39 protein-coding genes, 1 tRNA gene and 1 other RNA gene (1 of these 41 cut by a window edge) are annotated in these 46,152 nt (G+C 38.5%); 35 read left to right on the forward strand and 6 right to left on the reverse strand.

Going from position 1 to position 46,152, the window contains the following annotated elements; genetic code table 11:
- The 7 genes from ABFC98_02890 to ABFC98_02920 form a co-directional block, all read left to right on the forward strand.
- Positions 1-1,304, forward strand: partial view of an ABC transporter ATP-binding protein gene (locus ABFC98_02890; protein MEN6444974.1) — the 3' portion only. It extends 388 nt beyond the left edge of the window; only the last 1,304 of its 1,692 coding nucleotides appear in the window; its start codon lies off the left edge, out of view; it ends in the stop codon at positions 1,302-1,304.
- Entirely contained in the window at positions 1,297-3,054 is a 1,758-nt protein-coding gene (locus ABFC98_02895; GenBank protein MEN6444975.1) for an ABC transporter ATP-binding protein, read from the forward strand. The genes ABFC98_02890 and ABFC98_02895 overlap by 8 nt, the downstream gene beginning before the upstream one ends.
- A gap of 68 nt (positions 3,055-3,122) precedes the next feature.
- Positions 3,123-4,220: a peptidoglycan DD-metalloendopeptidase family protein gene (locus ABFC98_02900; protein MEN6444976.1), complete on the forward strand. Its 1,098-nt coding sequence runs from the start codon at positions 3,123-3,125 to the stop codon at positions 4,218-4,220.
- Positions 4,221-4,229: 9 nt separating this feature from the next.
- Complete coding sequence (locus tag ABFC98_02905; protein ID MEN6444977.1) at positions 4,230-5,336, forward strand: Sua5/YciO/YrdC/YwlC family protein; 1,107 nt, start codon at positions 4,230-4,232, stop codon at positions 5,334-5,336.
- A 5-nt stretch (positions 5,337-5,341) separates the two neighbouring features.
- Complete coding sequence (purL, locus tag ABFC98_02910; GenBank protein ID MEN6444978.1) at positions 5,342-7,552, forward strand: phosphoribosylformylglycinamidine synthase subunit PurL; 2,211 nt, start codon at positions 5,342-5,344, stop codon at positions 7,550-7,552.
- A gap of 24 nt (positions 7,553-7,576) precedes the next feature.
- A complete protein-coding gene (locus ABFC98_02915; protein MEN6444979.1) occupies positions 7,577-8,107 on the forward strand; it encodes a hypothetical protein in 531 nt (176 codons plus the stop codon).
- A 15-nt stretch (positions 8,108-8,122) separates the two neighbouring features.
- The gene (locus ABFC98_02920; GenBank protein ID MEN6444980.1) at positions 8,123-10,276 is read left to right on the forward strand and encodes a patatin-like phospholipase family protein; all 2,154 of its coding nucleotides are present in this window, start codon (positions 8,123-8,125) and stop codon (positions 10,274-10,276) included.
- A gap of 550 nt (positions 10,277-10,826) precedes the next feature.
- Here the strand turns inward: ABFC98_02920 and glmM are convergent.
- Together glmM and ABFC98_02930 are read right to left on the reverse strand one after the other, a co-directional pair.
- Positions 10,827-12,200 carry a phosphoglucosamine mutase gene (glmM, locus tag ABFC98_02925; protein ID MEN6444981.1) on the reverse strand — a complete coding sequence of 458 codons (1,374 nt, stop codon included), beginning with the start codon at positions 12,198-12,200 and terminating at the stop codon, positions 10,827-10,829.
- Between the two features lie 4 nt (positions 12,201-12,204).
- Positions 12,205-13,989, reverse strand: coding sequence for a peptidylprolyl isomerase (locus tag ABFC98_02930; protein ID MEN6444982.1), 1,785 nt, complete (start codon positions 13,987-13,989; stop codon positions 12,205-12,207).
- Positions 13,990-14,309: 320 nt separating this feature from the next.
- Here ABFC98_02930 and secD point away from each other — a divergent pair, with 320 nt between their 5' ends.
- Complete coding sequence (gene secD / locus ABFC98_02935) at positions 14,310-15,896, forward strand: protein translocase subunit SecD (GenBank protein ID MEN6444983.1); 1,587 nt, start codon at positions 14,310-14,312, stop codon at positions 15,894-15,896.
- 10 nt (positions 15,897-15,906) lie between these two features.
- Positions 15,907-16,890: a protein translocase subunit SecF gene (gene secF, locus ABFC98_02940; GenBank protein ID MEN6444984.1), complete on the forward strand. Its 984-nt coding sequence runs from the start codon at positions 15,907-15,909 to the stop codon at positions 16,888-16,890.
- Positions 16,891-17,447: 557 nt separating this feature from the next.
- Here the strand turns inward: secF and ABFC98_02945 are convergent.
- Entirely contained in the window at positions 17,448-18,431 is a 984-nt protein-coding gene (locus ABFC98_02945) for a 2-hydroxyacyl-CoA dehydratase (protein ID MEN6444985.1), read from the reverse strand.
- Positions 18,421-20,331 carry an ATP-binding cassette domain-containing protein gene (locus tag ABFC98_02950; GenBank protein MEN6444986.1) on the reverse strand — a complete coding sequence of 637 codons (1,911 nt, stop codon included), beginning with the start codon at positions 20,329-20,331 and terminating at the stop codon, positions 18,421-18,423. The genes ABFC98_02945 and ABFC98_02950 overlap by 11 nt, the downstream gene beginning before the upstream one ends.
- 140 nt (positions 20,332-20,471) lie before the next feature.
- Here ABFC98_02950 and ABFC98_02955 point away from each other — a divergent pair.
- From ABFC98_02955 to ABFC98_02970, 4 genes are all read left to right on the forward strand, one after another.
- Positions 20,472-20,549 (forward strand) — tRNA-Pro (locus tag ABFC98_02955).
- Between the two features lie 185 nt (positions 20,550-20,734).
- The gene (locus ABFC98_02960; GenBank protein ID MEN6444987.1) at positions 20,735-21,472 is read left to right on the forward strand and encodes an isoprenylcysteine carboxylmethyltransferase family protein; all 738 of its coding nucleotides are present in this window, start codon (positions 20,735-20,737) and stop codon (positions 21,470-21,472) included.
- A gap of 38 nt (positions 21,473-21,510) precedes the next feature.
- Complete coding sequence (locus ABFC98_02965; protein MEN6444988.1) at positions 21,511-22,368, forward strand: ABC transporter ATP-binding protein; 858 nt, start codon at positions 21,511-21,513, stop codon at positions 22,366-22,368.
- On the forward strand, positions 22,355-23,212 hold the full coding sequence (locus ABFC98_02970) for a hypothetical protein (GenBank protein MEN6444989.1): 858 nt from the start codon (positions 22,355-22,357) through the stop codon (positions 23,210-23,212). The genes ABFC98_02965 and ABFC98_02970 overlap by 14 nt, the downstream gene beginning before the upstream one ends.
- Before the next feature lie 512 nt (positions 23,213-23,724).
- On the opposite strand, the gene ABFC98_02975 is transcribed toward ABFC98_02970, so the two are convergent.
- Both ABFC98_02975 and ABFC98_02980 read right to left on the reverse strand, forming a co-directional pair.
- Complete coding sequence (locus ABFC98_02975) at positions 23,725-24,783, reverse strand: AI-2E family transporter (GenBank protein ID MEN6444990.1); 1,059 nt, start codon at positions 24,781-24,783, stop codon at positions 23,725-23,727.
- An 11-nt stretch (positions 24,784-24,794) separates the two neighbouring features.
- Entirely contained in the window at positions 24,795-25,475 is a 681-nt protein-coding gene (locus ABFC98_02980) for a hypothetical protein (GenBank protein MEN6444991.1), read from the reverse strand.
- A gap of 376 nt (positions 25,476-25,851) precedes the next feature.
- On the opposite strand from ABFC98_02980, the gene ssrA reads away from it, so the two are divergent.
- The 22 genes from ssrA to ABFC98_03090 all read left to right on the forward strand — a co-directional run.
- Positions 25,852-26,205, forward strand: a transfer-messenger RNA (tmRNA) gene (gene ssrA, locus ABFC98_02985).
- Between the two features lie 160 nt (positions 26,206-26,365).
- Positions 26,366-26,719, forward strand: a complete 354-nt coding sequence (locus ABFC98_02990; GenBank protein MEN6444992.1) for a four helix bundle protein — start codon at positions 26,366-26,368, stop codon at positions 26,717-26,719.
- A gap of 361 nt (positions 26,720-27,080) precedes the next feature.
- A complete protein-coding gene (gene rpsO / locus ABFC98_02995; GenBank protein MEN6444993.1) occupies positions 27,081-27,350 on the forward strand; it encodes a 30S ribosomal protein S15 in 270 nt (89 codons plus the stop codon).
- 273 nt (positions 27,351-27,623) lie between these two features.
- On the forward strand, positions 27,624-29,843 hold the full coding sequence (pnp, locus tag ABFC98_03000; protein ID MEN6444994.1) for a polyribonucleotide nucleotidyltransferase: 2,220 nt from the start codon (positions 27,624-27,626) through the stop codon (positions 29,841-29,843).
- Between the two features lie 15 nt (positions 29,844-29,858).
- Complete coding sequence (gene ahcY, locus ABFC98_03005) at positions 29,859-31,259, forward strand: adenosylhomocysteinase (protein MEN6444995.1); 1,401 nt, start codon at positions 29,859-29,861, stop codon at positions 31,257-31,259.
- 3 nt (positions 31,260-31,262) lie between these two features.
- The gene (locus ABFC98_03010) at positions 31,263-31,838 is read left to right on the forward strand and encodes a transcription termination/antitermination NusG family protein (GenBank protein ID MEN6444996.1); all 576 of its coding nucleotides are present in this window, start codon (positions 31,263-31,265) and stop codon (positions 31,836-31,838) included.
- The gene (locus ABFC98_03015; GenBank protein MEN6444997.1) at positions 31,835-32,767 is read left to right on the forward strand and encodes an NAD-dependent epimerase/dehydratase family protein; all 933 of its coding nucleotides are present in this window, start codon (positions 31,835-31,837) and stop codon (positions 32,765-32,767) included. Before ABFC98_03010 ends, ABFC98_03015 begins: the two co-directional genes overlap by 4 nt.
- The gene (locus ABFC98_03020; GenBank protein MEN6444998.1) at positions 32,764-34,086 is read left to right on the forward strand and encodes a UDP-glucose/GDP-mannose dehydrogenase family protein; all 1,323 of its coding nucleotides are present in this window, start codon (positions 32,764-32,766) and stop codon (positions 34,084-34,086) included. Before ABFC98_03015 ends, ABFC98_03020 begins: the two co-directional genes overlap by 4 nt.
- Positions 34,087-34,199: 113 nt before the next feature.
- Positions 34,200-34,493 (forward strand): 30S ribosomal protein S16, encoded by a 294-nt coding sequence (rpsP, locus tag ABFC98_03025; protein MEN6444999.1) that lies wholly within the window; start codon positions 34,200-34,202, stop codon positions 34,491-34,493.
- A 27-nt stretch (positions 34,494-34,520) separates the two neighbouring features.
- The gene (locus ABFC98_03030; protein MEN6445000.1) at positions 34,521-34,751 is read left to right on the forward strand and encodes a KH domain-containing protein; all 231 of its coding nucleotides are present in this window, start codon (positions 34,521-34,523) and stop codon (positions 34,749-34,751) included.
- Entirely contained in the window at positions 34,752-35,282 is a 531-nt protein-coding gene (locus tag ABFC98_03035) for a hypothetical protein (protein MEN6445001.1), read from the forward strand.
- Entirely contained in the window at positions 35,279-35,950 is a 672-nt protein-coding gene (trmD, locus tag ABFC98_03040) for a tRNA (guanosine(37)-N1)-methyltransferase TrmD (GenBank protein MEN6445002.1), read from the forward strand. The genes ABFC98_03035 and trmD overlap by 4 nt, the downstream gene beginning before the upstream one ends.
- A gap of 214 nt (positions 35,951-36,164) precedes the next feature.
- Positions 36,165-36,518, forward strand: coding sequence for a 50S ribosomal protein L19 (gene rplS / locus ABFC98_03045; GenBank protein ID MEN6445003.1), 354 nt, complete (start codon positions 36,165-36,167; stop codon positions 36,516-36,518).
- 86 nt (positions 36,519-36,604) lie between these two features.
- Positions 36,605-37,072: a methylated-DNA--[protein]-cysteine S-methyltransferase gene (locus tag ABFC98_03050; protein MEN6445004.1), complete on the forward strand. Its 468-nt coding sequence runs from the start codon at positions 36,605-36,607 to the stop codon at positions 37,070-37,072.
- Positions 37,069-37,446 (forward strand): holo-ACP synthase, encoded by a 378-nt coding sequence (locus tag ABFC98_03055; GenBank protein ID MEN6445005.1) that lies wholly within the window; start codon positions 37,069-37,071, stop codon positions 37,444-37,446. Before ABFC98_03050 ends, ABFC98_03055 begins: the two co-directional genes overlap by 4 nt.
- 225 nt (positions 37,447-37,671) lie before the next feature.
- The gene (locus ABFC98_03060) at positions 37,672-39,681 is read left to right on the forward strand and encodes a T9SS type A sorting domain-containing protein (protein ID MEN6445006.1); all 2,010 of its coding nucleotides are present in this window, start codon (positions 37,672-37,674) and stop codon (positions 39,679-39,681) included.
- Positions 39,682-40,095: 414 nt separating this feature from the next.
- Positions 40,096-40,740 (forward strand): nucleoside monophosphate kinase, encoded by a 645-nt coding sequence (locus ABFC98_03065; GenBank protein MEN6445007.1) that lies wholly within the window; start codon positions 40,096-40,098, stop codon positions 40,738-40,740.
- Between the two features lies 1 nt (position 40,741).
- Positions 40,742-42,436 carry a TrkH family potassium uptake protein gene (locus ABFC98_03070; GenBank protein MEN6445008.1) on the forward strand — a complete coding sequence of 565 codons (1,695 nt, stop codon included), beginning with the start codon at positions 40,742-40,744 and terminating at the stop codon, positions 42,434-42,436.
- A gap of 31 nt (positions 42,437-42,467) precedes the next feature.
- The gene (locus ABFC98_03075; protein MEN6445009.1) at positions 42,468-43,172 is read left to right on the forward strand and encodes a TrkA family potassium uptake protein; all 705 of its coding nucleotides are present in this window, start codon (positions 42,468-42,470) and stop codon (positions 43,170-43,172) included.
- Positions 43,173-43,177: 5 nt separating this feature from the next.
- Positions 43,178-43,915 (forward strand): hypothetical protein, encoded by a 738-nt coding sequence (locus ABFC98_03080; protein MEN6445010.1) that lies wholly within the window; start codon positions 43,178-43,180, stop codon positions 43,913-43,915.
- Positions 43,905-44,954 (forward strand): RluA family pseudouridine synthase, encoded by a 1,050-nt coding sequence (locus ABFC98_03085; GenBank protein ID MEN6445011.1) that lies wholly within the window; start codon positions 43,905-43,907, stop codon positions 44,952-44,954. Before ABFC98_03080 ends, ABFC98_03085 begins: the two co-directional genes overlap by 11 nt.
- Positions 44,941-46,152, forward strand: a 1,212-nt coding sequence (locus tag ABFC98_03090; protein MEN6445012.1) for a bifunctional 3,4-dihydroxy-2-butanone-4-phosphate synthase/GTP cyclohydrolase II, incomplete at its 3' end; no start/stop codon positions are given. The genes ABFC98_03085 and ABFC98_03090, both read left to right, overlap by 14 nt.

Below are 46,152 nucleotides of genomic sequence, written 5' to 3' on the forward strand. Positions count from 1 at the left end.
TCATTGGCGGTTTTGTAGTGCTTTTCTTTCTGCAATGGCAAATTACCATTTATATTTTACCAGCCATAATACTTTGTGCAGTTGGTTATTGGTTTCTGTTTAAATACTTGAATAAATTTTTCCGTTTAATCCGAGAACGCTATGCTGTAATTAGTGCTAAAATAACTGATTATGTTCAGGGAATCCAAATGCTGCAAGCATTAAATCAGGAAAAAAAGGCATTAAAAGATGTGGAAAAGGCATCTCTGGAAAAGAAAAAGATTGAAGTTCACACCCAGCTGATTGAATACAGTTCTCAAAGCGTTTTCAGTTTTATTGTAAATGTAATTTTCATCATTATCGTTATTTTGGTGTCTGCACCAAAAATTATCGCCGGAACTTTAACTGTAGGAATTCTAATTGTTTTTATTCAATACATCTATCAACTTGTCTGGCCTCTTATGCAAATCTCAGAAAATGTAATGCAAATTCAGCGTTCTTTTGCTTCTTTAAAAAGGATTTTGGAACTTACGGAGCTGCCAACCGAAGATGATAATTATAGTGGAACTTTAATGCCTGTTTTTGAACAGGAAATACGGTTCGAAAATGTGTGGTTTGCCTATAAAGAGGATGAATGGATATTGAAAGATGTTTCGTTCACTATTCCCAAAGGTAAAAAAATTGCCCTGGTAGGTCCTTCCGGAAGTGGAAAAACCACTACCGTGAGTTTATTGTGCGGATTTTATCCGGTAGGAAAAGGTAGAATTTTAATTGATGGCGTTCCTTTAAGTGATATGGATTTTCGGGAATGGAGAAGAAAAATCGGGCTTATTTTGCAGGATGTATATTTATTCCCGGGTAGTATTTTGGAAAATGTGCGGGTTTACAATGACCAAATTGAAGAAGAAAAAGTGCAAAAGGCAATTTCCATTGTGCAAATGGACGAATTCATCCAAAAATTACCGGAAGGAATAAATACAGAACTGGCAGAACGCGGACAAAACATTTCCCAGGGTGAAAAACAGCTGATTAGCTTTGCCCGTGCTTTGGCTTTTGAAGCGGAAATAATTATTATGGATGAAGCCACCGCTTCCATTGATCCTCAAACTGAAGCCAAAATTCAACATTCAATGCAAAATTTGCTTGCTGGAAAAACAGCTCTCGTTGTTGCTCACAGATTAACTTCTGTCTTGGACGCAGATGAAATTTTATACTTTAGCGATGGCAAAATTGCCGCCAGAGGTAAACACGCAGAATTACTGAAGACCTCCCCCGAATACCAAAAATTGGTGGAACTGCAAATGCTCAAGGTGCAGGATGAATAAACACATTAAATGGATTTTGGAACAATATAAAGCGCAAAAATGGTTTGTGCTAATTATGATAGTCCTTACCCTTTTAACCTCCATTGTTTCCATTGCCTTTCCTTATGTGTTTAAAGAAATGCTGGATCTGCTGAAAGATATATTGCACTTTCCCGAAAAATATCCTGAGCCGATGCAAGAGATATATAAAATAATCAAGCTCTTATTTGCCATTGGTTTGGCTCAATTGATCACAGGCCTATATCCTGGAATCCGGGGATGGGTGAATATGCGCTTTGAACATTCTCTGCGCATTATGTATTTTAAGCATATACTGAACAAGGACTATAACTTCTTTCAGAAATTTAGAACTGGAGATATCGTAACTCGCTTAACGGATGACCTTTCCGATTATCCAAGAGTAAGCTGGTTTTTGTGTTCAGGCATTTTCCGCGCGTTTAATTCTTTCAGTATGATTGTGTTTGCGCTGATTGTGATGTTTTCTATTAATACTAAGCTTACTTTACTTTCCATAGCTCCTTTGCCTTTAATGATGCTGGTTTTTTATTTTACCGCAGATAAGGTATATACAAATTACAATCGCAATCAACAAGCCATTTCTGCCATCAATAATCAGCTGGAAATGAGTTTTTCCGGAATTCGGATCGTGAAGAGCTTTGTCAGTGAAGAAAAATATAACCGCTTTTTTGATATTGCCCTTGCCAAAAGATTTAAAACGGAAATGAGTATGGTTAAGCTCAATGCCATTCTTTCTCTTATTTGGCAATACATTGACTATTTTGCCCAGATTGGCGTTATTCTTTTTGGCGGTTACCTTGCCGTGAAGGGAGAAATCACGGTGGGAACTTTTTTCTTGTTCTATACTTATCTTTCAATGATGATATATCCGCTGATTGATTTGCCTCAACTTTTCCTTTCCGGTAAACAGGCATTCGTAAATATAGACCGCTTGGAAGAAATGAAAAGTTATCCTACTTTTAACGAGGAATTGAAAGGACAACATCAAGTTAACGAATTCAGTTTGTTATCCTTTGAGAATGTTTCTTTTCGTTATCCTGATAAGCAAAATCCGGTGCTGCAAAATGTTAGTTTTGAACTTGGCAAAGGCGAAAGAATGTTAATTTTAGGCGCTACCGGAAGTGGTAAAACCACTATTGCCAATCTGTTATTAGGCCTCTTAAAATGTGACAGCGGCACCATAAAAATAAACGGGAAATCACTGAACGAAATTAATATCAAGTCCCTGCGTAATATAGTTGCTTATGTTCCTCAAGAGCCCTTGCTTTTTGGTGGATCCATTAAAGATAATATTCTTTTTGCCGTGGAAAAAGCAACGGAAGGTGATTATCAAATTGCCGTAAAGACCTCTCAGCTGGAAGATGAAATTGCTTCTTTTCCTGAAAGAGACAATACATTTGTTGGCAATAAAGGTCTTAGCGTTTCCGGAGGGCAAAAACAGCGGCTAACTATTGCCCGGGCTTTGGTAAAAAAACCACAGCTGCTTATTTTGGATGATATAACCGCTTCCCTCGATGCTGAAAACGAAGAAAAATTGTGGCAAGCGATTGAAGAAAACTATCCTAATATAGCTGCCATCGTTATTTCTCATCGACTTTCCACTTTGCGTTATGTGGATACCGTTCTTTTTATAGATTCTGAGGGCTTTGCTCACAAAGGCACTCACGATTATCTGGTGTTCAATAATAAAGAATATCACGATTTCTTGCGTGAACATTTGAAAAAGGCGTAAGAAAAATAGCATTGACATCTCGGCACAATCTAAAAATGTTGATAAAGAGATTCTGAAGGGAGTAAAAAATGCGACGCGGTTTTTTGCTGATTTTGCTATGCACTTTATTTGCACTAAGTTATGCTGATGAGCTGGATGACAAAATGCGTCAATTGCGAGATATGCAAAGTCAACTGGAAAAAACTCAGCAGAAAGTGCAACAAACCCAAAGCAAAAAAAAACAAACCGAAAGTGAAATAAAACGCACTTCTTCCTTGAAACAAATAACTGAAGCGAATTTGAATAAATTACGAATAAATGAAAGGATTGTGCAGGACTCACTTAAATCGGTTTTGCAAAGAATTGAATCCACGGATATGCGCATCGGCGATTTGCAGAGAGAACAAAATGCGGAATTGGACTTGCTTATAAGAGTGGACAGATCCTACAAAAGTTTACAAATAAACCACCGCGATCAGCGTCTGCTAAAGGATTTTGTGCAAAACACAAAGCAAAAAATCGATATCCTGTCCGGCTATAAAATTACCCTTGCCCAAATTCAAGATTTGCATCGCAGAGAAGCTACCAAACTCTCTCACGGAGTAAAAGAAGAAAGCTATAAGAAAACAAGCTATGAAAAAAAGATTAAAAATCTTTCCACTCAAAGCCAAAAACTTACCAAAGAACAAACGGCACTGCAAGCCCAAATTGAAAAATTGAAGAAAGACAGCGCTCAACTGGAAGGACTAATTGCCCAATTGATGAAACAACAGGGTAAAGAACCCTCCAGCTATCAATTTACCGGTAAAAAAATCTCCTGGCCCCTCAGAGGCAAAATAATCAGAAATTATGGAGAAGAAACCAGAAGTTACGGGACCAGCGTTGTTAGCAATGGAATTGAAATTGCCGCCAAAGAAGGGACAAAAGTTGTTGCCGCAGATGATGGAGAAGTTATTTTTGCCGATCGTTACGGTGGGCAGGGAAAATTGATCATAATAGATCATAAAAATGGCTTTTTCACGCTCTATGCTTATAATAGTGAATTATTGGTAAGCCGAGGGGCAAAAGTGAAAAAGGGACAAACAATTGCCAAAAGTGGAATGACCGGTTCTGCAAGTGAACCATCCTTGCATTTTGAACTGCGCAAAGATGGGAAAGCCATAAATCCTATGCCATATTTGGAGTAAGGAGGTATTATGCAAATTTTGAAAAACCCCGGTTTACGCAAACTGGAAAAATTTTTGGAAACAAATCCTTTGCAAAATTCAACCATTTTACATTGGACTGGTTCAATGTGGGGAATTGGCTGTCGGCTATCTTCAATGGAAGCGATAAATAAAATTGAAGCATTAAAACAACGCTCTGGAAAACAGGGTTTTATCGCTTTGCTTCCGGATATCAGCTTTTTGGAGCAAGACCAAATTCCTGTTGCGCTGAAACCACTGATGCATCAATACTGGCCTGGAAATTTAACCTTGGTGTTTAACTATGCTGTTTCAGAATTTGAAAGGATAGCATTTAAAGGTAAAGTTGCTTTCAGGGTTCCTTCCGATCCTGCTTTGCGTGCTTTCATTTCTTTATTGGATGAACCGTTAATTAGCAGCAGCGTAAATGTTTCGGGCTTGATGCCGGAAGAAAATTACGATAGAATTATGCGTAACTATAAGTCCTGGTTCGATTTTGCCTTGTTGCCTTCCGGCAGGGAGATAAAAAGTTCTTCAGAGCCATCTACCATTGTGGAATTTATCAGTTCTGCCGAAAGTGGAACCAATGAGGAAATTAAGTGTCTGCGGGAGGGCTCAATTCCTTTTTATGAAATAAAGCAAGCATTTAAATTGCCGTTAGTTATGTTTGTTTGCACGGCTAATATTTGTCGCTCGCCTATGGCTGAATATCTGTTTCGGAAAATGAGCAGGGAAAATAATTTGGCTGTAGCGACCGATTCCTGTGGATTGCTTTCAGGTGGGCAGATGATTTCGTTAAATGCTTTACAGCTACTTTTGGAAAAAGGTGTTATTGATGCTCAAGAGCATATTTCCCAACAAGTTACGCCTCAATTGATATCTTCCAGCTGGTTAATTTTGACGATGGAAGAAAAGCAAAGAGACATCCTGCGCAATACTTATCCTAATTGCCAGCAGAGAATTATGACCTTAAATGAGATAGTGGGTGAGAAAGGTGATATTGATGATCCTTTTGGCAGTAATTTGGATTGCTATAAAAAGACCTGCGAAATTATTGAAGATCGCCTGCAACGCTTAATCGGCTTACTAAAAAATAATAAATTGGATATAAAAAGTTAAATGCTATGAAAATCGATGAAATCACAAATGCAATGGTGGCTGAGCATAATCTCAGTCCGGAAGAGTATGAAAGGATAAAATCCATACTTAATAGGGAACCAACTTTGGTTGAGCTGGGTATTTTCAGTGTAATGTGGAGTGAACATGCCAGCTATAAAAATTCTGCTTTATTGCTGAAAACTCTTCCCAAAGAGGGTTCTTTCATTTTAGCCAAAGCAGGAGAAGAAAATGCTGGTTTGGTTGATATTGGACAGGGCTTGGCAATTTCTTTTAAAATAGAAAGTCATAATCATCCTTCCGCTTTGGAACCTTATCATGGTGCCGCAACTGGCGTAGGGGGTATTTTAAGAGATATTTTCACAATGGGAGCAAGGCCTATTGCAGCTTTGGATTCCTTGCGTTTTGGCAATCCCGCAAATCCTAAAGTGCAACATTTACTGAAAGAAGTAGTTAGCGGCATAGCTGATTATGGAAATTGTTTTGGAGTTCCCACCGTTGGGGGCGAAGTATATTTTGAAGATAGTTATGAGGGCAATCCTTTAGTGAATGCAATGGCCGTGGGAGTTGTTCAACACAATAAAATAGCGCGTTCAGCGGCTTCCGGAATTGGAAATGCAGTTTTAATCGTAGGGGCTAAAACAGGACGCGATGGCATTCATGGAGCTACTTTTGCCTCAGTTAATTTAAGCGAAAAATCAGAAGAAAAAAGAACCGCTGTCCAAGTAGGAGATCCCTTTCTGGAAAAATTATTGCTGGAAGCAACTTTGGAAGCAATTGACGCAGGACTTATTGTTGCTATTCAAGATATGGGAGCCGCGGGCTTAACTTGTTCCAGTTCAGAAATGGCTGGGAAAGGTAATGTCGGCATTGAAATTGATGTTTCACTTGTTCCACAGAGGGAAACGAATATGACTCCCTACGAAATTATGCTTTCGGAATCGCAAGAAAGAATGTTGGTGATTGCTAAACCAGAAAATCTAAAACGCCTTCAATCCATTTTTACTAAATGGGATTTGGATGCCGTAAAAATTGGCAAAGTTACTGCGGACAAGATGCTTAGGGTTTTTTACGGGCAGGATATGGTTGCTGAAATTCCCGCCGAAACACTTATTTTAGGGGGTTTGGCTCCTGTATATCAAAGGGAATATGTCCGCCCCAAATATCTTGATGATTTGCAAAATTTTAATGCAGTAGATTTACCCGAACCGGATAATTACTCAGCAGTGCTTCATAAGCTTATTTCTTCTCCCAATCTTTGCAGTCGGCAGCAAATATATCATCAGTATGATTATATGGTTCAAATTGGAACAGTTGTAGAACCAGGTTCGGACGCGGCAGTTGTCAGAATTCCAGATACCGATTTGGCAATTGGGCTTTCCACCGATTGTAACGGCAGTTATTGTTTTTTAGATCCTTACGAAGGAGCAATTTATGCAGTTGCAGAAGCGGCAAGAAATGTTGCCTGCAGTGGAGCTAAGCCCATTGCCATCACCAATTGTCTCAATTTTGGCAATCCTTATAATCCTGAGGTCTATTATTGTTTTCGGGAAGCCATTCGCGGAATGAGTGATGCCTGTAAAGCTTTAGGAACTCCAGTTACGGGAGGAAATGTCTCTTTTTACAATGAAAATCCGGAAGGCGCAATTTATCCAACGCCAGTCATTGGTATGTTAGGGTTGATGACAGATTTTAGCAAAGCAACAACACAATATTTTAAACATCCTAACGATAAAATTATCCTTTTGGGCTCTTGGAAGGCAGATTTTGGGGGTAGTGAATATTTGAAATTACAGCATCATAAGATAGCTGGAAAACCACCGACAGTTAATTTGGAAACAGAAAAACGCCTTCAGGATTTGATTTTGGAACTTATTGATCGGAAATTAGTTAACAGCGCCCATGATATATCCGAAGGGGGTTTGTTAATAGCTGTTTTAGAATGTTGTTTTGCACCCGACAGATTATTTGGGGTAAGAATTTCTTTTGACTTTTCCGATAATCCGGCTAATATTTATTTTGGGGAAGCGGGAAGTAGAATTTTAATCAGTGCCGATCCAGAGAATTGTAAAATTATTAGGGAAGCAGCAAATTTGTCTGATATTGAATATAATGAATTGGGTTATGTTTCCGATAACGCCGATTTTATTGTCAATAAACATATTTCAGAAAGCACAGCTGCTTTTTATGCTGCCTGGAAACAGGGTTTAAAAATATAAACTATAAGGAATAAGGAAATGAAAATGAACTTTGTGTTTAGCAATTTTTTTTGGGGGCTACTTTTCATTCTGTTAGGACTGTCCGTTTTTTTAAAGGCATTTAATATCCATCTGCCTTTAGTGAGAGTTTTTCTTGCCATTATAATCATAATGTTTGGCATCAAGCTGCTTTTAGGCATTAAAACCCACAAATATAATAAACCAAAACACTATGCCCAAGAGAATTCCATCAATTATAGCAGTTTTAGAAATGACTACAGCATCGTCTTTTCTTCCGGAATTATTGACCTTAGTGCGCTGAAAGATAATGCCAAAAATATCGAGATTGATGTTGTCTTTGGGTCAGGAACGGTAATTTTGCCCGATAGCGTTGCCATCAATATAAACCCTACTTCCGTTTTTGGGTCAACTATTTTGCCTCCGAAAATGCCTAATGTGCAGGGTGATCCGGTTGAGATAGAATCAACAGTAGTTTTTGGACGCTTGGAATATAAATATGCCAAAACTCCAGACCCGCAGAATAACCAAAATGCATCCCAAAAAGGAACTTTCTAAACTAAAATCACTATCGTGAAAAAATCCACTCTTCTGCTTTTATTGTTCGTTCTGGTAAACATTTTAACAGCCGAAAAACTTGGCTATGCCTTAAGCGGTGGTGGGGCAAGAGGTTTTGCCCACATTGGAGTGTTAAAGGTCTTAGAAGAGGAAGGAATTCATCCTGATTTTATAGCTGGAACGAGCATTGGAGCCGTTATCGGAGCTCTTTATGCGATGGGTTATTCCGCTCAAGAACTGGAAGATATATGTTCACAGATAAATTGGGATGAACTCACCGGAGATGTCCAAAAGCGTAAAGACCTTTATATCGGACAAAAAAGGTGGTCTCCTTATGGTAATGCTGTTTTTGAATTGAATGAAAAATGGGTTCCGCAAATTCCCTCTTCTTTCTTTGTGGGCAATAATCTCAATCTGGAATTGTTTAAATATACCGCAGCCGCTTCTCAGCTAAAAAATTTTAATGATTTGCCCATTCCTTTCGCCTGTAACGCAACCGACCTGGTAACCGGCGAAGGAATTGCTTTTACCAGTGGGTCTTTAATGCAGGCAATTCGTGCTTCGATTTCCATTCCGAGTTTGATTGAACCCTTTGAACTGAATGGTCATTTTTATATCGACGGAGGCATCTCCCAAAATATGCCGATTGATTTACTCCATCAAATGGGAGCCGACCAGGTTTTAGGCATAAAAGTAAATTCCACTTTACGCAAAGAAGATGATCTTAACAGCTTCGTGGATATTTTAGATCAGTCCATTAATATCGGCATAACGCGCAATTTAAACGAACATTTAGATGATTGTAACCTTCTGATTGAGCCCGATTTAACGGAATTCGTCTCCACCGATTATCAACACATACCGGAAATTATCGCGGCAGGAGAGGCCTCCGCTCGGCAAATGATTGATCAGATCAGAGCTTTTAAAGCCACTTTATCTCCTGCTGAAACAAGGGTAAATAGTTTTAACAAAGACCTCAATGAATTTTATGTTGCCGAAATATATCTGTATGGAAATAAAACAATTAGCTCTGCCAAAGGGAGAGAATATTTGGGTTTGGCAACCGGTAAGATTCACCATAGCCAAGAAATTGTCGATGCCTGTATCAATGCCTGGAATTCCCAGGTCTTTAAAACAATTTATCCTGTTTTGGAAAAACGAAACGACGATAAATACAATTTGCTTATATTCGTGCAAGAAAACGAGAGCAAACATCTTGCCTTAAACTTAGTTTACAATAGCGAAGAAAAACTGATGGCAGGTTTAGTGCTATCTCTAAATAACTATCTATTACGAAATTCTAACCTCTTGGGAGAAGTGAAATTGGGAGGTAGGAATGAACTTAATATTGATTATGTGAAGAATTTCGGAGAAGAATGGGGCGCTTATTACCGTCTTTTTCCATATCTAACTGAAAAAACCATATATAATTACAGCGATCATCATAAAACCGATAGCATAAAATCTACGGAGTGGGGAATAAATTCCGGAGTGGGTGTTTTTGCCAAAGACCTTGCCATTGCGGAATTCTTCCTTTACAGCAATCAAACTAATCTCCACAGTGATATTTCTCAAACTCCTTTGTTACCCAAGACATCCGTGGTGAGCGGATTTGGCATAAAGGGTTATCACGAAAGTTTGGATGATTATACTTTTCCTACTGTAGGTGCCAGGATTTTCGGCAAATTCAATTTTTCCCGTTATAGAGAAGTGAGTGATTTTCTTTTTAGCTGTTTTCAGGGAAAGGCGGATTTTTATGTTCCGCTAAAAAAGATTGCAACTCTTCATTCATCAATGCAGTATGGCAGTTATTTAAGTTCCGCCGAACAAGCTACCATCGATCCTTTTATCATCGGAGGAACTGATAATTTTATGGGCTATTCGCGCTATGAAGTTAGCGCGCCTTACTACCAAATTTTATCTTTAGGGCTATCTTCTCTGCTGGCAAAACGCTATTTTTGGGAGGGGGGCATACAGGGTTTGCACTATTCCGACAAAGATATCTGGGAAAATAATTCGGATTGGGAATATTGCGGCTATTTGGGTATCGGCTACAAAAACAGTATGTTACCGGTAAAACTGTATATTTCTTTGAATAAAGCCAAGGATGTGCATAGTTTCTTAAGCGTTGGCTACGATTATGATATCTTCTTCTTTTCCCGCCGATGAAAAACACTCCTTACAGTTTTGATTGATAATGCAGTTCATTGTTAAGCCGAATGCACGGTGAGAACTGAAAATGGAAGGCAGATTTTACCAGGCAATTCATTAGTTTTATTTTCTTTGCTTGTTATCAATTTTTGACGGCAAAGGTATAATCAGAAAGGTAGTGATGGCATTGAAGAGCATTTTTTATTTGCTTTGCTTCCGCTAACTACACACCCCTATACAGCTGGTATCCATCTCGAAACCATCCCGTATCGGAATACGGGGAGCATACCGGAAATATTTGTGCTGCATAGCGTTAGCGAGTAGGGCAGAGAAAAGGATGCTTTTACGGCTGAACATCCCTTCCTAAAACATTTAGCCCAAACAATATTTCAGCAGAGTTTGATTTTTGGCTCTCAAATAGACGCTTGCCATAAGGTATTTTGGGCTCATTAGAAAAATTGTGGCGTGGCTTGTAGTGGTTTAATTCAGTGGTTATCTTCCGAAGGATTCTGTCTTTTTGCCGCCTATCTGTATGTAAAGGTGATCATTATATTGCTTTATGCCAGTTTTAATTTTTAAACGCTTGGATTATGATATTCTTAGCTTCCTCGCATAATGCCCAGGATTTTTCCGTAGATTCACTTTCGGTATAGATGCGGATAATGGGCTCGGTTCCCGAAGGGCGAATATGGATAAAATGTTTGTTTCCAATAAGTTTAATGCCGTCTTGAGTATCCAGTTCGTAATTTGGATAATGGGTAAGGATTTTAGCTAATAAAGTGTTCACCTGGAAGTCGTCTAAAATTAGCTTATCTTTTGCGAAATAATACTTTGGCAAACTATCAACAAGAGCCGATAAGGGCATATTGGTTTCCGCCAATAAACCTAAAATCAAAGCCATTCCAGCAATGGCATCACGCGTATAATGCACCTCAGGACAAATAATTCCACCATTTCCTTCGCCCCCTACAGGAGAATTAATTGCCTGCATTTTTTTTCCGACATTTATTTCGCCAATTCGGGTGCGGAAAACATTAACGCCAAATCTTTCTGCGATATCATCGGAAATCATTGAGCTGCTAAGATTTACAACTATGTCACCTTTGCTTTTGGGAATAATGAATAGTTCGGCTAAAGCCACGCTTAATTCTTCTCCTATGCATTTTCCCTTTTCGGAAACGACGGAAAGACGGTCTACATCTGGGTCTGTGGCAAAACCGATATCGGCTTTGTAGAACGAAACTGCTTCTTCCAATTGGTGTAAATTTTCATTCAAGGGCTCTGCCGGATGAGCAAAAATACCGGTCGGTTCGCTGTTTATTTCGTAAACGGTGCAGCCCAGTGCTTTTAGTAACAAGGGAGAAATTAGTCCGCCGGCTCCGTTGACGGAATCAATCACTACTTTAAAATGGCGAGATTGAATCTGCTGAACTTGTAAATAAGGAATAGCCAGTATCTTGGCTATGTGTTCATTAATGGCGTTCTCATCCGAATTTACCTCTCCGATATTATCCCACGCTGACCATAAAATATCGTCGTCCACGGAAGATAAAAAATTAACTGCTTTTTCAGGGGATAAAAACATTCCATCGGCATCCACAAATTTCATTGCATTCCACTGGGGAGGATTATGCGATGCAGTTATGGCTATGCCTCCAATGGCATCCGTTTCTTGAACTTTTAAAAGAATGGTGGGAGTGGAAACAATTCCCAAATCGGTTACATCACAGCCCGAACTTATTAAAGCGGAAATTATGCTGTGCAACATAGCTTTTCCTGTGGTGCGGCTGTCTCTGCCTACAATTATCAGTGGTTTGGATGCGGGATAACTTTTCTTTTGCAGATTGGCAAAATGTGCGGCAAATTTTAGGGTGATGATAGGATTAAGGGTGTCTGCAAAGACACCCCTTACTCCACTAACACTTGTCATTAATTTAGACATTATATTACATACCGTATTTAGACCTGTTATCGATAATCTTGGAATTCTTTTTCATCTGATCATACCAACGATTCCAGGCAGCATCTTCCAGGGTTTTGCGAATTTGTTCTTGTTTGTCCTTGTCTTTGGCAAAAGCATTGAAATCTGGTTTGATGCGTTCGCTGCAACTGATGATGAAACTTCCTTCTTTGGTATGGATTAATTTGCTGGTAGTTCCCGCTTCCAAAGCGAGTGCGGCATTGGTAAATTCTTCACACATTCCTACATTGGGAACGCTTTGTCCTCTTTTGTGATTGGATAAATCTATAATTTGCCAACCCTCTTTGACGGCGGCAGTAAAATATTCTGCGGAAGGATATTTGGCAACGAATTCTTCTGCCTTGGTTTTGATTTTGGCTACTTTCTTTTCTTTTTCCAGCTGATATTTGATGCGGAGTTTTACTTTCTCGAATTCCTCATAATAAACCTTTTTGTTATCAGTTAGCTGAGCGATAATTTTTCGGTTTTGCTGATCTGTAATAATATCCGAAATTGCCTTTTCTTTGCCTTTGCGCATAAATTGTAAAAGAGCTCCGTCATTGCCGATGCCGGGAATATATTCTTGGTCATGAGGCACCCAATCGCTATCCTGAACTTCCATTTTCAGTTCTTTAGCGGCTGCGTCAATACCCTTTTTCTTTATCAAATTTTTGGCAGTTTCCACCTTAGCCAGTAGGGCATCTTTGGTCTCATCGGAGGGCTCTACTTTCAATAAGATGTGGCTTGCTTTAATTCTATAATTTTCAGGATCTTTGGAAGCAATGCTGTCACAACGGATAATATGCCATCCGAAACTGGTTTTAACCGGTCTGCTAATTTCTTTTACTTTCAAAGCAAATGCTGCTTGTTCAAATTCAGGAACCATCTGTCCTTTTCCAAATTCACCTAAGGAGCCGCCATTATCTTTGGAACCGGGATCATCTGAATATTCTTTTGCCAGAGCGGCAAAATCTTCGCCTTTGATGGCTCTGTTATAAACTTCCTCAGCAGTTAATTTGGCAGACGCATAGTCCTTATCGGAAGGTTTCTCTTCAAAAGCGAGATATTTGATTCTGGAAGCGGGACCTTTTTTAAATTCCGTTTCCTTATTTTTGTCATAATATGCTTTAATTTCTGCATCAGTAACAGTTACTGGCTCTGATTTGTTGGGATCAAACCAAATAAATTTGCCGGAAACGCTGTCCGTTTCCTTGGCATATTGCGCTTTTAAGCTATCTATCGTAATGCCTGCTTGGGCTTTTATTTTATTTTGTAGTTTCTGGCGCGGAAGATAACTGCGAACATAATCTTCCATTGCAGCAAAAAACTGAGGGTTATTTTTTAAGGCGGAAAGATATTTGGCTTTGTCAAATCTTCCGTTTGTCTGCAAAGATTCATTTTGCATCAGTTCTTGAGGAGGATTATTTTGCATTTCAGTTAAAATTTCATCCTCAGAGACCTTAATTCTATGCTTTTTTATCTGCTGTTGCCATAAAATGTCGCTTACCAATGTTTCCCAGGCCTGATTTTCAATACTTTTGCGCGTGTTTTCATCAATGGGTTGGTCTTTATACATTTGGGAATAGCGATCATACATTTCCTGTATTTTCTGCTGATACATATCAAATGTGATCTTAGTGCCATTTACTTTCCCAGCGTATGGTTTGGGAGTAAGTAATTCCCCAATGCCTACTGCTCCCATACCAAAAATAAATACTATGGCTACGATATAAATGACTACTTTCTGTTTCTTTCTCAACTGATCCAGCATTTCTATGCTCCTTATATAGGATAAATTTCTTTTGTTAAGCCATTTTTTTAATGCTCGAGTTTTTAACAAGGTTTTTTTTCACTACCTGCTTCTAACATCCCGTTCTTTATAAAAAAACATACTTATCCACTGCTATATTGTAAGTGACTTTTTTACTTTAGGAACCGAGCAAATCGACAAAATAGTATCCCTTAACCAGAATAATCATCACACTTGCAAGCAAGCAAACATTTCGCTTGACGAATAAGGGCTTTTTAAAGTTTTGGGTTAAAGAATACGAAATTCTAATAATAATATATGGTATAAGGGAGTATAAGCCAATGAAGAAATTTTCCTGGCGTGGCTTTTTCATAGTCATATTTCTATGCGTAACAGCATTTTTCCTCGCTCCTATGGCTATCCCCAATCTGCCAAACTGGTGGTCTAAACATCATTTAAAGTTGGGTTTAGATCTCAGGGGTGGAATGCAGATACTTTTGGAAGTAGATACTTCCGAACTTTCTGCTGCGGATGCCAGAAATGCTGTAGAGCAGAATATTAAAATAATTCGGGAACGAATTGACCAATTTGGAGTAGCCGAACCCTCTATCCAAAAATTGGGTGAAAACAGAATAATGGTTCAGCTTCCCGGGGTCTCTGACTATAAAGCCGCTGAAAATCTAATTAAGCAAACCGCAATGCTGGAATTTAAACTGGTTATTCCTACAGAAGAAGCAAAGCGGGTTATTGAAGTTGTTGATCAAAATATCAACAATAATCTTACTAAGTTTCCAGTTTTAGCAGAACTGGCGAAAAAAGATAAAAGTATAATGGCAGATACTACTTCAACTGATAGTTTGAAAGCTGGAACAGGTGTTTTTAGCACTTTGATTCTGCCGGGCGAAATGGATTATGAAGTTCAATACAGCGATGTGCGATTAGTTCAAGATTTATTGGCTGATACACTTTTTGCTCAAATGGTTCCCATGGGCTATCAATTAGCTTTGGATAAGGCAGATGCGGAAAATCCTCGGGCGGATAGGAATCTTTATGTTCTTTCTTCTGCCGTGGAATTAACCGGTGCCGATCTTGCCAAAGCAAAAGTTGAATATGGCTCGGCAACATCTACTGATCCTCGAACTGCCAATAAACCTTATATCTCCATTGAAATGAAAAGAGATGGAGCACGCAAATTTGAACGCGTTACTGCCGATAATGTTGGAAAGCGTTTGGCGATAGTTTTGGATGGAGTAGTTTATTCCGCTCCCAACATCCAAGAAAGAATTGCCGGTGGCAGAGCTCAAATTACCGGAAGGTTTACGGCTACTGAGGCAAACGAATTAGCTATTGTGCTGAACACAGGAAATCTGATTGCTCCTATCAAGCCGGTTTCCACATCCATAATAGGCGCCACTTTGGGAACTGACAGTATTCGCAGAGGGACTTTTGCTGGTTTAATCGGTTTGATAATTGTGGTCTTGTTTATGGCCATTTATTACAAATTATGCGGTTTTATTGCCGATATTGCCTTGGTTCTAAATGTGGGCTTCATTTTAGCTATGTTAACCGCTTTTGGCGCAACTTTAACTCTTCCAGGAATTGCTGGTATAATTCTTACCATAGGTATGGCAGTTGATGCCAATGTGCTTATCTACGAAAGAATCCGCGAAGAATTGGATTTGGGGAAAACCCCGCGCAGTGCAGTTGATGCTGGTTTCAAAAGAGCTCTGGTAACGGTTTGGGATTCCAATCTGACCACAATTATCGCTGGAATCGTGCTTTATTATTTGGGAACAGGTCCCATACGCGGATTTGCCGTTACTTTGGTTATCGGAATTATTGGTTCAATGTTCACGGCGATAGTTGTAGTTCGTTCTATTTTGGATAACATTGTTCTGAAAGGGACAAAAACGAAGTTGAGTGTGTAAGGAGCAAAAAATGAGAATTCTAAAACATCCTAATATCCAATTTGTGAAATACCGTTACTGGGCTTACACATTCTCAATTATATTGTTACTGATAGGCATAGGTGGAATCATTTTCAAAGGTCTGAACTGGAGTATTGACTTTACCAGTGGTATAACTGCCACCTTAAATTTAAAAGCTAAAGATCCAGCATTAGCTCCTTTGCCTATTCATAATTTACGAAACGCGCTTACTAAAAATGGCTTTCCGGAAGCGGAAATTATGTATATAGGCAATCCAGATAATTCCACTTTCCAAATTAAAATAAAGAGCGTTGGGAAAGGTAGTAATATTTCTTCGGAAACACGCACCAAGCTCTTGGACATCATTCAGCAGAATTTCCCCGAATATATTAAAGGCAGAGATCTTAATACTGAAGTGATCGAAGAAATATACGAAGTTGGTCCAAAAGTTGGTGGCGAACTTAGAACTCAAGCATTTTGGGCAGTAATGCTTGCCTTGATTGCTATGATCATTTATATTTGGTTCCGTTTTGAATTTACTTTTGGTTTGATGGGCATTCTGGCTTTATTTCATGATGTCTTTATGATTGTAGGCATATTTGCCATCACCGGCAAAGAAATCACGATGCAAATAATTGCTGCGTTATTAACAATTGTTGGTTACAGCATAAACGATACGATTGTTATTTTTGATCGCATCCGCGAAGATATGAAAAAGAACAGGAAAGAGCCGATTCAAGCGGTCTTCAACAATTCTATCAATGAAACTCTTTCCAGAACAGTCATAACCGGTGGAACTACTTTTCTTACTTCGGCTTGCCTGTATTTCTGGGGTGGCAGCGTGATTCATGATTTTGCCTTTGCCATCTGTTTAGGTATCTTCTTTGGAACCTATTCTTCCATTTTTGTGGCAAGCAACCTGGTTATAGACCTGAATTTGATTACCCATAAAGAAAAGAAAACGATGCAGCACTTAACCAAAAAGAAAAAATAAATCCTATACAATCTACCTCCTCTGGAACCGCTCAATTTTTGGGCGGTTCTTTTTTTGGGGGATTTTACACCGAGAACACTGAGAAGACCGAGGGCACCGAAAAAAGATGAATTTAATGACCACTGAGAACACTGAGAACACTGAGAGCACTGAAAAAAGAGTTTTATTAGCCACCGAAATTACCGAAGAAACCGAGAACACCGAAAAAGATAAAGGTATGTAGAAAAATAATAAAAGCCACCGAAAATACCGAAGAAACCGAGAGCACTGAAAAAGATAGGAAATTAAAAGAGAAAGAAAAGATAGAGAAAGAAAAGATAGAATATAAAATTGGATATTTGCACCCAAAACTACAACTGGGTTTCACTTTTTCACCTTTCCACTTTTCCACCTTTCCACTTTTCCTCTCGACTTCTCGACCTCTTGACCTCAAGACCTCTCGACCTCTCGACCTCTTGACCCCAAGACCTCTCGACTCCAAGACCTCTCGACCTATCGACCCCAAGCCCTCTCGACCTCTCGACCTCTTGACCTCAAGACCTCTCGACCTCCGGACCCTATTTCCGTCCGTGCACTTCAAAAAAGCTTTCTAATCTCAGCAGAGTTCTGGCATCGATATCTTCCGGTTGATCACCTTCCAAAGTTAAAAAGGGCAGGTCTATATGTTTTCTGAGCAGTAGGTTATCCAGTTGTAAGTGGCAAAAGCTTTGCGTGTAGCTAATCACTGCTTCGATACGGCGTTTTTTAAGTTCCCATTTAATATCTTTTAAGCGATCAAAAACACTGTAGGGATAAGTATAAGCCAAATATTGTTCAACTATGTCATCGCATAAATACGGCATGGCAAATTGACGCTGAACTTCATTGAATAAAACATCTCCTCCCAGTTCAAGAATTACCTCATAGACATTTTTATAGATGGGTGGAACGCCTAAATAAGCCAAGCGCAATTTGGCAGAAAAGGGGTCTCTTTTTTTTGCTTCTGATAAAAAGTCATCCAATTCACTTTCATAGCGATCCGGATTTCCGTTAAAATCGGAGGCATTAACCAGCCAGGTATGATTTTCCAGTCCGGTTACCAAATGTTCTTTCCAGGTTAATTCATCCAGAGTGATAAGTTTTTTTCTTATTTCATCGAGGCGTTTTTTGGTTTTCAAGGTCTCTCTGCGTGAAACGCCAAAATAATCTTCTAACCTGGTTATTTCATTATTAAGTTCCGCATAATTTTTGGTTGTAGGAAAGGAAAAACGATAAACCGGCAGATTTATTTCCGTAAATAAATCCAGTAAGGAAGTGGAATTTGAACAATCGCCTTCCACAATTCCGATTATCAAGTCCGGTTGAAGAGAAAGTGCAGCTGTATAATTACCTTTAATCCAACTGCAAAGTGTGCGCGGAAATCCTTTCATTTCAGCATTTTGAACATTAGTTGAAGGGTCTTGCGTGATAAATATATTATTTAAGTCCACGGGAATATGTCCTGCGGCATAAATAACTTCTACCGGCAAGGAAGAAGTGAAGGCAATTTTTTTAGGAATCATAGCTAAGCTCCAGATATTCATTTTCCAATTCAGAAATATGTTCTTTGCTTTTGTCAATGTTATTCAGCAGCAGGTTAATTTGTTTTTTTAGCTCTTTTGCTTTTGTTTCATCGCTATAAGTGGAAGATATTGCCAGTTCGTTATTTATCTTATCTATCAGGGAATGGCTTTCTTCTATGTGTATTTGTTCTTGTTCAATTTGTTTATGGATTTGTTCCAGATACCAGGGGTTTATTTTCTTTTTTCTTTCTTTGGGCTTTGCAATTTGTTTTTTGATTTCGGGAAGAGTAAAAGCAAGTTCCAATGCCTTTTCCAGTCCTGAATCAATTTCGCTTACAGTAGGGTAGAGTAAGTTATTTTCCAGTGCTTTATGAAAAACCCAATATTTTGTAGCCAGTTGTTGCATAAAATAGCGGTCGTGGCTTACAAATAGGATAGTTCCAGCATAGTTTTGCAAAGCAGAAAGCAAGCTATCATTCATTTCTATGTCAAGATGATTGGTTGGTTCATCCATTATCAGTAAATTTGGCTTTTGATGAATTAAAACGCAGAGCAGCAAACGGGATTTTTCACCTCCGCTTAAGATACTGGTAACTTTATTTACTTCGTCGCCGGTAAAGCCAAAACGCGCTAAAAAACTTAGCACATAACCTCTTGTTTCAAAAGGAACTATCTGCCATAATGTTTCCAAAACTGTTAAGTCCTCATTTAAGGATATCTGATGTTGGTCATAATAACCGATTTCCAAGGAAGCTCCAATTTTTAACGAGCCGGAAAATATTTCCAGTTTCTGCATCAAGACCTTCAGCAAAGTTGTTTTACCACAACCATTGGGACCGAGGATACATATTCTATCCTGATAATGAGCTCGCAAATTTACATTTTTGGCTAAAGGAGAGCTACCCACAATACCAAACTCCACATCTTTCAAAGTAAAAACATCATTTCCGCTGCGTTCACCGCTTTGGATGGCAAGGTGTATTTTCTTATCTGGCTCATTTTTCTGGATTATATCCATCTTAGAAAGCATTTTTAAGCGAGATTTTGCTTGTGCCGTTTTTTGTCCGGCGATGTTTTTACTGATGAAGTCCTGGGTTTGAGCAATAAATTTTTGCTGTCTTTCAAATTGTCTTTCCTTGCTCAAGCGTTCAATTTTATCTGCTTCCGCAAAGGCAGAATAATTACCTTTCGTAATAGTTAGTTGAGCATCTTTCAAATGAAAAATAGTGGTAACGGTATTATCCAGAAAAACACGATCGTGAGAAACCACTAAAAAAGGTGCATTACAGGCATTCAAATATTTTTCCAGCCAAGTTATCATAGCTATGTCCAGATGGTTTGTGGGCTCATCCAAAATCAGTAAATCGTAAGGCATCAAAAGTATTTTTGCCAGACAAATTCGGGTCTGTTCTCCACCGCTGAATAGGGATAGTGGCTTAGGGTAATCATTTTCACTAAATCCCAATGAAGTTATTACAAATTTCATTGTATTGGCAAAATCATCACCCCCGATGGCTTGAAAATCGTTCAGCGTTTTTTGGAGTTCCATTTCTAAGTCCTCAGAATGACTATTTTGCAGTATATCCGATAATTCTTCTATTTTCCGTTGCAAATTCAGGATATCGGGTCTGGAATTGGTTATGAAATTTCCCATCGTAAAATTGGTATTCAGAACAGGATTTTGTTGCAGATAAGCAATGCGGCATTTTTTGGCTCGCAATACTTTTCCTTCGGCAGGAGGCAATATGCCCAACATCAATTTCAGCAATGTTGTTTTACCGCATCCGTTAGAACCAACCAGTCCGATTTTACTGTTGTGTTCCAAAGTGCAATTTATATTACTTAAAATATGGTTTCCGGCAAATTCGATGCCGGCGTTAATAATCTGAATTAAACTCACTTCTAAATTCCTGTTCTTAATATTTGGAAAGCTTTTCCATAGACGAAGTTAGAACTATTTTAGAGAAGCACTTTTACTGTCAACTTCATTTTTTGCTTGTCAAAAAACTATGCTTGATTTTTTAGGTTAAAAAAACGGTTCGGGATGTAGCGCAGTCCGGCTAGCGTACTTGAATGGGGTTCAAGTGGTCGCAGGTTCAAATCCTGTCATCCCGACCATTTTTTTAAACTACCACGGGCTTTTCAGTTTTCTTGAACAGTATAGGCAGGGGAGCAAAATGAGAAAAGGGATTTGCAGGTTTTTTACATAAGTGAAGTATAAATAAGAAGTAGTATTAGATAAGGTTGATTCACATAGATTATTAGTTTTTATCCTATTATACATAACCTAAAGGAAAAATATTATGCCTATCCAAGAAGAATTGGAAAGATCCGGAATCTGGATATTCAAGTGGAGAAGTTATCTTCCCCTTTTAATGTTCATCATTGGCATTGGCGCCATTTATGATATGCGCCGATCGCAAATTATGCGTTATGACCTCTCTGTAGAAATTATCTGTTTCATCGTCAGTTGTTTCGGTTTGGCAGTTAGAATATTAACCATAGGCCATACACCTGCAGGAACCAGTGGCAGAAACACCAAAAGTCAAGTTGCCGATAAACTGAATACGACTGGTATGTATTCCATTTTAAGGCATCCTTTATATTTTGGCAATTTTTTCATCATTTTGGGCGTGGTCTTGTTCACGCGTCATATTTGGGTAATATTTTCTTATGTTTTATTGTTTATCCTTTATTATGAGCGAGTTATCTACGCTGAAGAGACATTCTTAAGAAAAAAGTATGGTGAGGAATTTGTAGCTTGGGCAAGCGTGACACCTGTTTTATTTCCCAAATTCTGCCACTATAAAAAACCGGAGCTTCCTTTTTCTTTAAGAAATGTTATCCGACGGGAATATCAGACCTATTTTGCCATGGTTTCTTCTTTATTTGCCATAGAAATAACGGGAGATCTAATTATTAAACGCAGATTTATCCTGGATAGAGGTTGGTTGGTCATTTTTATTGCCAGTGGCTTATTCTATCTATCTGTAATGTTCATCGTGAAAAAAACCAAATTACTGAAGGTAGTTGGTAGATAAAACAATCCTGTGCGGGTTACATCCAAAAGAGGTTTTAAATGGCAGAAGCAAGTTATCTGGTGCATAATGTTACGAAAAATTACGGCAAAACTCAAGCTCTGAACAATGTTTCTCTGGAACTTATGCCTGGGAAAATCATTGGACTTTTAGGTAAAAATGGAGCTGGCAAATCAACTTTAATGCGTTGTATGCTGGGTTTTTTGGCTCATAGCGGGGAAGTTTGGCTGGATGGAAATTTAATCAAACATAGAGATCCGCGGGTTTTTGAAAAAGTAGCTTTTATTCCCGATGTGAGTGGTTTGGATGATAGATTAACGGTTAAGCAAACCATTGCCTATGTTCAAGGTGTAAACCCCGGATGGAATGAAGCAATCGCTCAAAAATTACTGGAGATCAGCAATCTGCCTTTGAAGCGAAAAGTTGGGCAACTTTCCAAGGGGATGAAAACCAAACTTTATTTGCTGATAACTCTTTCGCTCGATGTTAATTATTTGCTTTTGGATGAACCCACTTTGGGCTTGGATATTGCTTTTAGAAAAGAATTTTTCAATACCATCCTGAACGAGTATTTTAATGAAGAGAAGACGATTTTTATCTCCACGCATCAGGTTGAAGAGGTGGAAAGCATTTTGCAGGAAATTATTTTTATTGATAATGGGAATATAATTTTGCACGAAGAAGTGCAAACTCTCAAAGAACAATATCGGGTGGTAAGTTTGCCCTCTGAACGCGCTGAAGAAATTTTACAATATAATCCCAAAGTTTATGCCAAAAATTTGGGTTTTATCAATGCCGTGCTTGCTTCGGACATAGAAATTGCCGGTGCCACCTACGGTCAACCCAGTTTAGCCGATATTTTTCTGGCTGTAGTGGGAGGTTCCAATGCATCAGTTTAAAACACTTCTCAAAAAAGAATGGTGGACAAATTGGAAACAATTGCTTTTACCTGTATGGATTTCCCTGGTATTTTTGGGAGTTTGTGTAATTGGTTTAATCATTGGGCTTATTAAAGGCAAAGCGATAACTTATTTTCATCTGGAAGGAAATTTTCCCTCCGGATTCAATAATCTGTTTCTCTTTGGCAGCGTGAAAACTTTGAATGCCGCTTTAGGTTTTCTAACAATTATGGTAGGCATAATGTTAGCCGATAATCTCATCAATGGTGGCTTTAAACAGAAATGCGAGATTTTTCATCAGTCCCAACCGGTTTCTTTGGTTAAAATGCTCAGCGTAAAGTATATCTTTATGATTTTGGGCTGTTATCTCGTTTTTGCCATTATCGGTTTTATCGGAACTCTGGTGCTATCTTTTACTCAGATGTATTGGACTTCGGCGGTGTTTTATTTTGGATTTTATGCCTGGCTCCAAAGCACAGTGGAATTATTTTTCACACTGATTTTCGTTTGTTCGCTGTTTTGGTTTTTTGCTTGTTTGTTTCAGCGCAAGTCCTTTTTTATGGGAATCTTGATTATTGTCGGCATTGAACTGGCTACTAAAATTTTGAATTACACTGCTAATTTTGATATTCCTTCGCTGACCAGTTATCTATATAAATTAGTGCAAATATCTCCCAATCCCGTATTTTATAATGCACCGGACCTAAATGCGCATACTCTTGCAGGCATTTTACAAGCGAATTGGCACAGTATCATAAATAACAATACCCTATTCAAATTACTCTATAGCACCATTCTCACTGTTACAGGATTTTTTATTTACAAGCGCAGAGAGTTAGTTTAATTATACCAATTCATTGTCTGATATATAGTTAGTAAATATATCAATCTTGCCTTCCTATTCTGCTGATGGGCAATAGTTAATTGCTTGCTACCTATTGCTTTGTCACACGATTCTCTTATACTGCCGTAACACTTCCCTTACACTGCTGTAATTTCGTTAGGGGATTGTTAGAGTAATGTTAGTTCTGTGTTATGGGAGCGAGGGGTCGAGAGGTCGAGGGGTTTTGAAGTCGAGAGGTCTGGAGGTCGAGGGGTCGAGAGGTCTGGAGGTCGAGAGGTCTGGAGGTCGAGAGGTCGAGAGGTCTGGAGGTCGAGAAGTCGAGAAGTCGAGAGGTCGAGAAGTCGAGAGGTAAAAAAGAGAAAAAGAGAAAAGGTGGAAAAGTGAAAGTGTCGAGGGGTCGAGAGGTCGAGAGGTCTGGAGGTCGAGAAGTCGAGAGGGGGAAAAAGTGAAAAGGTGGAAGGATGAAATCCACGCTTTTCACTTTTTCTTAGCGTTTAAATTTTTTGGCTATTTTACTCGCTGCTGATTAAAGCAGAAATTACATTATCCGGTGCCACCTGTTTTAAAATAATATTAATTGCTGAAGTTAAAGGCACACAAATCAACATTCCAACAATTCCCCATAACCAACCCCAAAAAATTAATGAAATTAATACCATTATCGGAGTTAAATCCAACTGCGTACTTTGCAATTTGGGCTCCACTAAATTCCCAATCAACATTTGCGTGGCAACAATCAGCAAAGCAAATATTACCCATCCTAAACCAAATCCGCTTTGCATCAAATAAATCAAAATTGGAATCGCAGAAGCGAAAACTGAACCCAAATCCGGAATAAAATCCAGCACAAAAAGCAAAATCCCGCAGACCAAAATAAAATCTACCCCAAAAAGATACATCCACAACATACAAAGAAGTGCGGCGGATAAATTGATCAGAGTTCTGATGGTGAGGTAATTTTGAATTTGCTTTTCTATGTTCTGTAAAATAACCAGGGTTTGTTCCTTGCTAAGTTTTGTAGTGGCTCTTCTTAAACGCTGGGGAAGTTTGTCAATTTCCAGCAACAAGAATATAAGGAAGAATATTATCAAGAATATATTTTGAATAATGCTAACCAGAGTATTCATTGTGGTGGTTAATAAACGCGGAAGCGAAACAAACCCACTGCTAAGAATTTGTGCTATGTTGGAAATGGATAAATTCTGGGAGTCAATGTTCCATCTATTTGCCAAATTTTGAATATATCCTGTCACTTGTGACATTAGGTAAGTGAATTTATCTTCATAACGCGGCAAACCATTTATCAAACTATTGGAAGCCAAGTAGATTAAAAGAATCACTACACCCAGAAAAGTAGCAATAATCACCAGCGTAATCAATAAAATTAGAACTATCGGTATTTTACGCTTTTTCAAATAGTTAACTAAGGGAGCAAAAAGAAACAGCAGAAAGATGGCAAAGACCAAGGGAATAAATATATTTTTCAGTGTTTTAAGGATAAAAGCCACTACCGGCAAAGCGATAATGACCAAGAGAATTCTGATCCAACGCAGCTCTTTTATGCTGTCCATATTAGTGATAATTATTCTGGTTTTTCTTCTTCTTCGGGTGGGGTTGAGAGCTCTTCTTCGGTTTTCAATTCTTCTGGCTCTGGCTCTGTAACTGTCTGTTCTCCAATATTTTCCCAATTTGGAATGGTGTCATCTACATTAAACCTAAAATCAGGATTTTCAGTTATGGGAACATTGCTATATTCCACTTTATTCCTGTTTCTTATTCCTGATATTATTACAAATACCCCTCCTACAATGAAGGCAACATTGGCAAGCCAAAAACCTGTTTGAGCTTTTATGGTTATAATACTGCTCAAATCAAGAGAAGGATCAAGCCCTGTTTTTGCCGATAATAAAACTTTTATTATGCTGGCATTTAAAAATTGCAGCGAGGCAATGCCCAAAACACTTACTATGACAGGAACTAAATACAGAGTTATAGGTAACACTAAAACCAATACTAAAGCGACGACAGCCAATACTAAAGCTAATATGGCATAAGGTTGGGGTTTAATACTTGGATTTTCGGGCTTGGCATCTTCTTTTTCCGCACCCTTTAAAAAATCGGCTACTGAGGTCTCAATTTCTCCACCGGTTACAAGTTTGATGCCTTTTAACGAAGCAAGCTCTGTTTTATCACAACTGACAACGAAAAATGGCATTAAAAACGCAAGAATTACGATAGCATAAAATATTGCGGATATCTTCATCATATCCTCCCTTTCTTTTATATTTTCCTTATATTATAATCACTTTTTGGTGTCAAGCAAATTTCTTATTTTTGTCTATTTTCGGACTTGGCACTTTGAATTTACTTTTCCAGATTACCATAATCTACGAACTTGTATATATAGCGTTTCAGCCCAGCTATTCTATTTAAAAAAACAAGTAAGTAGGAGACACCAAAAAATAATAAGAGCTATGTATTATTCTGATAGACAGGTGAAAATGGTGAGGCAGAACTTTTGCAAGGGGGGAAAAAAATGCAGTTGACAGAGAAGGTATATAGATTATATTGGTTATAGAAATAGATTTTTGAAGGGCAAAAATTTAGGTATCTATTATAGTTCTTTTACACAGTTCAGAGGGGGTGAAATGGTTTCGACAGGGAATCAGAGTGCTCGAAATGCATATCGGAGATTGTTATACCACTCCGTTAACAAGTAACAAAAACGCAAATTAACTGCAAACAATAATTACGCTTTAGCAGCATAGCTGCTAACGTTCAACTTCTTCGGTCCGTCGGAAGAAGATTGGGCGTCGGAACAGTACGGATGCGGTAAAACTAATTGCCGATAAGTTTTTCCTAAGCTAAATCGGCTGCAGAAAAGTAGGTCTGATTGTCTTTCACTGCTTTTCTTAAGCTAAAGACAACTAAGTATGTAGATTTTCGGGTGATCGTTTTTCTGGACGCGGGTTCGATTCCCGCCACCTCCACCAAAGGGTGAACGAGTGAACTGGTTAACGAGTTAACAGGTTAACAGGTGAGGTGAAAAATAGAGTGTTGAGTGTGAAATGGAGAAAAAGAATGTAGGGAAATGCAACTAAATGATTATAAAATTTACAGGTAGAACAATAAATATAGAGAGGTAGTATTAAAATGATGCATACGGATTTGGAAGTTTATAAATCCAGTTTATTACTTGTTAAAGAGATTTATAATATTACGAAGGAATTTCCGGCAGAGGAAAAATGGGGTTTGATCTCTCAGATGAAAAGAGCGGCAAATTCCGTTCCTTACAATATTGCAGAAGGTTGTGGAAGGAAATCTAAACCGGAGCTTTTAAACTTCTTAAATATTGCTTTGGGTTCAATCACGGAGTTGAATACACAAATAGATATAGCCATTATGTTAGATTTTATTTCTGAAAAGGAAAAAGCTGATAAATGTAGAGAACTGGCTCTTTCTGTAAAACGCCAGCTTCTTGGTCTTATTAAAGCGAACAATAAATAAAAGTTCTTATCCCTTTTAAAATATAAATAATTTAGGTTTCAAGGAGAGCATTGATGGAAGTAATAATAATGTTCTGAGTTCTCCTCTCTTTAAATATAATTAACTTATGTTCCCTATTATGTTAGTAATTATCGATCTTGTCCTATACGACCTCACCCGTTAACCCGTTAACCTGTTAACCCGTTAACCTTGTCATCTGTTAACCAACTAACCTGTTAACCTACTAACCCATTAACCAACTAACCTGTTAACCAACTAACCTGTTAACCTACTAACCCATTAACCCGTTAACCCGAAAATAATACTGGACAGATAATAGACATTCAAAAAGTTGTATTTATAAAATCATCTGGAGGATGAAATGCCGTTAAAACCTGAGGCAAAACAAGCTATCATGGCAGAGTTTAAACTCCATGAATCAGACACTGGCTCGCCGGAAGTTCAGATTGCTCTATTAACACAAAGAATCAAAGATATCACAGAGCATCTAAAAGAACATTCTAAGGATTTTTCCACCCGGCGTGGCTTGTTGAAACTGATCGGGCAGCGCAGGCGTTTACTTGATTATTTAAAAAAGAAAGATATCACCAGATATCGGAATATAATCAAAGCGCTTGGCATTAGAAAATAAACTTTAATGTAGCTTATTACGGAAGAACGATGTCCCCGTCGTTTACTAAGAACTCAGTTATATCGTTTCTAATTCCTTTTTGGTTAAGAACATAAATAGCTGAAAGTAATTGACGAGGACTTCAACCTTCCGAAATTTAGTGGTTGATAATAAGGTCAACCCATTACTAAACAAGAAAATACAGCGGGAGAAATTAGCAATAAGCCAAAAGGTTTGGCAAACGACCTTTTCGTCTATTGCTTCTTCTCCCGCCCAAAATGAAAAGGAGAAGTTATGGCAAACTTCAATATTACTCGTCGTGAAACAGATTTTTGCGGACGCAAACTGATAGTTGAAACAGGCAGAATGGCAAAACAAGCCAATGGCAGTGTTTATATCCAATATGGAGAAACCGCTATACTTGTTACAGCTACGATGTCCAAAGAACCTGTAGAAAATCAAGATTTCTTTCCCTTAACAGTTGATTACATTGAGAAAATGTATGCAGCCGGCAAAATTCCCGGCGGCTTTTTTAAGCGTGAATCCAAACCCTCTACTGATGCTACTTTGATGGCAAGGGTTATCGATCGTTCCATTCGTCCTCTCTTTCCGGAGGGTTTTCGGAATCAAGTTCATATCGTAGTAACCGTTTTATCTTTTGATGGGGTTACTGATCCATCCACTATGGGAGTTTTTGGTGCCTCTCTGGCACTTAGTATTTCGGACATTCCTTTTAACGGACCCATTGCAGGTGTGACGGTTGGCTATATTGACAACCAATTTGTCGTAAACCCAGATTTTAGCGAAATTGAAACTAAATCTCAGCTCAATTTAACAGTTGCCGGAAGTGAAACATCCATAGTTATGATCGAATCGGCGGCTTCGGAACTAAGCGAAGAAACAATGCTGGATGCTGTTTTTACAGGTCACGCTGAAATTATCAAACTCTGCGATTTGCAAAAAGATTTTATTGCTAATTGTGGCAAAGGGAAAGTGGAAGTTGTTCTGGATAGCGTTCCAGAAGAAATTAACAGCAAAGTGGAAAATGCCTTCGGGCAAAAAATAGCTGAAGCGGCAATTATTTTTGGCAAACAAGAACGCCAAGATGCCTTTGACGCTGCCGAAACAGAAATGAACAATATGTTTGCTGAAATGGAAGGTGAGCTTTGGGAAGAGAAAGAAAGATATTACCAAATGGCTTTTGAAGAACTAATTCGTCGCTATGTGCGCGATTCCATTTTAAGAAAACAGCATAGAGTGGATGGACGCGGAACGGATGATATTCGTGATATTACCTGTGAAATAGATATTCTACCCCGAGTGCATGGTTCGGCACTTTTTACCAGAGGCGAAACACAGTCATTGGGAACATTAACTTTGGGCGGCGGAACTGATGAACAAGTTATAGATGGTTTGGAAACGGAATATAAGAAGAACTTTTATCTGCATTACAATTTCCCTCCCTATAGCGTGGGTGAAGTGGGAAAAATAGGTCCTACGGGTCGTAGAGAATTGGGGCATGGAAATTTGGCAGAAAGAGCGCTCAAGGCAGTTCTACCGGCAAAAGAGATATTTCCTTACACAATTCGAATTGTGGCAGATACACTTGAATCCAATGGCTCTTCGTCTATGGCATCTATATGTAGTGGATGTTTGGCATTAATGGCTGGTGGAGTTCCTATCAAAGCTCCTGTGGCAGGAATCGCGATGGGTTTGATTATGGAAGGTGAGGACTATATTGTCTTAACCGATATCATGGGTTTGGAAGATCACTTGGGAGATATGGATTTCAAGTGCGCCGGAACCAGAGAAGGCATAACCGCTATGCAAATGGATATAAAAATAGCGGGAATAACTAAAGATATTATGCAAATTGCCCTAAATAAAGCAAAAGCGGCTCGTCAAAAAATATTGGATATTATGGCTGATTGTATTGCTGAACCAAGAAGTGACTTAGCGCCTTGGGCTCCCAGAATTGAGTCCTTCAAAGTGCCGATTGATAAAATCGGAGAAATAATCGGGCCCGGTGGAAAGATGATTAAATCAATCATAGAGACCTGTCAGGTTCAAATTGACATCCAGGACGACGGAACAGTTAGAATTCTTTCTCCTGATAAGGAATCCATTACTAAAGCCAAAGAAACGATTAAAGGGATAGCCATTGATCCTGTGGCGGGTGATCTGTTTGAAGGTAAAGTAACGCGAATCGAGCCCTACGGAGTTTTTGTAAAAATCTTAGGCGGAACGAAAGAAGGAATGGTGCATATCTCCGAAATGTATACAGGTAGGATAAATCATCCATCCGATATGGTTAAAATCGGTGATACGGTTCAAGTGAGAGCTTTGGGTATGGATAAAGGTAAACTTTCTCTCTCGATGAAAGGCGTGGCTGGTAATCCAGAACCAAATCCTAATGCCAATACTGAGCCGCACCAAAATTATCATTCTCAACATCACGATGATAGAAACAGAGGCAGAGACAATAATAGAAATGATTATCGTCATCGCCGTTAAATAGAAGAGGTAAAAATGGATTATAAAATAGCTGATATCGGTTTAGCCAACTGGGGCAGGAAAGAAATTGACCTTGCCGAAACGGAAATGCCTGGCTTGATTGCTTTGAAAGAACGCTATCGCAATAGTAAACCGCTTGCCGGTGCCAAAATAACTGGCAGCTTACATATGACCATTCAAACCGCTGTCTTGATTGAGACCCTAATTGAATTGGGTGCTGAAGTCCGTTGGTCAAGTTGTAATATATTTTCCACTCAGGATAATGCCGCAGCGGCAATAGCTAAAAGAGGCATTCCTGTTTTTGCTTGGAAAGGTGAAACCCTAAATGAATATTGGTGGTGTACATTGCAGGCACTAACCTGGGAAGATGGACCCGATTTAATTGTGGATGATGGTGGCGATGCAACTTTGATGATTCACGAAGGATACCGTTTGGAAGAAATATATAAACAGACAGGAAAATTACCGGAAATCGATGCAGAAACTGAAGAGATGAAAATAGTGCAGAAACTGCTGATGGACATCTTACCCAAAGAACCCGAAAAATGGCATAAAGTTGTAAAACATTTGCGCGGAGTTAGTGAAGAAACGACAACAGGTGTTCATCGTCTTTATCAAAGAAGAGAAGAAGGCAGTTTATTGTTTCCCGCCATCAATGTAAATGATTCAGTCACAAAATCCAAGTTTGATAATCTTTACGGGTGTCGTGAGTCCTTGGCTGATGGAATTAAAAGAGGCACGGACATTATGGTGGCAGGGAAAATCATAATGGTTTGTGGTTACGGAGATGTGGGAAAGGGCTGTGCCCAATCTATGCGTGGATTGGGTGCAAGAGTCATAATCAGTGAAATTGATCCTATTTGTGCCTTGCAAGCAGCGATGGAAGGTTACGAAGTTAATACTGTTGAAAATATGGTGGAAACGGCAGATATTTTTATAACGGCGACGGGAAATTGTGATGTGATCAGGGTTGACCATATTTTGAAAATGAAGAACAATGCCATTGTTTGCAATATTGGCCATTTTGATAATGAAATTCAGGTAAATAAGCTCTACGAAATTGAAGGTGTGGAGAAACTCAATGTAAAACCCCAAGTTGATTTAATCAAGCTTCCCAATGGTAAAGCCATTATTCTATTGTCGGAAGGGCGGTTAGTAAATTTGGGAAATGCCACGGGGCATCCTTCTTTTGTAATGAGCTGTTCTTTCAGCAATCAGGTTTTGGCTCAAATTGATCTTTGGCAGAATCAGCATTCCATAGATGTTTATACTTTACCCAAGCAATTAGATGAAGATGTAGCGCGTTTACATCTTTCCAAATTGGGCGTTCAACTTACTCAGCTATCCAAAAAACAGTCAGATTATATCAATGTTCCGATTGAAGGTCCCTATAAACCGAATTACTATCGTTATTAAAAAATGGCTACGCATAAACCCGTTTATGTAGATGAATTATACGGTGAACTTCAGCTTTTTATGGATGAACGCAAGTGGGTTGTAGTTCATACTAAACCGCGCTGTGAGAAAAAATTAGCCGATTATGCCAAACGCCATCAGATAACATATTATTTACCTCAATATACTGATAAACGAATCTATCAGAGACGCAAGGTTGCAGTGGATAAGATTCTTTTTTCCTCTTATGTGTTTGTTGGGGTTGACTTTGCAGGTAAACAAGATTTGCAAATTTCGGGTTATACAACCAGTTTTATAAATGTGTTTGCGCAAAAAGAACTGGTGGATGAATTACGAGCAATCTATTATGGCAGAGAGAAAAAAGTGGATATGAAACCTGGGCTTTGGTTAGATAAGGGCTTGGAAGTAGAAATCGTAAATGGACCCTTAAAAGGCGTAAGAGGCATAGTGGAAGATCAATCCAAACTGGATAATGTGCGTTTGCAAGTAAATATCTTAAAGCAAGCAGTGTTAGTTAAAGTTAAAACGGAAGATGTAAAAATAATTGGTGAATATGAAATTGTGGAGGTTGACGAATGAAAATATTGATCACGGGTGGGGCTGGTTTCATTGGTTCCAATGTAGCAGATGCTTATCTTGCGGCAGGTCATAAGGTTTTAATAGTAGATAATTTGGCTACAGGAAATAGGCGCAATATTAATCCTAAAGCAATTTTTTACGAAGCCGACATTTGTGAAGAGTCATTAAGCGCAATCTTTGCCAAAGAAAAACCCGATATCGTAAATCATCATGCTGCCCAGATTAGTGTTCCTCTCTCTATAGAAAACCCACTTTTTGATGTAAAGACCAATGTTTTGGGCTGGGTAAATGTTCTCCAGAATTGTGTTAACTATGCTGTGAAGAAAGTAATATATATATCTTCCGGAGGAGCTATTTATGGTGAGGCACAAGAATATCCCACTACTGAAAATTATGCTCCAAAGCCGCTCTCTATGTATGCCATAGATAAAAAAGCGGGAGAGGACTATCTCTATTTTTACCATCACCAATATGGACTTGCCTACACGGTTTTACGCTATGCCAATGTTTATGGACCACGGCAAATTTCTTGTGGAGAAGCAGGTGTCGTTTCACTGTTTACTGAAAAACTACTGCAAAGAGAAATTCCTACCGTATATCGTTATGACGATGAACCGGAAGGTATGATCAGGGACTATGTTTTTGTAGGAGATGTAGTTAAGGCAAATTTGCTGGCTTTGGAGAAGGGCGATAGTGAAGCATTTAACATCAGTACCTGTTTAGAAACCACTACCAACAAATTATATCACGAAATTGCCCGTCAATTAGACATTAACGAAGAACCGAACTATGGTTCTGCCCGCAAAGGGGATTTGCATCGTTCCTTGCTTTCGTATAATAAAGCCAAAAATATCTTGGGCTGGAAACCCGAAACGAATCTTAGTGAAGGAATTTCAGCAGTGATAAAATATTTCAAGGAGTTGAAATGAAAATAGCGGTTATAGGTAGTGGCTATGTAGGACTAACTACTGGCGCTTGTTTTGCCGAAATGGGCAACACAGTTATCAGCGTCGATAAGGACGAAACCAAAATAAACCTGCTTAAAGAAGGGAAAGTTCCTATTTATGAGCCAGGTTTGGATGAAATGATCCATCGCAATATGGCTGCTAACCGACTGAAGTTTACGGTAGAACTAAAACAAGCGGTGGAAGAATCACAAATTATTTTTATTGCAGTCGGAACTCCTCCCGGAGAGGATGGTTCAGCAGATTTACAATATGTTATTTCTGCAGCGGAAGAAATAGCTGCTGAAATCAATGAACCCAAAATAATTGTGAATAAATCCACAGTACCGATTGGAACTGCTGATCTGGTGAAAAGTAAAATTCAGGAAGTGCTTAATGCGCGCGGGGTAACGATTAAATTTACCGTTGTTTCCAATCCTGAATTCTTAAAAGAGGGAGCTGCCATAGATGATTTTATGAGCCCGGACAGAGTAGTAATAGGCACAGATAATTATGAAGCGGGTGAAATTATGCGAACTCTTTATGAACCCTTTTGCAGAACCAATGACCGCGTTTTGATTATGAACATTCGTTCCGCGGAGATGTCAAAATATGCCGCAAATGCTTTTCTGGCGACAAAAATATCTTTCATCAACGAAATTTCGCGTCTTTGTGATGCTTACAATGCTGATGTTTCGGAAGTTCGCAATGGAATGTGCAGCGATTCTCGCATTGGCTATAAATTTATTTTTCCAGGAGTTGGTTATGGAGGTAGTTGTTTTCCCAAAGATATTAAAGCGCTAATTTATATGTCACAAAAGATTGGCTACGATCCGCTTATTTTACAGGCAGTGGAAAAAGTTAATGCCGATCAGAAAAAAGTTTTGGTGGAGAAAGTAATTGCTCACTTTGGCAATGATCTGTCCGGTAAGACCTTTGCTATATGGGGTTTGGCTTTTAAACCGCAAACGGATGATATGCGGGAAGCACCTTCCATTGTTATCATCAATGAACTGATCTCTTTGGGGGCAACAATTAAGGCATACGATCCAGTGGCAATGCCGGAGGCCAAAAAAATATTTGGCAATAATAATGCCGTAACCCTGTGTGCAGATGAATATGAAACTCTCAAAGATGCTGACGCTATGTTACTTATAACTGAATGGCATCAATTTCGCTATCCCGATTTGGATAGGATGAGCAAAATAATGCGCACTAAAGTTATATTTGATGGACGCAATCAATACAATCCCAAAGCAGTGAAAGAATCGGGTTTTCACTATTATGGAATTGGAAGACAATAACTGCAAACAGGATATAGGTTTAGATATGCCTAAAAAATTGTCTTGACGGAAACCTGCTTGCTAAAAAGCTGACTTATTATAATAAATTATATTGATAATTGTAAGGAGAACTAATGGTAAAACTTAGATTAAGAAGGATGGGGACAATTAATCAACCCTTCTATCGTGTCGTTGCAGTTGATTCAAGGGCAAAACGAGATGGAAAATATATAGAATGTGTGGGTTGGTATGATCCTAAACCCGATCCTTCCAAAATAAACATAGATACCGAACGTGCCATTTATTGGCTAAATGTAGGTGCACAACCTTCAGATACCGTAAATTCCTTATTAAGAAAAGCCGGTGTTTTGCAAATTTGGCACGAAAGGAAACTAAAAAAGAACCAGATTACTGCGGAAGCAGAATAATATAAAAAAGAACAGCTGAGGTGAAAAATGAAAGAACTGATTGAATTCATAGTTAAAGCTCTGGTTGATGATCCTTCGGAAGTGAATATTACCGAGATCACTGGCGACAAAATAACCCTTTATGAGCTCAGAGTTTCCAAATCGGATATTGGCAAAGTAATTGGTAAACGGGGAAGAACCGCAAGTGCCATCAGAACTATCATTAATGCAGTTTCTACAAAACAGGGGAAGCGTGCCGAGCTCGAAATAATCGAGTAAATGAGTCATCCGCATCTAATCGGAATAGGCAAACTGGGCAGGCATAATGCAGACGGCTTTTATCCAGTGATGGTTAAGCCAGATTATAGAGATTTGTTTGCCAAACTTGCTGATTTATATTTGATCTTTAACAGCGATAGAGTGTTTTATGTAACTATCAGTGAACGAATGCGAAAAGATAACAAAACCTGGATAAAACTAAAAGAAGATGGTATTGCTGAAGAGGAACTTTTGCATAAAAACATAGTGATTGCGATTGATGATACGGAAACAGATGCAGAAGAAACATCGCTAAATTACCTTTTAGGTTACCAGGTTATTTTTGCGGGTGAGGAAATAGGCATTGTAGAGGACTATTTTTTCAATGGTGCACAGGATGTTTTGCAAATTTCAGCCGCGAGCGGTAATGAGTATCTAATTCCTTTCGTAGAGTATTATATAGATACGATCATAGATAATCCCGGCTGCTTAATTTTACGCAATGCCAAAGATTTAATTGATTTGTATAGAGTGGATCTAAAGAAAAAATGATCTTTGAAGTGCTCACCCTTTTCCCAGATTTTTTTTCCGGTTTTGTAACCAGCAGCATTATTGCGAGAGCCGTGGAGAATAAACTTTTGCAGGTGCGATTCACGGATTTTCGCCAATTTTCGGAAGATAAACATCACAAAGTAGATGATTATGCTTATGGTGGTTTTCCCGGTATGGTTATTCAAATCCCACCAATTTATAATGCCTTGCAGGAATTACTAAAAGAAGGAAATGCTCCGGTAGTGTATTTTACTCCGCAAGGGAGAACATTGAATCAACATATTTTAAAAAGCTATTCAGCTTATGAGCGCATAATCCTTCTTTGCGGTCACTATAAAGAAATTGACCAGAGAGTGCGCGATCTTTGTGTTGCGGATGAAATTTCCATAGGTGACTATGTTTTGAGCGGAGGCGAAATTGCCGCTGAAGTTTTTATAGACGGAATAAGCAGATTGCTGCCCGGTGTGCTGAGTGATATTGAAAGTGCCAATAGTGATTCTTTCAGTGTAGAAGGTCTTGGCTTTCCTTGTTATACCAGACCTGAAAATTATATGGGATTAAACATTCCAGATGTTTTACTCAGTGGCGATCATCAAAAAATCAAAAAGTGGGCAAAGGAAAAGGGAAAACAGTTAACCAATACTCGCAGACCAGATTTGAACAAATAGCAAGCAAGCAGGAAGAAAGAGACCCAACCAAAATGACAGTGGGGTTTTTGCCCGGGAATAATTTTATTCCAGAGGGCTTTATTTTATGGCAGAAATGCCCTTATGAAGTAAAAAAACATAGAACGGTTTATAGAGTTTATAATTTTTGATCCGTTCACCCCCCATCAGAAAAGGTTTTTTCCTTCCGAGTATATATATGGGAGGAACCCGAAAAATGGATATTCTGCAACAAATTGGCAGAGACCAAATCAGAACTGACTTACCGGATTATCGTGTTGGCGATACCGTGAAGGTCCATTATAAAATTAAAGAAGGTAACAAGGAACGCATCCAAGTTTTTCAAGGCATCGTCATTCAAAAGAAAGGTGCCGGTGTTTCCAAAACATTTACGGTGCGTAAGGTTTCCAGTGGTGTTGGGGTGGAGAGAATATTTCCCCAAAATTCACCTAATATTGATAAACTTGAAATCGTTAGACACGGACAGGTGCGAAGAGCTAAGTTGTTTTATCTTAGAAGCGCTCAAGGTAAAGCAAGTAGAATCAAAGAAAGAAGAAGATTCACTGTATAGTTACTTTAAAAACCTCAATCTTAGCCCCTTCTTATATTTTAAGAAGGGGCTTTGTTTTGTAGTTGGAAGACACAAAGGAGATAAAGATGGATACCAGAATGTTTTATAAAAGTCCGGATGGTTTTTTTAATCTGGTAATAGAAATTTTTGAGGAGACAATAATAGGCATCAGTTTTATTGTAGAGCAAAATGTTAGCAAACCTTCCACCTCCTTGGAGAGGGAAATAGCCCAGCAATTAGATTCCTATTTTGCCGGCGAAAACAAAGAGTTTGATTTACCTTTTTTTGCCACAGGGACAGTTTTTCAGCTTATGGTTTGGGAGGAAGTAATGAAAATACCCTACGGAACTACCATAACTTATTCAGAATTAGCTGCAAAAATTGAAAAACCGAAAGCTGCCAGAGCAGTAGGCAGAGCTTTACATCAAAATCCCATTCCTATTCTTATTCCCTGTCATCGCGTCATCGGATCCGACAGTTGTTTAAAAGGATATGGGGGAGGGCTGGATAAAAAAGAAAAGTTGCTAAATCTGGAAAGGAGCGTTATATTATGATTATTGGAATTGGTTGTGATATTATAGAAGTAAACAGAATTAAGCATTCTCAGGAAAATAATTCCAGTTTTAACGATAAATTATTTACTCCCGCAGAAATTGCATACTGTTCTCAGAAAGCCAATTCTCATCAATCATTCGCTGCCAGATTCGCCGCCAAAGAAGCTGTAATGAAAGCCCTAAAAACCGGTTGGAGTGAAAAAGTTAGTTGGCTTAACATAGAAGTTGTGGTTTCCGACAAGGGATTTCCTTCCATTGTTTTATCAGGGGGAGCGAAAGAACTGGCAGAAACATTGAAGGTTAATAATATTCAGCTCAGTTTGTCTCATGAAAAGGATTATGCCCTGGCTTTTGTTATTTTGGAAAGCATTTGATCGATTATCTAATTCGGGTTATGTCAATGTCGAGAACATCCTTTTATCGTAATAATGTGAACTTTTTTTAGTTAAAAATATACGCTGATTCAATTTGGCCAGCTACCAAGTAACATAAAAACACTAATTCTTCCAAATTGCGCGTAGTTTTCTGCAAAATCGGTTTGAAACTTGCTTAATTAAATAGCTAATACTGTTTTTTAAGGATAAAAAAGGAGCTAAAAGATGCGTAAACTGATGATAATAATCATATTAACGGCGTGTTTTGCTTTTACCATAGATAATTTAATAGCCGATGAAGTTGTTATTGGCACAGGAAATCAGCAGGAAAGAATACCTCTCGATTTCTTTTATAAAAATTCCCTGTATGAGTGTTTATATTACCAGGACGAGCTTGGCTTCGCTCAAGGGTCCATATCCAACATTGCTTTTTATAATAATTTTGTTTCCAACATCGCCAACAAACCTACCAAAATTTGGCTGGGGACATCTAATTTAACTGACTTGAATGCAGGTTGGATTCCTTCCACCAATTTAACCCTTGTTTTCGACGGAACTGTAAATTATCCTTCTGGCATTCATACTATCGATATTGAGCTTGATTCTTTATTTCAATATACGGGTGGAAACCTGGTGATGATGGTTTTTAGACCTTTGGACACCAGTTATTATTCCTCCAGCGATAAATTTTACTGTCAGACGGATAACATTTCTCGTGCTCGCAGAGCATATCACGATACCCAAATATTTGATCCCGCCAATCCACCCACTACAGGTAGCGTGATCAATGGACAATTTCCTAAGGTCAAATTTACTTACACGAGTCAATCCATATTAACCGATTTGGCTTGCCCGGCAATATTTTCAGAGGGAGTGGTCACTTTGGGCGCTCAAGAAGAAGTGGATGTGCAGATTAATAATTATGGTTATGAGGCACAGGATAATTATACCATCAATCTTAGAACCGAAGAGGGTGAACTTTTGGCTTCAGCAGCAGGAAATCCTGTGGCTGGGAGCCAGGTTATCACTCAGACATTAACTTGGATTCCCACCACTCCGGGCTCTTACAGAATTTTTGGAGAAATTTTGTTAACGGGAGATGAAGATGTCAGTAACAATCTATCTCCCAGCGTTTCAGTTACGGCATTTGAAGAAGGTTACCTCAATTTTGTTATCGGCATAGGAAATATGGAAGGTTATCTACCTTTGGATTTTACCTGGCCCACCAGTTTGTTTGAGACCATTATTTATGCACCTGAAATGGAATCAGAAGGAATCATCACGCACCTGAAGTTTTACAATAATTTTGTAGAAAATATCACCAATAAACCAGTTATCATTTGGTTAGGAGAAACGGATTTGGTAAATTTACCTTTAAGCTGGATTCCCAGCACTCAGCTTACGATGGTATATTACGGAAATATGTCCTTCCCCAGTGGGCAAAATGAAATTGTTTTTCCACTTTCTCCTACTTATCATTATCAAGGGCGAAATTTAGTTCTGATGGTTCAGCGTCCTTTTGATTCTCAATCGTTCAATACTAACGATAAATTCAAAATGCAACCGGGAGCGATGCAACGCACCAAATATATTTACAGTGAACAAGAAGAACACGATCCAGCGTCACCACCTTTGTATGCTTTTGATACTAATCAATATCCTCAAACCGGTTTTGTGATGCGTCCAAACGATACTGGTTTTTTAAGAGGGACTGTTAGAAACGGAACTAATTTAGTTGGCGGAGCAATAATTACGGCGGATAATAACCATATTGCTTATACTTCTGAGGAAGGAACTTATTCTTTACTTCTGAATAGCGGAGTGCATAATGTTTCAGTAACCGCAAACGGTTTGCATACTGTAAATAGACAAGTGAATGTGATCTCTGGCAGCATAACCATAGAGAATTTTAATTTGGATGGCAGTCCCGTGCAAGATGATCAAACGCCTGCTTTAACAACCTGCCTGAAAGGCGTTTTTCCCAATCCATTCAATCCTGAAACCACTATTTCTTTCGCTGTGGGCAAAAACAACACTCCCGTAACTATTGAATTATTTGATTTAAAAGGTCGCAAAGTCAATACTCTCATTGATACTATTTTTGATAAGGGAGAACACCAGCTTCATTTTTCCGCAGTGGATAATAGCGGTGGAGAACTTGCCTCAGGTATTTATTTCATTCGTCTTTCCGCAACCGATTATCGTAAAACCATCAAAGCTATGTTACTTAAATAGTTCAAGTTATCCTTCGCTAAGCGGATTTTTTGCCGATTTTGCCCTATGCCATTTTTTCAAAATAGCGATCCTGCTTTTTCGCTTTCTTCCTCCACTTGTGCACTTGTAATAAATCTCTTACAATTCTCTAACGAGATTACAGAAGTGTTACGGAAGTGTTACTGCAGTGTTAGAGAGTCATTACTGGAAGGTGTAGGCAAGCATAAACTTACTAAAATGATATAGCCAGATAATGGCAAGTAGCCCATAATACTTCATAGCCCTATAGATAGTTGGGAGTTAACTAATACAGTAAGCGTATTTTTCCAAAATGAACAGTAAAAATTCTTCCTCAATAGTGCTCAAATAGCAATTTTTCATTTCGCTTGACAGAACTATGCAAATCCTTTTTTTAGTGCAAAAAGAGGTTAAAATATGATAAAGGTAATTGTCTTTTTAGGAATCCAAGGTAGCGGAAAAGGCACACAGGCAGAACTTTTAGCGGTAAAAACCGGTTTTCAGCACATAAATATCGGTGATTTACTGAGGGAAGAAGTAAGCAAACAAACGGAACTCGGTAAAAAAGTGCAGTCCATCATTGCCCAAGGAGATTTAGTTAATGATGAATTGATTTTTGAACTGGTACGCTCTTCTTTGGCGGAAAGCTGCCCGGGTGTAATTTTTGATGGCTTTCCCAGAACAAAAGCGCAGGCAGAATTTCTCTTAAAAAATTATTTGGTTTTAAGAGTTTACTATCTGGAATTAAGCGCCGAAGAAGCGATTGAAAGAATTGAAGCACGCAGAATATGCGGTTTTTGTGGTGAGACCTATAATGACATTAGTAAAAAACCTAAGCGGGAAGGATTTTGTGATTTGTGCAATTCTCCTTTAGTTCAGCGTGCGGATGATACCGGCGATGCCATTCGTCAACGAGTGAAAGAATTTTATAATCAGACCTTTGCCTTGAAAGAGTATTTTGCCGATAAGGGATTGCTGAAAGAAATTTCTGCTCGAGCAAATATAGAAACTATTCACCAAAAAATAATGAGCGATTTACAAACGAACCATCCTATTAACTGAAATGTCCACTAAAAAAGAATCCGGTTTTTTCAAATATATAGAAATTGTTGCCTATTTATTGGCTGGATGGAGCTTTCTGGTTCTTTTTCTGGAGCCCTTGATAGAGTATTATGTCGGCTCATATAAATTAGTGGAAATCGGAACTGCCATAGCTAACATCGTTTTATTGATGCTAACTATTCTGGCGCGCGTGCTTTCTGGCGCCGTAAAAGAAAAACCGACAATAGTTTATTTTGATTTGGTCATCTTGATATTGGGCTCCATTTTGATGATTTATCAGGCGAAATTTGTAATCTTCTTCCTCTTGATTCGTCAGACCTGGTTTATTTTACAGTATTTATTATTCAGAGCATTTGAAGGTAAAATATATAAGCTGCTGATGCATAATCCGCCTATATCGCTGATGATTAGTTTTGCCATAGTGATTTTAATTGGAACGATTTTACTGATGTTACCCGCTTCTTCCAATGAAGGTTATATAACTCATTTTGTCGATGCCCTTTTTACTGCAACTTCTGCTACATGTGTTACGGGGCTAACTGTTATGGACACAGGCAGTTATTACTCTCTTTTTGGACAAATTATTATTTTGTTACTTATTCAAATTGGCGGTTTGGGTATTATGACGATATCCACTGCCTTTGCTTTGATGCTGGGACAAAAGATATCTTTAAACATTCAAACTCTGATGCATAAAGTTGTGGGTGAAACTCCTGTAATTGATGTGATGAAACTACTTAGAGGCACTGTTTTGGTTACGGCAATCATAGAATTTATAGGAGCCGTGTTTTTGTTTTGTGGTTTTGTGGAAATAATGCCTGTGGCTCAAGCGATATACTATGCTCTGTTTCATTCTATTTCAGCTTTTTGTAATGCCGGTTTTTCTTTATGGACAAATAATCTAAGTGGTTTTGTGGATTCTCCGGTAGTAAATTTTAGTATTACGCTGTTAATAATCTTGGGCGGATTGGGATTTGCGGTATTGATCGATATTTATCATTATTTTTTTGCTTCCGGAAGCATTAAAAGGTTAACTTTACATACCAAAATTGTCTTAACGGCGACAGCGATATTGATAGTCACTGGTTTTTTGGGTCTTTATTTGGGAGAATATAACAACTCTATGAAGGGTTTTAGCGTTGCCCGTAGGGTTTTAAGTTCCTGGTTTCAATCCGTAACTGCCCGAACGGCTGGTTTTAATACAGTCGATATTGGTTTATATAGTTCCGCCTCTGTTTTATTAACTGTTATTTTAATGTTCATCGGCGCTTCACCTGGTTCTACGGGTGGAGGTATAAAAACCACAACTTTTTCGGTGTTAATGCTTTCGGTGGTTTCGATGCTAACCGGGAAAAGAGATTTAGTTATTTTTAAGCATAAAATCCCTGATTCCAATACGCGGGAAGCTACTACCCTGGTTACTTTGGCTTTGGGAATACTCATTACGATTATTTTTGTCCTGATGCTGATAGAACCGTTTCCTTTTGAACAGATACTTTTTGAGGCATTTTCCGCTTTTGGAACCGTGGGTTTAAGTATGGGTATAACGGCAAAGTTATCATACATAGGTAAATTGCTGATAACATTATTAATGTATATTGGGCGAATCGGACCTCTAACTTTGGTTTATGCCATTTCTATCCGCAAAAAACAGCCGCATCTTAGTTATGCGGAAGAAACCATTACCATTGGTTAGAACAAATATACTTGCATAAGGAGATACTTTTATGGCAAGATACGCAGTAATAGGTTTGGGTCGTTTTGGAATGACCGTAGCTAAAATTTTAGCGGAAAATAATATGGAAGTAATTGCCATTGATAAAGATCAGGATTTGGTAAACGAAGTAAGTTCTATTGTAACTACTGCCGTATGTATGGATAGTACTGATGAAACAGCATTAAGATCACAAAATTTGAATGAGACGGATGCAGTTATCATCGGCATTGGCAGTAATATCGAAGAATGTATTCTTACAGCCGCAATCCTGAAAAAACTGGGAGTGGGAATTATCTATGCCAAAACTGAATCGGAACTCCATGGTAGAATTCTGAAACTAATTGGCGTGCAACATACCCTTCTACCGGAAGAAATAGTGGGTAACCAACTTGCCCGAACTCTCATATCCAGAAATGTTTTGGATTATATAAACCTTTCCAGCGATCATATAGTGGTGGAATTGATAGCTCCTAAAGAATTTGTTGGAAAACCGCTTCAAGAACTTGCTCTTCCTACAAAAAGAGGTGTGAATGTTGTGGCTATTCAATATAATTATCTTTCCGTTACCGACGATGGTAGAAATGTGATTGAAAAACGGCTGAATGATATGCCCGGAGCAAATGATATCATTAATGAGGGTGATGTTTTGATTCTGCTGGGTCCCAAAGGAAATATAGACAAATTGATCAATGAAACATCTGTAAATAAGGATTAACCATTATGAAACGCTCTCTTAATGTAAAATACCATTTTTTGATTGCCATACTCTTTGGTCTTATTGTGCTGGAAACCATAATTCTGTTCTTTACTATTTCGCAGGCAAAAGATTTATCTACTCTGGCAAGTGACCTTCACTCTATCGTGATAATATTCGTATTCGTAATTTTTGTGTATATCGTTATTCTTTATAATTATATACCTTTCCAATTACACAAAGCCATTCGAGCCGTGGAACAACTGGTGGAAGAAATCTCCAATGGCAATTATCAGATAGACATAGATAGCTCCATTTACGATCAAGATAAAGATTTTCAAGGGCTGGTTCTGGCTCTTGAAAAAATGCTGAGTATCATCAGTCGTTTTGATCAGGCAAAAGCCGATAAAATATTTGAACATCATCAACGCATACAACTCCTGATAAATCTTTTGCCGGAAAGTGTATTAATTCTTAGCGCCACCGGTGATGTGATATATTGTAATGAGTCACTGCGAAAACACTTTCCGCAAATTACAGAAATGGTTAATCTGAACGAATTGATTTGGAAAAGTGATTATCATAACCGTATATTTGCCGTCATTATGGATTCGCTACGCTATGGAAATAATCTTTACGATGTGATCGTGGAAGATGTGGTCTATTTGAATAAAGTTCGCATCAATAGTTCCATCGTGAGAAACAGGAAGGGATTTTCCACCGGCGCTGTTTTTGTGCTGCAATTTTCTGACAATGAAAGATAAAATCAGGGTTATCTATAGCGGACAAGAAACTCTGCGACTGGATAAGTATCTGGTGGATTTAAAGATACAAGAACTCTACTCCCGTAGCTTCATTGAACATCTGATTGAGGAAGATAAAATATTGGTTAATCTTACTCCCGTCAAAAAAAGCTATATTCTTAAAAATGGCGATGAAGTGACGATTAATTTGCCCGAGCCGGAACCGCGTGATTTGAAGCCCCAAAACATACCTCTTAATGTTGTGTATGAAGATGAACATCTGGCAATTATTAATAAAGAAGCTGGAATGATCGTTCATCCCGGTTTTGGAAATCCGGAAGGAACTTTGGTGAATGCCATTTTGCATCGCTTTGCGGATAATCTTTCTTCAGGTAAAGAAAGTAACAGACCGGGAATTGTGCATCGTTTGGATAGAGGGACTTCCGGATTGATTATCATAGCCAAAAATGATTTGACGCAATCTCGGCTTTCGGATATGTTTGCCCATCATAAAATTAAGAAGACATATCTGGCAATAACTACAGGTGTTCCTGATCCTCTCGAAGGTGATATAAAGACCTTTCTTGCCAGAAATAATAAAGACCCGCGTCTTATTTGCGTTGCCAAAGAAGGCAGATATGCTTTTACACATTATGAAGCACTTAAAATTTGGCACTATTTTGCCTTAGTGAAAATAAATCCAACCACGGGTAGAATGCATCAAATAAGAGTTCATTTTGCTTATATTCATAATCCCCTTTTAGGTGATTTATTATATAATAACAGACACTATGTTCAATCAATGGTGCCTCAAAATATGAAAAAGAAAGTTACCGAACTGCTTGTTAATCATTTACATAGGCAGGCATTACATTCTTGGCAACTGGAATTTGAACATCCTGTGTCTAAAATTCCGATAAATGTTACGGCTCCCTTGCCAGAAGACCTTAAATATACATTAACTTGGTTGAATAATTATTTTAGTATTGACACTGATACCCAGAATCTTAATCTGCTCCTAAAGGAAGAAATCAACATTGGAAAAAATGGAAGAACTTGATAAAAACATATTTGCCTCAATTGAAGAGGCAATAGAAATCGTCCGTAGAGGCGATATGCTAATTGTAGTGGATGACGAAAACCGCGAAAATGAAGGTGACCTTTTGATGGCAGCGGATAAAATCACTCCTGAAAAGGTGAATTTTATGATCAGCCAAGGAAAAGGTCTGCTCTGCGTTCCCTTAGATTACGAAGTTGCCAAGCGTTTGGAACTTCCCTTGATGACAGATAAAAGCAGTGATCGACAAGGAACTAAATTTGCCGTTTCCGTGGATGTGATCGAGGGAACAACAACAGGAATTTCTGCCACCGAAAGAGCTATGACAATTAAGGCATTGGCGGAACCTAATGCTAAGCCATCTATGTTTATGAGGCCTGGGCACATTTTTCCTTTATTGGCAGAAAGAGGTGGTGTTTTAAGAAGAGCGGGTCATACTGAAGCAGCCGTAGATTTGGCTAAACTTGCGGGCTTAAATCCGGTGGGGGCGATTTGTGAAATTATTCGCACAGATGGAGAAATGGCTCGTTTGGATGATCTAATTCCTTTTGCTAAGCAGCATAATTTAAAAATAATCACGATTGAAGAACTAATCCATTGGCGGCGCAAAAAAGAAATCTTGGTTCATCCTGTTTCCAAAGCGCAATTACCTACCAAGTTCGGAAAATTTGAGATTATAACCTATATTAGCGATATTTCAGATGAATATCATATTGCTTTGGTGATGGGAGAAATCAATTCGGAAGAACCAATTTTGGTGCGAGTGCATTCCGAATGTTTAACCGGTGATGCTTTATTTAGTTTGCGTTGTGATTGTGGAGATCAATTGGCTCAGGCCTTTCAAATGATTGCAGAAGAAGGACGCGGCGTAATTTTATATATGCGTCAGGAAGGAAGAGGCATTGGTTTACTGAATAAAATCAAAGCATATCATCTTCAGGATGAAGGTGCAGATACAGTTCAAGCCAATATCAAATTGGGCTTTCCTCCTGATTTAAGAGATTATGGAATTGGAGCTCAAATACTGAGGGATTTGGGAATAAAGAAAATGCGCTTGATGACTAATAATCCCAAAAAAATTGTGGGCTTAAGCGGTTACGGACTGGAAATCGTAGAAAGGGTTCCGATCGAAATTAAACCCCAAGACAATAACCGCGAATATCTCAAAACCAAAAAGAACAAAATGGGGCATATTCTTAAT

The organism is Candidatus Cloacimonas sp. (assembly GCA_039680785.1).
Classification (GTDB): domain Bacteria; phylum Cloacimonadota; class Cloacimonadia; order Cloacimonadales; family Cloacimonadaceae; genus Cloacimonas.

What these genes read in the sequence shown, in the direction of transcription:
- ABFC98_03080 (MEN6445010.1), top strand. Translation starts at nt 43,178, where the DNA reads ATGAAACGCTCTCTTAATGTAAAATACCATTTTTTGATTGCCATACTC.
- ABFC98_02900 (MEN6444976.1), top strand. Translation starts at nt 3,123, where the DNA reads ATGCGACGCGGTTTTTTGCTGATTTTGCTATGCACTTTATTTGCACTA.
- ABFC98_03015 (MEN6444997.1), top strand. Translation starts at nt 31,835, where the DNA reads ATGAAAATATTGATCACGGGTGGGGCTGGTTTCATTGGTTCCAATGTA.
- ABFC98_03050 (MEN6445004.1), top strand. Translation starts at nt 36,605, where the DNA reads ATGGATACCAGAATGTTTTATAAAAGTCCGGATGGTTTTTTTAATCTG.
- ABFC98_02990 (MEN6444992.1), top strand. Translation starts at nt 26,366, where the DNA reads ATGATGCATACGGATTTGGAAGTTTATAAATCCAGTTTATTACTTGTT.
- ABFC98_03035 (MEN6445001.1), top strand. Translation starts at nt 34,752, where the DNA reads ATGAGTCATCCGCATCTAATCGGAATAGGCAAACTGGGCAGGCATAAT.
- ABFC98_02895 (MEN6444975.1), top strand. Translation starts at nt 1,297, where the DNA reads ATGAATAAACACATTAAATGGATTTTGGAACAATATAAAGCGCAAAAA.
- purL (MEN6444978.1), top strand. Translation starts at nt 5,342, where the DNA reads ATGAAAATCGATGAAATCACAAATGCAATGGTGGCTGAGCATAATCTC.
- ABFC98_02960 (MEN6444987.1), top strand. Translation starts at nt 20,735, where the DNA reads ATGCCTATCCAAGAAGAATTGGAAAGATCCGGAATCTGGATATTCAAG.
- rpsP (MEN6444999.1), top strand. Translation starts at nt 34,200, where the DNA reads ATGGTAAAACTTAGATTAAGAAGGATGGGGACAATTAATCAACCCTTC.
- ABFC98_03020 (MEN6444998.1), top strand. Translation starts at nt 32,764, where the DNA reads ATGAAAATAGCGGTTATAGGTAGTGGCTATGTAGGACTAACTACTGGC.
- ABFC98_02970 (MEN6444989.1), top strand. Translation starts at nt 22,355, where the DNA reads ATGCATCAGTTTAAAACACTTCTCAAAAAAGAATGGTGGACAAATTGG.
- ABFC98_02915 (MEN6444979.1), top strand. Translation starts at nt 7,577, where the DNA reads ATGAACTTTGTGTTTAGCAATTTTTTTTGGGGGCTACTTTTCATTCTG.
- secF (MEN6444984.1), top strand. Translation starts at nt 15,907, where the DNA reads ATGAGAATTCTAAAACATCCTAATATCCAATTTGTGAAATACCGTTAC.
- ABFC98_03060 (MEN6445006.1), top strand. Translation starts at nt 37,672, where the DNA reads ATGCGTAAACTGATGATAATAATCATATTAACGGCGTGTTTTGCTTTT.
- rplS (MEN6445003.1), top strand. Translation starts at nt 36,165, where the DNA reads ATGGATATTCTGCAACAAATTGGCAGAGACCAAATCAGAACTGACTTA.
- trmD (MEN6445002.1), top strand. Translation starts at nt 35,279, where the DNA reads ATGATCTTTGAAGTGCTCACCCTTTTCCCAGATTTTTTTTCCGGTTTT.
- ABFC98_02975 (MEN6444990.1), bottom strand. Translation starts at nt 24,783, where the DNA reads ATGGACAGCATAAAAGAGCTGCGTTGGATCAGAATTCTCTTGGTCATT.
- secD (MEN6444983.1), top strand. Translation starts at nt 14,310, where the DNA reads ATGAAGAAATTTTCCTGGCGTGGCTTTTTCATAGTCATATTTCTATGC.
- ABFC98_03070 (MEN6445008.1), top strand. Translation starts at nt 40,742, where the DNA reads ATGTCCACTAAAAAAGAATCCGGTTTTTTCAAATATATAGAAATTGTT.
- ABFC98_02945 (MEN6444985.1), bottom strand. Translation starts at nt 18,431, where the DNA reads ATGATTCCTAAAAAAATTGCCTTCACTTCTTCCTTGCCGGTAGAAGTT.
- ABFC98_03085 (MEN6445011.1), top strand. Translation starts at nt 43,905, where the DNA reads ATGAAAGATAAAATCAGGGTTATCTATAGCGGACAAGAAACTCTGCGA.
- ahcY (MEN6444995.1), top strand. Translation starts at nt 29,859, where the DNA reads ATGGATTATAAAATAGCTGATATCGGTTTAGCCAACTGGGGCAGGAAA.
- ABFC98_03010 (MEN6444996.1), top strand. Translation starts at nt 31,263, where the DNA reads ATGGCTACGCATAAACCCGTTTATGTAGATGAATTATACGGTGAACTT.
- ABFC98_03075 (MEN6445009.1), top strand. Translation starts at nt 42,468, where the DNA reads ATGGCAAGATACGCAGTAATAGGTTTGGGTCGTTTTGGAATGACCGTA.
- ABFC98_02905 (MEN6444977.1), top strand. Translation starts at nt 4,230, where the DNA reads ATGCAAATTTTGAAAAACCCCGGTTTACGCAAACTGGAAAAATTTTTG.
- ABFC98_03030 (MEN6445000.1), top strand. Translation starts at nt 34,521, where the DNA reads ATGAAAGAACTGATTGAATTCATAGTTAAAGCTCTGGTTGATGATCCT.
- glmM (MEN6444981.1), bottom strand. Translation starts at nt 12,200, where the DNA reads ATGTCTAAATTAATGACAAGTGTTAGTGGAGTAAGGGGTGTCTTTGCA.
- ABFC98_02965 (MEN6444988.1), top strand. Translation starts at nt 21,511, where the DNA reads ATGGCAGAAGCAAGTTATCTGGTGCATAATGTTACGAAAAATTACGGC.
- ABFC98_02980 (MEN6444991.1), bottom strand. Translation starts at nt 25,475, where the DNA reads ATGAAGATATCCGCAATATTTTATGCTATCGTAATTCTTGCGTTTTTA.
- rpsO (MEN6444993.1), top strand. Translation starts at nt 27,081, where the DNA reads ATGCCGTTAAAACCTGAGGCAAAACAAGCTATCATGGCAGAGTTTAAA.
- ABFC98_03055 (MEN6445005.1), top strand. Translation starts at nt 37,069, where the DNA reads ATGATTATTGGAATTGGTTGTGATATTATAGAAGTAAACAGAATTAAG.
- pnp (MEN6444994.1), top strand. Translation starts at nt 27,624, where the DNA reads ATGGCAAACTTCAATATTACTCGTCGTGAAACAGATTTTTGCGGACGC.
- ABFC98_02930 (MEN6444982.1), bottom strand. Translation starts at nt 13,989, where the DNA reads ATGCTGGATCAGTTGAGAAAGAAACAGAAAGTAGTCATTTATATCGTA.
- ABFC98_03065 (MEN6445007.1), top strand. Translation starts at nt 40,096, where the DNA reads ATGATAAAGGTAATTGTCTTTTTAGGAATCCAAGGTAGCGGAAAAGGC.